This window comes from Roseateles microcysteis (assembly GCF_036880965.1).
GTDB lineage: Bacteria > Pseudomonadota > Gammaproteobacteria > Burkholderiales > Burkholderiaceae_C > JAUASW01.
In genome coordinates, this window is record NZ_JBAJMV010000004.1 from 287063 (window position 1) to 343149 (window position 56087).

Sequence of the window (56087 nt, forward strand, 5' to 3'; positions counted from 1 at the left end):
AGGCCCGAAGCCACGCGCAATTGCCACTCGACCAGGTCCTGGCCGGTGATCGCTTCCGTCACCGGATGCTCGACCTGCAGGCGGGTGTTCATCTCCATGAAGTAGAAGCGCCCATCCTGCTCGCAGATGAACTCCACCGTGCCGGCGCCGACATAGCCCACGGCCTTGGCGGCCGCGACAGCCGCTTCGCCCATCTGGGCACGGCGCTCCGGCGTCATGCCCGGGGCCGGCGCTTCTTCCAGCACCTTCTGGTGGCGGCGCTGCACCGAGCAATCGCGCTCGAACAGGTAGACGCAGTCGCCCTGCGTGTCGCCGAAAACCTGGATCTCGATGTGGCGGGGCTTCTGCACATAGCGCTCGATCAGCACCGCATCGTCGCCGAAGCTGTTGATCGCCTCGCGCTTGCAGGAGGCCAGCGCAGCATCGAATTCCTCGGCCGCGAGCACGGCACGCATGCCTTTGCCGCCACCGCCAGCGCTGGCCTTGATCAGCACCGGGTAGCCGATGCGATCAGCCTCGCGCTTGAGCAAGGCAGGGTCTTGATCGGCACCGTGATAGCCCGGCACCAGCGGCACCCCAGCCTGCTCCATCAGGCGCTTGGATTCGGCCTTCAGGCCCATGGCACGGATCGCTGATGACGGCGGGCCGATGAACACCAGGCCGGCCGCGGCACAGGCCTCGGCAAACTCCTCGTTCTCGCTCAGGAAGCCGTAGCCCGGATGCACGGCCTCGGCACCGGTGGCGCGGGCAGCCTCCAGGATGCGCTGCCACTGCAGGTAGGACTCGCGCGGCGCCGGGCCACCAATCAGCACAGCCTCGTCGCAAGCCTGCACATGCTTGGAGCGCGCATCCGCTTCGGAGTAGACGGCCACGGTCTTGACGCCCAGACGGCGTGCGGTGGCGGCAACGCGGCAGGCGATTTCGCCGCGGTTCGCAATCAGGATTTTCTTGAACATGGCCGTGTCTCTCCGTCTTGTTGTCGTCTGCAGGCTGCGGTATCAGTGCGTCTGGCAGGCGCTCGCCGGCGCGTCTTCGCTGACGGCGGCACTCATCAGCGTGATCTTGGCTTCCGGCTGGCGGCCGTGCGAGAGCTCGGCTTCGGTGGCGCAGTGCATGCCCAGGCGATCCAGCAAGGCGCGGTCCTTCTCGGCCTGCGGGTTGCTGGTGGTCAGCAGCTTGTCGCCGTAGAACATCGAGTTGGCGCCGGCCAGGAAGCACATGGCTTGCAGGCTCTCAGGCATTTCTTCACGGCCTGCCGACAGGCGCACCATGGCTCGCGGCATCGTGATGCGAGCGACGGCAATCGTGCGCACGAACTCGAACGGGTCGAGCGCCGCGGTGCCGGCCAGCGGCGTGCCCTCGACCTGCACCAGGTTGTTGATTGGCACCGACTCCGGGTACGGATCGAGGTTGGCCAGCTGCACGATCAGGCCGGCGCGCTGGCGGCGGGTCTCGCCCATGCCGACGATGCCGCCGGAGCAGACCTTGAGGCCGACGCCGCGAACGCGGTCCAGCGTGTCCAGGCGGTCTTGATAGGTGCGGGTCGTGATGATCTGACCGTAGAACTCGGGCGATGTGTCGAGGTTGTGGTTGTAGTAGTCCAGGCCCGCCTTCTGCAGTTGCTCGGCCTGGCCGTCAGCCAGCATGCCGGCGGTCAGGCAGGTCTCCAGGCCCAGGGCCTTCACTTCGGAAATCATCTCGCCGATGGCTTCCAGGTGGCGCTCCTTCGGCGAGCGCCAGGCGGCGCCCATGCAGAAGCGCGTGGCGCCATTGGCCTTGGCTGCGCGGGCGGCTTCCATCACCTCCTGCAAGGGAATCAGCTTCTCGGCCTTGAGGCCGGTGTCGAAGTGAGCCGATTGCGGGCAGTACTTGCAGTCCTCCTCGCAGCCGCCGGTCTTGATGGACAACAGCGTCGACAACTGCACCGCGTTCGCGTCGAAGTTCTCGCGATGCACCTGCTGGGCGCGGAAGATCAGGTCATTGAAGGGCAGCTCGAACAGGGCTGCCACGTCGTTGACGGTCCAGGGCTGGGCATTGCGGCGCTGCTCATCGGTGGTTGGCGTCAAGGACTGGATCTGGTTTTGCGTCTGCTTCATGGTCATGCTCAGGCTTGCGGAAGTTCGGACAGCAGCACGGAAAGCTGCGTGAGATGGGCGGCCACGGCCGCAGGTTCGGGTGAGGCCAGGCGCGGCACCTGACCCAGGCAGGGCACGGCCAGGCCGGACTGCAAGGCGGTCAGATTGTCGGCCACATGGGGCATGTCCGGGTCGGCCGTGTTGGCCACCCAGGCTGCGAGCTTGAGGCCGCGCGAACGGATGGCTTCAGCCGTCAGCAGCGCATGGTTGATGCAACCCAGTCGCAAGCCGACGACCAGCACGACCGGCAGCTGCAGATCGACCGCCAGGTCGGCGGTATCCCAGTTGTCGGTCAAGGGCACGCGGAAGCCGCCCACGCCCTCGACCAGGGCCACATCGGCCTGGGCCGCGGTGCTGCGGATCTTCTGCAAGAGCGCTTCGCGATCAATCGTGCCGCCATCGATGCGGGCCGCGATGTGCGGTGCGCAGGGCGTGCGGAACTGCAGCGGGCCGACTTCGTCAAGCGTCAGGCCCAGGGTCTGCGCGGCATGCAACTGCTGCACGTCCTCGTTGACCCAGCGGCCGGTCGCGTCCTGCTCCTGCCCGGCGGCCAGCGACTTGATGGGCGCCACCCGCAGGCCTGCATTCTGCAGGGCTGCCGTCAGGCCGGCCGTGATGCAGGTCTTGCCGATCTCGGTGTCGGTGCCGGTGATGAAAAAACCCTTCATGCTGAGATCCGCTCCATGTCGGAGGCGGCTGCGTCCAGCGCGGCAAGCAACTGATCGACATCAGCCGCCGTATGCGTGGCGCACAGCGTGATGCGCAGGCGCGCCTCGCCCTTGGGCACGGTCGGCGGGCGAATGCCCGGCACGCGCAGGCCCTGGCGCTCCAGCCGCGCGGCCAGTTCCATCACCTGGGCATTGCCGCCGACGATCAGCGGGCGCACCGGCGTCTCGGACGGCGCGAGCTTCCAGGGCAGCGCGGGATGGCGCTTCAGCAGCGCAGCAATGCCAGACGAGAGCTGCGCCTGCAAGGCACGCAGGTTCGCGCGGCGCTGCTGGCCGGTCTCGCCCTCGATCAGTTCGAAGCTGGTGAGCAGCGCGTGTTCCACCGCCGGCGGCGAAGCCGTCGAGAAGATGTAGTTGCGAGCCGACTGCAGCAGGTACTCGGTGATGGTCTCGTGGGCCACGACGAAGGCGCCAGCCAGGCCCGCCGCCTTGCCCAGCGTGCCGACGACGACCAGCCTTTTGCTGCGCAGGTCGAAGTGTTCGATCGAGCCCCGGCCTTTCTTGCCCAGCACGCCAAAGCCGTGCGCATCGTCAACGATGAGCCAGGCATCGAATTCTTCAGCCAAGGCCAGCAGCTCGGGCAGAGGCGCGATGTCGCCATCCATGCTGAAGACGGCGTCCGTCACGATCAGCTTCACGCGTGCCGAGCTGCCCGCGAGCAGGCCGCGCAACTGAGCCACGTCGGCATGGCCATAGCGCGTGACCCGGGCCTTGGACAGCCGCGTGCCGTCAATCAGCGAGGCATGGTTGAGCGCCTCCGAGAAGATCTCGGCGTCCGCGTCGCCCAGCGCCGTGACCACGGCCAGATTGGCCATATAGCCGGTGCAGAAACCAATGGCCCGCGCTTGCGGGATGTGCGGCGCGAACCAGTCGGCCAGCGTGTCGGCCACGCGGGTATGCGCCACCGAATGACCGCTCACCAAGGGCGATGCGCCGGAGCCGCCGCCATAGATGCGCGCGCCTTCGGCCAGTGCCTCGGCGATGCGCGGATGCGCGGCCAGGCCCAGGTAGTCATTGCTGCAGAACATCAACAATTCACGCGCAATGCCGTCGGCACCACGCACGACCTGGTGCGGCGCCGTCGGGCTTTCGGCCTCACGCAGGAAGCGCGTCAGGCTCTGCGCCTCGATCGCGTCCAGCTTGGACTTCAGGTGCTCAAGCAGCATCGGCCAGCACCTCGTTCAGCGTGTTGGTCACGGCGTTCGCCAGGAAGGAGGCCGTGGCCGGGCCGATCAGGTACGGCGGCATCAGATACACCGTGTGGCCGATCGGACGGATCAGGAGCTCATGCTTGCGGGCCGCCAGATGGAACTTCTCGGCGAAGCGCTCCGGCGCCTCTTTCACGTCGAAGGCCAGAATCAGGCCGCGCTGGCGCAGGTGCTCGACGCGTGTGTCTTCGGCCAGTGGCGCGAAGGCGGCAGCCAGCATCTTGCTTTGCGCTGCGTTGCGCTCCAGTTGGCCGGCATCGAAGCGGTCAAGCACGGCGTTGGCGGCCGCGCAGGCCAGCGCATTGCCGGTGTAGGAATGCGAATGCAGGAAGCCGCGCGTGACGTCTTCGCTCCAGAAGGCGCGGTAGATGGTCTCGGTGGTCAGCACCAGCGACAACGGCAGCGTGCCGCCGGTGATGCCCTTGGACAGCAGGACGAAATCGGGCCACTCGGCGTCTGCTTGTTCCCAGGCGAAGAAGGTACCCGTGCGGCCACAACCAACGGCGATCTCATCGGCGATCAGATGCACGTTGAATTCACGCGTCATCGCGCGCAGCGCACGCAGATAAGCCGGCGAATGCATCACCATGCCCGCGGCGCCCTGCACCAGCGGCTCGATGATGACGGCGGCGATCTGGCCGCTGCGCTCTTCCAGCAGCGCCCGCATCGCGGCCAGCGCCTTGACCTGGCCCTCGATGCCCTTGCGCGAGTCGGGCGACAGGGCGATGTGGGCACGCATCAGCAACGGGTCGTAGGCATCGCGGAAGATGGCCACGTCGGTGACGGCCAGCGCGCCAATCGTCTCGCCGTGATAGCCATTCTTCAGGCAGACGAACTCGCGCTTCTCAGCGTGCCCCAGGTTGCGCCAGCTGTGAAAGCTCTGCTTCACGGCGATTTCGACGGCGCTGGCACCATCGCTGGCGAAGAACACATGGCCCAGCGCGCCGCCGGTGCGGGCAGACAGGCGCTCGGCCAGGCGCACCGCCGGCTCATGCGTGCAGCCGGCCAGCATCACGTGGGGCAAGGTATCAAGTTGCTGCTTGATGGCGGCATTCAGTTGCGCATCGGCATGGCCAAAGAGGTTGACCCACCAGGAACTGTTGGCATCGAAATAGCGATGGCCGTCGAAGTCGTAAAGCCAGGCGCCTTCGCCTCGCTGGATCGGCAGCGGCGGCACCCGCTCGGCACGCGCCATCTGCGTGCAGGGGTGCCAGACGGCGGCCAGGCTGCGCTGCTGCAGCTCGGGGGTGGTCAGGGACATGGAATCTCGGTCAGGCCAGCCAGCTCGGCTTGCTCTTGTTCAGGAAACTCTGCACGCCCTCCCGGCCTTCGCTGCTCGCACGGATGTCGGCGATGCGGCGGGCGGTGTCGTCGCGCAGGGGCGGTGTGATCGGCTGGTGGGCCAGGTCCTGCACCAACTGCTTGCAGGCCTTGACCGCGGCCGGGCCGTTGGCCGAAACAGCGGCCAGCAGCGCCGCGATTTTCTCATCCAGCGCGGCTGCGTCCGCCGCCAGCTCATGAACCAGGCCCAGGCGGTGGGCTTCGGCCGCCGAGAAGCGCTCGGCGGTGACGAAATAGCGGCGCGAGGCCTGCTCGCCCAAGGCACGGATCACGTACGGGCCGATGGTGGCCGGCAAGAGGCCCAGCTTGGCTTCAGACAGGCAGAAGCCGGCCGACTCGACGGCCACCACGATGTCGCAGACCGAGACCAGGCCCACGCCGCCGGCATACACATCGCCCTGCACGCGCGCGATCACGGGAATCGGGCAGCTGTAGATGGTCCAGAGCATTTGCGCGAGCTTGCTGGCGTCGGCATGGTTTTCGTCCCAGCTGTAGCCCGCCATGGCCTTCATCCAATTCAGGTCGGCACCCGCGCAGAAGGCCTTGCCTTCGGCGGCCAGCACGATGGCGCGCAGGCTGGCATCGCGACCCAGCTCGGCGAAGGTCGCGGTCAGCTCGGCGATCACCGCCTCGTTGAAGGCGTTGCGCACATCGGCGCGGTTCAGGGTGACTTGGGCGACCGCGCCTTCGCGTTCGACCTTCAGCGTTTGATTTGTCATGGCGGGCTCCAGACCACGGCCTCATTGACCGCGTACAGCTTGCAGGGCTTGTCGTAGTCGCGCTGGCAGAAGGCCAGTGCGCGCGAAATCGAGTCATCACCGATGGCATAGCCCCATCGGCCCTCGCTGCTCATGGCAAAGGCGCGCGGCAGCTTGGCGGCGAGGAACTTCTGATAGGCCTCGCGCAGCTTGACGCCGCCTTGCGGCAGCGCAGCTTCATCGGCCGACGCGGCGCTGGTGGGCGGCGGCACGGCCAGCACACCGGGCTTGTCAAAACCCAAGGGGGCGAGGAATTCATCAACCAGGCTCTGCCAGACATCGTTGCCGGTGCCAAAGAGCTTGTGGCCGTCTTCGCCAAACGGCGGCAGCACGCGCAGGTCGACCTTGGCACCGGCCTGGCCATAGGACTCGGCCCAGCGCCGCGCATTGCGGGGTGAGAAGTAGCGGTCGTTCTCGGCATAGACCCACAGCGTCGGCGTCGGCTTGGCCTGCTGCGCATCGAGCTCGCCGTAACGGCCGTAAAGCTGGCGCAGCTGATCGGCCTGGCAGGGCTCGCCCGGCTGAACATCGGGCCGACCGCCATGTCCACCGGCAAAGTTGATGGCCGCCGTGGGTTGCGGCTGGTGCAGCGAGGTGGCTGCAATGGTCGAGATGCCGCCAACCGAAACACCCAGCAGCAAAAGGCGCTGAGGGTCGATGTCCGCCTGCTGCTGCATGAAGCGCGCAACCTCGAGGATTTGCGCAGCCGCGGCAGCAAGCGCCGACGCGAAGCGCGGGCTGCTGCAGTTGACGCTGCTCTCCGGGTCGCCCAGCGAGGCCAGCTCGCCATAGCCCAGACGCAAGGGCACGGCCACAGCGAAGCCCTTGCGCAGGAAGAAGCGCGTGGCCGACTCGTAGCGCTGGCGCTTGTACTCGGCGCGGGTCTTGCTGTCACGGCCGTGGCTGATCACGACCAGCGGGAACGGCCCCTTGCCTTGCGGCCGGAAGGTCGTCACAAGCAGCTCGCCCTGCACTGGCCTGCCGTCGGCATCCTGGACGCTGGCGGGCACGCGCACGATCTGTTCGCGCAGCTCAGCCGCCAGCTTGTCTTGCGCCTGCGCCGCCGTCCCGGCCAGCAGCAAGGCCAGGCCCAGAGCAATGCATGGCAACAATCGTTGAGCAGGCATCAGCAAGCCGCGATCACATCCGGAACACGCCGAACTTGGTTTCCGGGATGGGCTGGTTCAATGCAGCCGAGAGACCCAGCGCCAGCACGCGGCGCGTGTCGGCGGGGTCGATCACGCCGTCGTCCCAGAGGCGTGCCGAGGCGAAATACGGATGCCCCTGGTCTTCGTACTGCTGGCGGATCGGCGCCTTGAAGGCCTCTTCTTCGTCAGCGCTCCAGGCGCCGCCCTTGGCCTCGATGCCATCGCGCTTGACCGTGGCCAGCACCGACGCAGCCTGCTCGCCGCCCATCACCGAGATGCGCGCATTCGGCCACATCCACAGGAAGCGTGGCGAGTAGGCGCGGCCACACATGCCGTAGTTGCCGGCGCCAAACGATCCGCCAATGATGATGGTGAACTTGGGCACCTGGGCGCAGGCCACGGCCGTGACCATCTTGGCGCCGGCGCGGGCAATGCCTTCGTTCTCGTACTTGCGGCCGACCATGAAGCCGGTGATGTTCTGCAGGAACACCAACGGAATCTTGCGCTGGCAGCACAGCTCGATGAAGTGCGCGCCCTTGTTGGCGCTCTCGGCGAACAGGATGCCGTTGTTGGCAACGATGCCCACCGGCATGCCTTCGATATGGGCAAAGCCGCAGACCAGCGTGGCGCCATAGCGGGCCTTGAATTCATCGAACTCGGAGCCATCGACCACGCGGGCGATCACCTCGCGGATGTCGAAGGGCTTGCGCGTGTCGGTCGGGATCACGCCGTGCAGCTCGGCCGCGTCGAACAGCGGCGCACGAGGTGCCTGCTTCGCCAACTGGTCGGGCTTGACCCAGTTCAGGCGGGCCACCGCCTGGCGGGCCAGGGCCAGCGCATGGGTGTCGTCATTGGCCAGGTGGTCGGCCACGCCGGAGAGGCGCGTGTGCACGTCGCCGCCGCCCAGGTCTTCGGCCGTCACGACCTCGCCCGTCGCGGCCTTCACCAGCGGCGGGCCGCCCAGGAAGATGGTGCCCTGGTTCTTGACAATGATGGTCTCGTCGCTCATCGCCGGCACATAGGCGCCGCCGGCGGTGCAGGAGCCCATCACCACGGCAAGCTGCGGAATGCCTTGCGCCGACAGGTTGGCCTGGTTGAAGAAGATGCGGCCGAAGTGGTCGCGGTCCGGGAAGACTTCGTCCTGGTTGGGCAGGTTGGCACCGCCCGAGTCGACGAGGTAGATGCAGGGCAGGCGGTTCTGGTCGGCGATCTCCTGGGCGCGCAGATGCTTCTTGACGGTGATCGGGTAATAGGTGCCGCCCTTCACCGTGGCGTCGTTGCAGACGATCATGCAATCCACGCCCGACACGCGGCCAATGCCGGCAATGATGCCGCCGCCGGGCGCTGCGTTGTCATACATGTTTAGGCCCGCCAGCGGCGCCAGTTCGAGGAAGGGCGTGCCGGGGTCCAGCAGCATTTCGACGCGGTCGCGCGGCAGCAGCTTGCCGCGGCCGGTGTGCTTGGCCCGGGCCGCCTCGCCGCCACCTTCGGCAATCTTGGCCAGGCGGGCATTCAGGTCGTCGAGCAGGGCGCGCATCGCCTCGGCATTGGCCTTGAAATCGGCCGAACGGGCATTGAGCTTGGTGGACAAGGCCGGCATGTTTGCTGTCTCCTGCAGGCTTGAGTGACGCTCAATGAGCCGCACTCAAGAAATAGTTGAATCCCAGCCACAACCGCGCCGAGGTGCGAGAGGATAGCCCAGCAAATACCCTCATGCAATAGTCCTTGAGTAAGGCTCAAGTTTTAAGCCAGAATGCGCTCATGCCACCATCCGCCACCCTGCCTCAGCCGCAACGGCGTGCGCCAACGAGCGCCCGGGCCGAGCAGCGCGTGCGCGACATCCTGCGCGTCGGCCGCGAGGTGTTCGCCACCCGTGGCTACGAGCGCAGCACCACCACCGAGATCGCTCAGCGCCTCGGCGTTTCCGAGGCCACGGTCTTCACCTATTTCCGCAGCAAGCGCGAACTCTGCATGCGGGTGATCGCCGACTGGTACGACGAAATCATCGCGGCGATTGAAGACGGCCTGCCCCGCGAAGCCGGGGTGCGCGAGCAGCTGGAGTTCATCGTCCGCACCCATCTGCGCCTGTTCCTGATCCAGGGCACGGGCCTGTGCGAGCTGGTGCTGTCCGAAGGCCGCAAGCGCGATGCCGACTGGAGCGCCGAGTTCGGCGAGGCCTTCATCGAGCTGCAGCGCCGCTACACCGCCCCGCTGATGGATCTGCTCTCGCGCGGCCAGGCGCAAGGCCAGGTGCGCCTGGACATCCCGCTGCGCATGTTGCGTTCGCTGGTCTTCGGGCCGATGGAGCACATGCTGTGGGAAGTGATCACCGCCGGCCGCCAGATCGACGTGGACCAGAGCGCCCGCGACCTGGTCGCCCTGCTCTGGCCGGCCCTGCAGGCACCCGACCGGGAACTGATCGCGCTGCGCCGTCTGCGCGAGCAGGTGCAGAGCGCGCTGGATCAAGAGTAATGGCGCGAACGGGCCGAGCCCTTCCAGGCCCTACCATGAGCACATGATCCAAACCCTGGGCACGGCGCGCGACCTCGGGCGCCTGAGCGAAATCCTCGGCGTCCTGGCGCGCCACGGCTTTGGCGACAGCGTGCGCCGCCTCGGCCTCACCGAGGCCCTGGCCCGCGCGGGGCACGTCCTGCACCTGGAGCATGCGGCCGACCTGGCGCGCCTGCCGCCGCCGGTGCAGGTGCGCCTGGCGATGGAAGAGCTGGGGCCCACCTTCGTCAAGCTGGGCCAGATCCTGGCCGGCCGCGCCGACCTGTTCGGGCCCGACTGGATCACCGAATTCGAGAAGCTGCACAGCCACGTGCCCGCCGTGCCGCTGGAGCACCTGGCCGAGCAGCTGCGCGAGGACCTTGGCGGCGAGCCGGGCTCGGTGTTTGCTCATTTCGAGGCCGAGCCCCTGGCCGCCGCGTCGATCGCCCAGGTCCACCGGGCCCGGCTGCAGGACGGCACGGAGGTCGTGGTCAAGATCCGCCGGCCCGGCATCGTCGAACGCATCGAAGCCGACCTGCGCCTCCTGGAGCGCCTGGCCGGCATCGCCGAGCGCCAGCTGCCGGCCCTCAAGCCCTACCGGCCGCAGCGCCTGGTGCGCGAGTTCGGGCGCTCGCTGCGCCGTGAGCTGGACCTGGCGGCCGAATGCCGCCACGCCGAGCGCATTGCCACCAATCTCGCCGCGCTGCCCGACATCGTCGTGCCCAAGGTGCATTGGCAGCACACCGGCTTGCGCCTGAACGTCCAGGACTTTGTCAAGGGCATTCCCGGCGGACAGCTGGAGCGACTGACCGCCGAGGCTGGCTTCGACCGCCAATTGCTGGCCCGGCGAGGCGCCCATGCGGTGCTGAAAATGATCGTCGAGGACGGCTTCTTCCATGCCGACCCGCACCCGGGCAATGTGTTTTACCTGCCAGGCAACCGCATCGCCTTCATCGACTTCGGTATGGTGGGCCGGCTCTCCAGCCAGCGCCGTGAAGACCTGCTGCAGCTGCTGCTGGGCCTGGTCGAGCGCCGGCCGCAGGCGGTGGCTGAAGTGCTGCTGGACTGGACCGGCGACGAGGGCGGCCTGCACCTGGACGGCCTGGAGGCCGAGATCGAGGGCTTCGTCGACCAGTACCACGGCGTGCCACTGGCCCAGCTCCAGCTCGGCCAGATGCTGACTGACGTGACCGCCATCCTGCGCGAGCACCGCCTGGCCCTGCCGGCCGACCTGGCGCTGCTGATCAAGGCCTTCATCTCGCTGGAAGGCATGGGCCGGGGCCTCGACCCCGGCTTCCACATGGCGGCCGAGGCCATGCCGCTGCTGCGCAAGATCGTCAGGGCCCGCTACCAACCCAAGGCCCTGGCTGCGCGCGGCTGGGGCGCCCTGCGCCGCACGCTGGCCACGCTGGAGCAGTTGCCGCACGACCTGAGCCGGCTGCTGCGCAATGCACGCCGCGGCCGGGTCCATGTGGGCCTGGAGCTGCAGCACCTGAAGCGCGTGGGCGACCAGATCGATCGCGCCGCCAACCGCCTGGCCCTGGCCCTGGTGCTGGCCGCGCTGATCATCGGCTCGTCCATCGTGATGACGGTCAGCGGCGGGCCCACGCTGCTGGGCCTGCCACTGTTCGGCCTGCTCGGATTCACAGGCGCGGTGCTGGCTGGCATCCTGCTCCTGCGCTCGATCTCGCGCAGCAGCCACATCGACGACGACGAAGGCGGCTAGCGAGCCTCAGGCTCGCACCTGGCCGGCTCATCGGCGCTCAGCCGACGGTGCCGTCGGGTCGGTTCCATCAGCGACAAAGCCGGGCAGGAAAATTTCCGCAGAACCAGCTACGCTTCGCGCTCTACCGCAAAAGCAGAAGGAGCCGCGCCATGGCGATCAAGTTGACGGTCAACGGTAAGCCGGTGTCGATAGACGCCGATCCCGAGATGCCACTGCTGTGGGCCTTGCGCGAGGACCTGCAGCTGACCGGCACGAAGTTTGGATGCGGCATGGCGCTGTGCGGCGCCTGCACCGTGCACGTGGATGGCCAAGCCACCCGGTCCTGCTCCACGCCGCTGTCGGCCGCTGCCGGCAAGCGCGTCACCACGATCGAGGGCGTGGGCGCTTCGGCCACGGGCAAGGCGGTGCAACTGGCCTGGGTCAAGCTCGATGTGCCGCAATGCGGCTACTGCCAGAGCGGCCAGATCATGAGCGCCTGCGCGCTGCTGGCGAGCAAGAAGAAGCCCAGCGACGCCGACATCGACGGCGCCATGAGCGGCAACCTCTGCCGCTGCGGCACCTACAACCAGATCCGTGCGGCCATCAAGGACGCCTCGGCTTCGCTGTCCAAAGGAGCCTGATCATGGGCAAGATCGACAGACGCGAATTCCTGCAGGTCGCCGCCAGCGCTTCGGCCCTGACCGTCGGCTTCTCGCTGCCACTCAGCAGCCGCGCCGCTGCCACGCAGAGCAATACCTTTGCGCCCAACGCCTGGCTGCGCATCACACCGGACAACAAGATCACCGTGATCTGCGGCTCGGCCGAGATGGGCCAGGGCGTGCTCACCGCGATTCCGATGCTGGTCGCTGAAGAGCTGGAGGCCGACTGGTCGCTGGTCAGCGTCGAGCAGGCACCGGTGGACGCGGCCTACAACAACCCCATGTTCGGCATGCAAGCCACCGGCGGCTCCACCACGGTGCGGGCGCACTGGACGCCGGTGCGCCAGGCCGGCGCCGCGGCGCGCGAGATGCTGGTGGCAGCGGCCGCCAAGAAGTGGGGCCTGCCGGCCGACAAGCTGCGCTGCGAGCGCAGCCAGGTCATCGCGCCCGGCGGCCAGAAGATCACTTATGGCGCCCTGGTGGCGCTGGCTGCAGAGCAGCCCGTGCCGGAAAAACCGCTGCTCAAGTCCAGCGCTGACTTCAAGATCCTGGGCAAGCCCACGCGCCGCCTCGACACACCGGCCAAGACCAATGGCACGGCCAAGTTCGGCATCGATGCCCGGGTCGACGGCATGCTGGTTGCCGTGATGGCGCGCGCGCCGCACGCGGGCATCAAGCCCAAGAGCTTCAATGAGGCCGCAGCCAAGGCGATCAAGGGCGTGAGGCAGGTGATCGCCATCGACTCCGGCGTGGCCGTGCTGGCCGACGGCTACTGGGCGGCCAAGAAGGGCCGCGATGCGCTGGCCGTGGTCTGGGAGATGGGCGACAAGGCCTCGCTCGACAGCGCCAAGGTCTCCACGATGCTGGCCGAAGGTGCCAGCAAGGCCAGCGCGATGGCGCTCGAGAAGGGCTCGATCAAGGACGTCGCGGCCACGCTCAAGGCCGAGTACGAAGTGCCCTATCTGGCGCATGCCTGCATGGAGCCGCTCAACTGCCTGGCTTGGGTCAAGGGCGACGAGGTCGAGATCTGGGCCGGCACACAAAGCCAGGGCCCGGCGCAGGGCATCCTGGCCCAGGTCGCTTCGGCCACGCCGGCCAAGGTCAAGATCAACACCATGCTCCTGGGCGGCGGTTTCGGCCGTCGTTTCGCACCCGACTTCACCATCGACGCGGTGCTGCTGTCCAAGCTCAGCGGCCGGCCGGTCAAGCTGGTCTATGCGCGTGAAGACGACATGGCCGCGGGCTTCTACCGTCCGGCGTCGCTGGTGCGCTTCGAGGCCGCGCTCGACGGTGCCGGCACGCCGACGATGCTGCGCGCCGATGTGGGCTCGCCTTCCATCATGGCGGCCTCGGGCTTCATGCAGATTCCGCCGAACGGCGTCGATTCGATGGCGGTGGAAGGCCTGGCCGATCATCCATACCAGATCGCCAACCAGCGCATCGCCTATGGCCGCGCCGAGCCGGGACCGCAGGTCTGGTTCTGGCGCTCGGTCGGGCATTCACAGAACTGCTTCTTCATCGAGAGCTTCATCGACGAGATGGCCGCGGCGGCCAAGCAGGATCCGCTCGCCTTCCGGCTCAAGATGCTGGACCCGAAGCACACGCGCCATCGCGGCGTGCTGGAGCTGGCCGCCGCCAAGGCAGGCTGGGGCAAGCCTGCGGGGCCGGGTGTGCATCGCGGCATTGCGGTGGCCGAAGCCTTTGGCAGCTATGTGGCCGAAGTGGTCGAGGTGTCCATGGCGGATGACGGCACGCCCAAGCTGCATCGCGTGGTCGCCGCCGTGGACTGCGGCCTGACCGCCAATCCGCAAACCATCACGCGCCAGATCGAGAGCGCCATCTGCTATGCACTCTCGGCCGCGCTTTACGGCAAGATCACGTTCGCGGGCGGCAAGGTCGAGCAGGGCAACTTCCACGACTATCCGGTCGTGCGCATGAGCGAGATGCCCAAGATCGATGTGCACATCGTGCCCAGCAAGGCCGACCCCGGCGGCATCGGCGAGCCGGGCACGCCGCCGTTGGCACCGGCACTGGCCAATGCCATCTTCGCGGCCACCGGCAAGCGCATCCGCAAGCTGCCCATCGACACCGGCCTGCTGAAGAAGGCCTGAGTTGCGGTCCGCGAGGCCAGTGCAAGCTGGCTTCGCCGGCCTCGCGCCGCGAGCTTCTGAAGCGCTCGGCGAGAATCGTGGCCGTGCCAACGACTTCGACGCTGCCCCTGGTCTACAGCTACCGCCGCTGCCCCTATGCCATGAGGGCTCGCATGGCCCTGCTGCAGGCGGGCAGGAACTTCCAGGCCTTTGAGATCATCCTGCGCGACAAGCCGGCGGCCATGCTGGCCTTGTCCCCGAAGGCGACGGTGCCGGTGCTGCAACTGCCGGATGGCGGCGTGCTGGACGAGAGCTGGGACATCATGCGCTGGGCGCTGGAAGCGGGCGACGCCGATGGCTGGTGGCGGCGCGCGCAGTCTGCCGACAACCTTGAGCTGCTGCAGCGCAATGACGGCCCGTTCAAGCATCGGCTGGACCGTTACAAGTACCCGGATCGCTACCCCGACGAAGACGGCCCGCGCGAGCGTCATCGCGCGCGGGCCGTGGCCGAGCTGCTGACTCCTCTGGAAGAGAGATTGCAGGCCCAGCCCTGGCTAGGCGGCGCCACGCCCTGCGCTACCGACCTGGCCGTCTTTCCCTTCGTGCGCCAATTCGCCGCGGTGGAGGCCGGCTGGCTTGCCAGCCAACCGCTGCCCGCCGTGCAGGCCTGGCTGGATGCCTGGCTGGGCAGCCCGCTGTTCGAGGCCTGCATGATCAAGCTGCCGCCGCAGGCCATCAGCGACTATCCCGCCCTCGCCCGCTGACGCCGCGCCTACACTTCGCGCTTTCAATCGCGGAGGACGCGGATGTCCAGCTATGTCGAAGGCGCCCTGATCAAGGATGAACGGATCGTCCACATGGGCCGCATCAGCCTGTGGTCGCTGTGGCATCTGATCGCGCTGGGCATCGTCCTGCTGCCGGCCTTTGGCATCGGCCTGATTCCGCTGGTGATCGCCTATGTGCGCTACAAGTCCACCGAACTCGCGGTCACGACGCGGCGCATCATCGTCAAGCATGGCTTCATCAGTCGCCAGACCATCGAGATCAACCTGAACAAGGCCGAGAGCATCCAGGTCGACCAGGGTGTCTGGGGGCGGCTGTTCAATTTCGGCACCCTGGTCATTTCCGGCACCGGCACTTCGCATGCGCCGCTGACCGGCATTGCCGACCCCATGGCCTTCCGCCGCGCCTTCATCGAGGCGCAGGACGGCGGCAAGCCGGCCGACTGAGCGCACGTTTCAGCTCGCAGGTGTACGCTCGCGTGCATCAACCCTTCGGGAGTTCCTGATGCCCTCCACCAGCTCCGTCTCCAGCGCCCCGCCTCCCGCACCGGCGCCAGCGCCACAGCGCGCCCAGAAGGTGGAGCGCCCGCCCGAGCCGCCCAAGCAGCTTGAAAAGGCACCGGCACCGCCGCCGCCTCAGCGCCTGGCGGAATCAGGCTCGGTGGGCCGCAACCTCAACGAAGTGGCCTAAGGTCGAGCCCGACCAGCAGCCGAGCTAAACCGATGAGTTGATCTGCTCGATCAGCGCCTTGTGGCTGGGCAGGTCGTTCAGCGCGCGGTCGCCGAAGCGGCGGATCTTGGCGAACAGCTTGTCGGCCTCGGCCACCTGATGGAAGTCCTCACGGCCCGCGCTCAGGTCGGTCCTGAAGCCCATGCCGTAGAGGATGTACTGGTAGTTGAAGAAGGCGAAGCTCTCGGTATCCAGCACGAAGTCGAAGCGGCCGGGCGGGCGCAATTTCCATTGCTCCAGCAGCTCGGCAAGGCGCTCAGGGATGGTGGCCGCTTCCGCGTTGTCGCGCCAGAAGGGCTCGCCACGCTGGCTAAGGCAGTAGTGCAGCTTCAGGAAGCTGACGATGTTCTCGAAACGCGTGCGCATCAGCTCGTTGAAGCGGCGCGCCGGCGCTTCCATCGGGCCGCTGTGCGGCAGCATCTCGGCGATCATGCCGATGGCGGCCTCGATCAGCACCAGGCCGGTCGATTCGAGCGGTTCCAGGAAGCCGGCCGACAAGCCCACCGCGACGCAGTTCTTCACCCACTGCTGCTCGCGATAACCGGGCGCGAATGGGATGCTCCGCGTCACCATGTCTTCATGGCCGGGGCCGACATAGGCGCGCAGGATCTCGGCCGCGCGCTCGTCGCTGATGTGATCGCTCGAATAGACGCAGCCGATGCCGCGCGAGCCGTTCAGGCCAATCTCCCAGGTCCAGCCGGCCTCATGCGCAGTGGCGATGGTGCAGCTCTCCATCGGCGCCTCAGGCCGGTCCAGCGGCAGCTTGCAGGTCAGCGCCCGGTCGGTGAAGAGCTGCTGGCGCACCGATTTGAAAGTCGCACCTGGCGCCTCGCCGATCAGCTCGGCGCGGAAGCCCGTGCAGTCGACGTAGAGGTCGGCCTTGAAAGAGCCATGTTGCAAGGTGTCGATGTGCTCGATGGCGCCCGCGGCATCGCGAATGACGCCGCTCAGCGTGGCCTCGACATACTGCACACCCAGCTCCCGCGCCCGCTCAGCCAGGACCGTGGCAAGGCGCATCGCATCGAAGTGATAGGCGTAATTCAGCGGCGCTGCATAGGCCGCCTCATGCGCTCGCTTGGGCGCGCGGCAGGCCTCGGCCACCCGCTCCTGGATCGTCATCGCCTTCGCAAAGGGCTGGCGCGTGGCTTCGTCCTGCAGCAGCCAGTAGGGCACGAGGCTCGTGCCCTCGGTATAGAAGGGCGCCTCGAAGGGATGGAAGAACTGATGCCGCTCTTCGCCGCGCGGCGCATGGGCCCAGTCGACGAAGCGGATGCCCTGCTTGAAGGTGGCCGAGGTTTCGCGGATGAAGCGGCGCTCGTCAATGCCCAGGAACTGCAGGGTGCTGCGTATCGTCGGGAAGGTGCCTTCGCCGACGCCGATGATGCCGATATCGGGCGACTCCAGCACCGTGATCTCGAGATGGCTGCGCTCTGAAAGGCCCAGGAATTTCGCCAAGTAGGCAGCGGTGAGCCAACCGGCGGTGCCGCCACCGACAACCAGGATGCGTCGTTTGTTCGTCGTCATTCGCTGCATCGATTCATTTCAGGTTCTGACGTAGAGGTTCTTGAGCCAGAGATGGCCAGTCTGTGCACCCTGGCCCCAGTCTTCTTCGTCCTCGCTGGGCTGCGCACTGTAGCCGGACGGGTTCAGGAGCTTGACGCGACCGGCGCGGAAGGACGAGACCCGCCGCGTCACCAGCGTGAGCCCATGCTCCAGCGCCGTGGCAGCGAGCAAGCCGTCACGCGTGTTTGCATAGGGCAACTGCGCGCGCCGCCGCACGACCGCTGCATCCACCGGCAAGACCCGACCCTCGAAGGCTGGCAGCAGATGCTCGTCTATCCATTCGCGCACCAGCAGGCCGGCGGCCTTGTCCTTGCGGCCGAGCCGGGCGGCGGCGTTCTCGATCTCCAGCAGGTTCAAGGCAGAAATGAAGAGCTTCTGGCGCGCAATGCTGCCCGCCCAGGCCGCCAGTCCGGGGTCGGCCTGGCCGGCCTTGGCCTTGCGCAGCTCCAGCACCAGGGCGGTGTCCAGGAGGTACATCTCAGTGCCGCCCGGCCGCCCGTAGGCACTGAAGCGGCCCCTCGGGGGGCAGCGAGCGAAGGGAGCGTGGGGGCTGTTTCATTCGATGGGCTCGCGGTGATCCCAGGCGCCGTCGGGGCTGTCGCCGCCGTCCAGTTCCACCAGATTGGGCATGGCCAGGATGTCGAGGATGCTGTCGCTCTCGCCGCTGAGGCGGCGGTACTCGGCAATGCTCATCAGCACATGGGTGGGCTGGCCCCGGTCGGTGATCAGCACCGGCTCGCTGCGCGCGGCACGCTTGGCATGGCTCACGTCCTGGTTGAATTCGCGGCTGGTCAGCAGCTTCATGCCGGACACCCCGGGGTCGAAGAAAGCCGCATGATATCGGCACCGATGTAGGTACGTAGGCACAAATCTGCTGATCCGGATGGACAAGCGGAAGCCCACTGGCACAGTGCGCTCCGAACGCGGGCCACGGACTGGCCGCCGCGAAAGCACCGGATATTTCATGGCACTCGATTCCCTCAGCGGCCTGCTGGCCATCGTCAGCGACGTCTTCGCCAAGCATGGCCCGGCGGCTCCCGCCGTAGCGCAGACCTTTGCGCCCGGCGACTTCAGCATCCGCTTTTTCCTGCAATTGGCCATCATCATGCTGGCCTGTCGCGTGGTCGGCTGGGCCGGCCGCCGCTTTCTCGCCCAGCCCCAGGTCGTCGGCGAAATGATTGCCGGCGTCATCCTCGGCCCCTCGCTGCTGGGCCTGTTCTTCCCTGACATCCAGGCCGCCATCTTCCCCAAGGAGATGAAGAACGTCCTGTATTCGGGCGCCCAGCTGGGCGTGGGCCTCTACATGTTCCTGGTCGGCACGACGCTGCGGCTGGACCACTTCGCCACCAAGGCGCGGAGTGCCATGGGCGTGTCGCTCGCGGGCATCACAGCTCCATTTGTCATCGCCTTCCTGATCACGCCCCTGCTGCTCACCGTGCCGGGGCTGTTCGCCGCAGGCATCTCCCAGACCAATGCCACGCTCTTCATGGGCGCCTGCATTGCGCTGACGGCCTTTCCCATGCTCGCCCGCATCATCAATGAGCGGGGCCTCGCCAACACTTCGCTGGGTACCCTGTCGCTGACGGCGGGCGCCTTCGACGATATGGCTTCCTGGTGCGTGCTGGCCGTCGTGCTGGCTGCCTTCGGCGCAGGCCCGGGAGTGGCGGTGCTGGCCATCGGCGGCGGTGTGTTGTGGGCCGGCTTCGTGCTGATCTTCGGCCGCAGGCTGCTGGCGCCGCTGGGCCGCATGGTCGAGCGGGAAGGCGAGATGAGCCACACGGTGCTGGCCATCACCCTGATCCTGTTCTGCACCTCGGCCTTCGTCATGGACGCGGTGGGCATCCATTCGATCTTCGGCGGCTTCATCCTCGGTGTGGCCATGCCGCGCGGCCTGTTCGCGACCGAGCTGAAGAAGAAGGTGGAGCCGCTGGCCGTGATCCTCCTGCTGCCGATGTTCTTCACCTACTCCGGCCTGAACACGCGGCTGGACATGATCAACTCGGGCCAGCTGCTGCTGATCGCACTGGGCGTGCTGGCTGCCTCGGTGCTGGCCAAGTTCGGCGCCTGCTACCTGGCGGCACGCCTGTCGGGCGAAGACAACCGCACGGCGCTGGGCATCGGCGCGCTGATGAACTCGCGCGGCCTGATGGAGCTGATCATCATCAATATCGGCCTGCAGAAGGGCATCATCGGGCCGGCCCTGTTCTCGATGCTGGTGCTGATGGCCGTGATCACGACCATGATGGCCAGCCCGCTGTTCGAGCTCTTCTACGGCAAGAAGGCCCGCGAGAGCGGCGAGCTCGAGGCCATCCCCGGCTCGCCGTCCAGCCACCTGGCCTGAGGCTCGGTTAGGCGCGGGCCAGCACGGGCTTCAGCGCCTGGCCCGAATGCGTGCCGGCCTTCACAACTTGCTCCGGCGTGCCCTGCACGACGATCTGGCCGCCGGCGTTGCCGCCTTCGGGGCCCAGGTCGATCACCCAGTCGGCCTCGGCGATCACGTCGAGGTCATGCTCGATCACCACCACCGAATGGCCGCCGGCCACCAGGCGGTGCAGCACACGGATGAGTTTCTCGACGTCGGCCATGTGCAGGCCCACCGTGGGCTCGTCCAGCACGTAGAGCGTGTGAGGCGATTTCTGGCCGCGGCGCGTGACGTCGTCGCGCACCTTGACCAGCTCGCTGACCAGCTTGATCCGCTGCGCCTCGCCGCCCGACAAAGTCGGTGAAGGCTGGCCGAGCGTGAGATAACCCAGCCCCACGTCCTTCAGCAACTGCAAGGGGTGCGCAATCGAGGGCATGGCGGCGAAGAACTCGACCGCCTCGTCCACTTCCATCGCCAGCACGTCGCCGATGCTTTTTCCCCGCCAGCTGACGCCCAGGGTCTCCGGGTTGAAGCGCTGGCCATGGCATTGGTCGCAGAGCAGCTTCACGTCCGGCAGAAAGCTCATCTCGATGGTCTTCATGCCCTGGCCTTCGCAGCCGGGGCAGCGGCCCTCGCCGGTGTTGAAGCTGAAGCGGCCGGCCGCATAGCCGCGCGCCTTGGCTTCCAGCGTCTCGGCGAAGAGCTTGCGGATCGCATCCCAGAAGCCGATGTAGGTGGCCGGGCAGGAACGCGGCGTCTTGCCGATGGGCGTCTGGTCGACTTCGAGCACGCGATCCACCTGCTTGTGGCCCTCGATGCCGGCACAGCCCACCCACTTCGATGGGTCCTTGCGCAGCGGCACGGCCATCGCCATGTTGGCCAGCAGCACATCGCGCGCCAGCGTGGACTTGCCCGAACCCGACACGCCGGTGACGGCCACCAGGCGATGCAAGGGCACATCGACCGTGACCGACTTCAGGTTGTGCAGGCTGGCCTCCAGCACGCGCAGCTTGGACGCCTCAGGGTCAACCTCGCGGCGCGGCTGCAGCGGATGCAGCAAGGGCTTGGCAAGGAAGCGGCCGGTCAGCGAATCGGGATGCAAGGCCAGCTCGGCCGCCGTGCCTTGCGCCACCACCTGGCCGCCGCGCTTGCCGGCGCTGGGGCCGATGTCGATGATGTGGTCGGCCCGGCGTATCGTGTCTTCGTCATGCTCGACGACCACCAGGGTATTGCCCTTGTCGCTGAGCGTGGCCAAGGCCTTCAGGAGGATCTGGTTGTCGCGCGGATGCAGGCCGATGGTCGGCTCGTCCAGCACATAGCAGACGCCCTGCAGATTGCTGCCCAGCTGTGCCGCCAGGCGAATGCGCTGCGCTTCGCCACCGGACAAGGTGGGCGCGGCGCGGTCCAGCGTCAGGTAGCCCAGGCCCACTTCTTCCAGGAACTCCAGGCGGCCGAGGATCTCGACCACCACATCGCGGGCGATGTCCGCATCGCGCCCCGTCAGGTTCAGGCCCTGCGCCCATTCGCGCGCTTGCGAAACGCTCCATGAAGCCACGGTGCCGATGGACTCCTCCTCGAAGGTGACCGAACGGGCCGAGGCGTTCAGGCGCGCGCCATGGCATTCCGGACAAGGCTCATCGGCCAGGCCTTCGACCTCCGCTTCCTGATCAGCAAACTTCTGCTCGCGGCGGTCCTTGTCCTGCAAGGTCTCATCCAAGGCCTTGCGCTGTTCACGCGTCAAGGCAAGACCTGTCCCCACGCAGTGCGGGCACCAGCCGTGCTTGCTGTTGTACGAGAACATGCGAGGGTCCAGCTCGGCATAGCTGTCGCCGCAGGTCGGGCAGGCGCGCTTGGTCGAGAAGACCTTGAGCTCGCCGATGCCGGCCGTGGACTGGCCATCGGCAATCGCCGCATTGAGCTGGTCCAGCGGCGCCAGCAGATGCAAGACACCCTTGCCCAGGTCCAGGGCCTTGGCCAGCAGCTCGCGCAGCTCGGATTCCTTGTCCAGCGAGATCACCAGGTCGCCGACCGGCAGCTCCAGCGTGTGCTCCTTGAAACGGTCCAGGCGCGGCCAGGGCGAGGTCGGGATGAATTCGCCATCGACGCGCAGATGTGTGTGGCCACGCGCCTTGGCCCATTTGGCCAGATCGGTGTACAGGCCCTTGCGGTTCAGGACCAGCGGCGCGAGCAGGCCCACATGCTGGCCGCGGTAGTCGCGCAGCAACTGCGCGGCGATGGATTCGACGCTCTGCGGCTTGACGGCCGTGCCGTCCTTGACGCAATGCTGGACGCCCAGCTTCACGTACAAGAGACGCAGGAAATGCCAGACCTCGGTGGTGGTCGCCACCGTGCTCTTGCGGCCGCCGCGCGAGAGGCGCTGCTCGATGGCCACCGTCGGTGGAATGCCCCAGACCGCGTCGACCTCGGGCCGGCCCGCCGGCTGCACGATGGAGCGCGCATAGGCATTCAGCGATTCCAGGTAGCGGCGCTGGCCTTCGTTGAACAGGATGTCGAAGGCCAGCGTCGACTTGCCCGAGCCCGACACGCCGGTGATCACATTGAACTTGCCGCGCGGGATCGAAACATCGACCGACTTCAGGTTGTGCTCGCGCGCATTGACGATGCGAATCGCCTCCTCGCCAGCCGCCCGCTTGGCGCGGATCGCATATTGCAAGGGCCGGCCCTCCTCCACCCTGGTGGCGGGCTGGTCCATGTGCAGCGCGTATTCACGCAGGGCCAGGGCCGTGTGCGAGGTCGGATGGTCTTTCAGGTCCTCCGGCGTACCGACGGCAATCACTTCGCCGCCATCCTCACCACCTTCGGGGCCGAGGTCGATCAGCCAGTCGGCCGCGCGGATCACGTCGAGGTTGTGCTCGATCAGGATCAGCGAGTGCCCGATGGACAGCAGCTTGCGCATCGCGCGCATCAGCTTGGCAATGTCGTCGAAATGCAGGCCGGTGGTCGGCTCGTCGAACATGAAGAGCGTGCCCTTCTTGGCCACCGCCTGGCGTGGCTTGCTGGCAGCATCGGCCAGGAAGCCGGCGAGCTTCAGCCGCTGCGCCTCACCGCCCGAGAGCGTGGGCACGGGCTGGCCGAGCTTCACGTATTCCAGGCCCACATCGACGATGGGCTGCAGCTTGGCAACAACCTCGCGGTCGTCCTTGAACAGTTGCACGGCCTCGCTGACCGTCAACTCGAGAACGTCGGACACCGACAGTTCCCGATCACCGCGCAAGAGCTTCACGTCCAGCATCTCGGCGCGGAAGCGGCGTCCATCGCAATCGGGACAGCGCAGGTAGACGTCCGAGAGGAACTGCATCTCCACATGCTCGAAGCCCGAACCGCCACAGGTGGGGCAGCGGCCATCGCCGGCATTGAATGAAAAATAGCCGGCCGTGTAGCTGCGCTCGCGCGCCAGCGGCGCATCGGCAAAGCGCTTGCGGATTTCGTCGAAGGCACCGACATAGGACGCCGGGTTGGAGCGCGCCGTCTTGCCGATTGGCGACTGGTCGACGAACACCGCATCGGCCAGCCAGTCGGCGCCCAGGAGCTGATCATGCTGGCCCGGCGTTTCCGTCGCCTGGCCGAAGTGCCGCGCGAGTGCCGGGTAGAGCACATCCTGCATCAGCGTGCTCTTGCCCGAGCCCGAGACGCCGGTGACCACCACCATCTTCTGCAGCGGGAACTCGACCGACAGGTTGCGCAGGTTGTGCTCGCGCGCCCCGGTCAGTATCAGCTTGGGCGTGCCCTCATCGACGATGCGCTTGAGGCCCATGCCCACATGCTTGCGCGCGCCGAGGTAGGCGCCGGTCAGCGTGTCCGCCCCGCGGATCTGCTCGGGCGTGCCGTCGAAGACGATCTGGCCGCCCTTCTCGCCGGGGCCTGGGCCCATGTCGATCAAACGGTCTGCAGCAAGCATCACGGCCGGGTCATGCTCGACCACCACCAGCGTATTGCCGGCATCGCGCAGCCGCTTCATCGCCTCGACGATGCGGTTCATGTCGCGCGGATGCAGGCCGATGCTGGGCTCGTCCAGCACGAACAGCGTGTTCACCAGCGAGGTGCCCAGGGCCGTGGTCAGGTTGATGCGCTGCACCTCGCCGCCGCTGAGTGTGCGACTCTGGCGGTCCAGTGTCAGGTAGCCGATGCCCACATCGCAGAGGTATTTGAGGCGGTTGCGGATTTCGTCCAGCAAGAGCTTCAAAGCCTCGTCCAGCAGCGTGGTCGGCAGCTCCAACTCGTCCATGAAACGGCGCAGGCGATGCAGCGGCAACTGCATCAGGTCATGCAGCGACAGGCCGTCCAGCGCTTCGAGCTGCGCACGCGACCAGGCGACGCCCGTCGGCATCACGCGCTGGCCTGCGGGCAGGGCCACATCGGCCAGCGATTTCGATCCCACGCGCCACAGCAGCGCTTCGGTTTTCAGCCGCGCGCCGGCGCAGGCCGGGCATTCGGTGTAGCTGCGGTACTTGGACAAGAGCACGCGGATGTGCATCTTGTAGGCCTTGCTCTCCAGGTACTCGAAGAAGCGCTTGACCCCGTACCACTGCTTGTTCCAGTTGCCGTTCCAGTTCGGGCTGCCGTTGACCACCCAGTCGCGCTGGGTCTGCGAGAGCTGGTTCCAGGCCGTGTCGCGCGGGATGCCGGCCTCGCCGGCGTACTTCAGCAGGTCGGCCTGGCAGTCGGCCCAGGCCGGCGTCTGCATCGGCTTGATCACGCCGTTGCGCAGCGTCTTTTTCTCGTCTGGGATGACCAGGCCCATGTCCACGCCGATCACGCGGCCGAAGCCGCGGCAGCTCTCGCAAGCGCCCATGGCCGAGTTGAAGCTGAACAGCGGCGGCTGCGGGTCTTGATAGCGCAGATCGCTTTCGGGGCAGTGCAGGCCGGTCGAATACTTCCAGACAACGGGTTCGCCTTCTTCGGCGAGCACGTAGACGGTGAGGCGACCGCTGCCGCGCTTGATCGAGAGCTCAATCGCCTCCATCGCACGCTGCTTGTCGGCACCCTGGAGGCGGAAGCGGTCGGCCACCACATCGAGCATCTTGCGATCACCGACCATGCGCTCTGCCTGCACCCGCGTGAAGCCGCTGGCCGACAGCCATTGCTCCACCTGCTCGGCCGTGGTGTTGGCCGGCAGCTCGACCGGGAAGGTCAGCACCAGGCGCGGATCCGTGTCCTTGGTGCGCTCCAGCAGCTCGGCATAGATCGTCTGCGCCGTGTCGTGCCGCACGGGCAGTGCCGTTTCCTTGTCGTACAAGGACGCGGCGCGGGCAAACAGGAGCTTCAAGTGGTCGTTCAGCTCGGTCATCGTGCCGACCGTGGAGCGGCTGGTGCGCACCGGGTTGGTCTGGTCGATGGCGATGGCCGGCGGCACGCCGTCGACCTTGTCGACGGCCGGGCGGTCCATGCGGTCCAGGAACTGGCGGGCATAGGCCGAGAAGGTCTCGACGTAGCGGCGCTGGCCCTCGGCATAGAGGGTGTCGAACACCAGGCTGGACTTGCCCGAGCCGCTGGGCCCGGTCACGACGGTCAGTTCGCCGGTGGCGATGTCCAGGTCGAGATTCTTGAGGTTGTGCTGCCGGGCACCTCGGATGCGGATTCGACCGTCTGACATGCTGTAGAGACCTGCGCGGGATGAGGGTCAGGCATTCTAGGGAGCCCTGTACGTCTGCACAGCTCTTGGGGGCATGCCTACTGACAGAGGTTGGCAGCAGCCTGCGTTCCGAGAAAACCTAGGGTAAACCCCTTTATTCTTTTTTGGGCCTTGCCCATGATTTGCAGCATCAGCATGGCCAGAATCAAAGCGTCGCCAAGAAACCCGTGAGCGGCTGTCCAGGGAGAGCGGTACCAGCAGGTGCCCGACAGGAAGTGGCAGCCGTCAAGACAAGGTCAACGATGAAGTTCGCAAGCCATTCGCCGCTTCCGACGGTCCCGCTGTTTGCCAGCACCGGGCCGTCGCACAGTGCTGCCTCACCGGACGAAGGCGAGGCGGATCAGCAGGCCGGAACGGCAGTGCCGGCCGATGTGCTGCTCGTCGAAGACAACCCGATCAACCAGGTGGTGGCGCTGGAATTCCTGTCGCTGATGGGCGTGCAGAGCCGCTTGGCCTGCGACGGCCATGAGGCTCTGCAGCAATGCGCCCAGCGCGCACCAGACCTGGTGCTGATGGACATCCAGATGCCCGGCATGGACGGCCTCGAATGCGCCCGCCGGCTGCGAGAACTGCAGAAGCGTGGCGAATTGGCCCATTTTCCCATCCTGGCCCTCACCGCCCACGCCCTGGAAGCCGATGTGCTGGCCAGCATGAACGCAGGCATGGATGAGCATCTGACCAAACCCCTGGACTTCACTGCCTTGCGCACGCGCCTCTCACGCTGGCTCAAGCTGCCCGGCATGAACAGCTGAGCCGCGCGCCGTGCTGGCGCCTTGAGGGACCGGGGGGTCAGCGGCACTCGGCCGCATAGCGCTCTGCCACCCAGCCGCTCGGATCGGGCTGGCCGTAGACCGACAGCTTCTTGTTCAGCGCCCGCGCCCAGCGCGCCAGCCAGGAGGAGCCGAATTGCTTGCTCGCGGCCGTCGGCGAGGCATAGGCCGGGTCGGCCAGCGCCTCGTCCAGCGTGATGAAGCGGTAGCCGCGCTCGCGCAGCCGCTGCAGCGTGGCATCCAGCGAGTCAGCGTTGATCTCGTTGGCATGGATCAACAGGATCTGCGGAATCTGCCGCGCGAACAGCTCCTGGCTCATGCGCTCGTAGGCATCGAGGGCCAGGTCCAGGTGTGGCAGGTAGGCCTCCAGCGTGCGCCGTTTGCCGGCCGCATCGGCGCGCTCATAGACGCAGGCGAACACGTAGTCGTCATGCTCGACGGTGACCGGCGCCACGCGGTAGCCGCGCCGCGCGAGGAAGGCCTCGAACTGCGCCGTTTCCTCGTCGCTCTTGCCGGTCTGCAAATACGGATGACGCCAGTAGCGCGGTGCCTGGCCACGCGGCACGAGCAGGCTGCGCAAGACCACGTCGCCACGCAGCACTGCATCCTGGTACTGATCCAACGGCGTCTTCTGCATGCTCAGGTGGCCGTAGCCATGGTTGCCCAGCTCCATGCCGGCATCGAGCCAGCGCTGCAGCAGGGAGATATGCCCATCCACCTCGCCACGCACCTGCAGGCGGTCTTCGTTGACGAAGCCTATCGCAGGCACCTGGTGCTTGCGCAGCGCGGCCAGCATCCGCTCGGTCTGTGCCTGCTTGTCGGCAAGGCTCAAGGGCCGCTGATTGGCCAGCGGCAGATCGTCGACGCTGATGGCGATGCGCTTGTCGGCAGGCGCGGCCATGACAGCGCCGCACAGCAGCAATCCGACGATGAAGCATGTCCGCAGGAGGTTCATGGCCACACATTGTGCCCAGGCCACGACCGTCCATGACTCGGCTTGCGGTGGAGCCGGCCCGATCCTATGCTCGGCGCCATGCACGCACTCCGCAGCTTGGCAGTCCTGGCGGCCTTTCTGATGTTGACGACCCCGTTGCGGTCCCAGGCCGCAGAGGACGCCCTCCGAATCTGGCGCGTCTGCGTTGGCGACCAGCCCGTGCTTCCCTACATCAGCAACGACCCCCGCCACCTTGGGCGCGGGGAGCGGCTGCTGGTCGCGGCGGGGCGCGCAGCGGGCGTCAGTGTCATGTTGCAGCGCTATCCCCTCAGGCGCTGCCGTGCGATGCTGGCGGCAGGCACCGCCGACATGAGCCTGGCCGGGCCCACCCCGCAGAACCTCGCCGAGTTCCAATTCCCCATGACTGGCGCGGCGCCCGATCCGGATCGACGTGTCGCCCGCCTGAACCTGGTCTGGGTCAAACGCGCCGACAGCCCCTTGGACTGGGACGGCAATCGCCTCACCGGCCAGGCGGCGGGCCAGATGGTCAAGATCGGCATCCGCGCCAGCCAGAGCGTCGCCGTCAACGCGGTCCGTAGCCTGCCGGTGAATATTGACGAGACTGCGCTGACCGCCAAGCTGCAATTGCGCATGCTGGCGGCGGGCCGCTTCGACCTGGCGCTGGGCTTGCAGGACGAGTTCGAGTTCGCACTGGCGGACCCGGAGCTCAAGCCCCTGGTCGTGCTGCCGCGCGCGCTGCGGCGCGAGGACTTCTACGCCGTGATTTCGCGGAGCCACGCGGCCACTCAACTGCCCTTGGCTGAGCGGATGTGGGGCGCCATCAGCAAGCTGCGGGACCTGCCGGAATTCCAACGGGACTGAGCGGCCGCTTGTGCCAGCTCAACGCCGACCGACCCAAGCCGGTGCAAGTTGGCCGAGGTACACCACCGATGCCATGGTCAAGAAGTTCCCCCTCCATCCGCAGCACCCTGAGCGCATTTGCTGGGGCTGCGACACATACTGCCCTGTTGACGCCATGCGATGCGGCAGTGGCAGCATCGCCAGCCCGCATCCCGCGGAGCTGTTCGGCGAGGACTGGGGACTGGGGCCTGGCCGGGCAGACGAGATCGAATGCGCTGACACTAAGGGGTCGAGCACTGGACTCCCTCCATGACCACACGCCCCAACTTCATCGTCTCTGCCTCCGACATCCCCGAGCGCGCCCATGTTTATCCGCAAAGCACCGAGGCCCTGGGCCCGGTGCGTGGCATCGGCAGCGCGGCAGGCCTGCAGCGCATCGGCATCAACCTGCAGCGCCTGCCGCCGGGCACGCGCTCCTCGTGGCCGCATGCCGAGTCCGACGAAGAGGAGTTCGTCTACGTGATCGAAGGCGAGGTGCAGGCCTGGATCGACGGCGAGCTGCATGCCATGCGGGCCGGCGACTTGGCCGCATTTCCGGCCGGCACCGGCATCAGCCATTGCTTCATCAATAACACCGAGCGCGAGGCCTTGCTGCTGGTCGGGGGCGAACCGGCCAAGGCCAGCAACCGCATCTACTATCCGCGCAACCCCACACGGCGCGTGGACCTGACGCCCAGCGAGTGGTGGGACGATGTGCCGCAGCATGCGATGGGCAGCCACGATGGCCTGCCCGACGCACAGTGCAAGTCCGATTGAGGGCACCATGGAACCTCTGCTCAGGTTCGCGCCTTCGGTGGAGCATGACCCGGCCATCGACGCCTGGTTCGAGCGCCGCCCTGCGGACCTGGCTGCCATCGCCAGCGACTGGTTTCAGCTGATGCGCCAGGTCGGCACTCGGGTCGGGGAGCTGATGCACGACGGCTGCCCCAACCTCTGTGTGCAGGACGCGCCCTTCGCATACATCAATGCGTTCACAGCCCATGTGAACATCGGCTTCTTCCATGGCGCTGCGCTGCCCGATCCGGAGGGCCTGCTGCAAGGCGCGGGGAAAGAGATGCGGCACGTGAAGCTCAAGCCTGGCGAGCCCGTTAATCGTGCTGCCGTGCAGGCGCTGGTGCAGGCCGCCTATCGGGACATCTTGCTGCGCCTCGGTCTGAGCGACTGAGAGTGCAATGGCCCCTCAACCGCCCGCGAGGAAGCGCTCCACCAGACCGTACTGCGCCGGCGTGTTCAGCGCTGGGGCATGGCCGCAATCGGCAATGGTGACCACCACCGCGCGGGGCCCGCGCGTGCGCATGGCTTCGGCCGTTTCCACGCTCAGCAGATCGGAGCTCTCGCCGCGCAGGCACAACACAGGCAATTCCAGGCTGTCCCATTCAGGCCAGCGGCTGTAGTCATCGGGACGGGTGATGAACTGGCGGACCATGGCTGGGTCGTAATGCGGCGTCACGCGGCCGTCGGGCAGGCGGCGCATCGATGTCTCGGTGAGCCGCCGCCATTGCGCATCGCTGAGCCAGCCGTAGGGCGCATAGATCAGGCGGAAGTACTGCTCCAGCTCGCTGAGCGTGGCGAAGGTCGCCGGGTTGCCGGCATAGCTGCGGATGCGCTCGACGGCCACCGGTGCGAGCTCAGGGCCGATGTCGTTCAGGAGCAGGCGGCTAATGCGTCCGCGCAGGCTGGTGGCCGCCGCCAGCAGGCCGATGGCACCGCCCATCGAGGTGCCCACCCACAAGCAGCGATCAATGCCGAGCTGATCAAGCAATGAGCTCGCCTGGCGGACGTAGAAGTCCAGGCAGTACTCGTCGTCTGGTGCCCGGCTCCATTGCGAGAGGCCGCGGCCGAGCGTGTCCGGGCAGATCACCCGGTAGCGGCTGCTCAGATGCTCGGCCAGGTCGTCCATGTCGCGGCCGGTGCGCGCCAGCCCATGCCAGGCGACAACCACCTCCTGATGCTCGGAACCCCATTCCATGAAATGCAACTCGCGGCCCTGGCAGACCAGGTAGCGGGAGCGGGGCGGCTGGCTCATCACTCGGCCTTCTTGACCGCGCTGGCGGCCGCGCCCAGGCGCAGACGGCCGACGACGCCAAAGGGGAAGTGATAGACCGCCAGCACGAAGAGCACGCCCATCCAGAGCAGCCAGCGGTCCGGCGCGATCAGCTGAGACAGCACCGGAATGCCCTCCACCGCAATGGCACCCAGCTTCATCAGGTCCTGCAGATAGTTCTGCGCCAGCACGAAGAGCGCACTGCCCAGCACGGCACCATAGAGCGTGCCCATGCCGCCAATCACGACGATCAGCAGGATGTCCAGCATGATCTCCAGCGACAGCGAAGTGTCCGGCCCGTTGTAGCGCAGCCAGAGCGCCAGCAGCGCACCTGACAGGCAGGCGAACAGCGCTGCGATCACGTTGGACAGCGTGCGATAGACCACCGTGCGGTAGCCGATGGCCTCGGCACGGAAGTCGTTCTCGCGGATCGCCTGCAGGACGCGGCCGAAGGGCGAGTTCACGATGCGCAGCATCAGGAGCAGGAGCGCGATGGTGGCGAAGAACAGCAGGTAGTAGGCGGCGAACTTGCCGTCGATCATTGCGCCAAGCCAAGGCTCTTCCAGGTACTCGGTCGAGGGCCGCAGCGCTTCGGGCACCTTGAACGAGAGGCCGTCCTCGCCGCCCGTGAATTCAGACAGCTGCGAGGCGAGCGTCAGGAAGGCAGCGGCCACGGCCATGGTGATCATGGCGAAGAAGATCGCCTTCACGCGCAGGCTGAACAGGCCGATCAGCAGCGAGAGCAGCAGCGATGCCAGCAGCGCGCAACCAAGGCCCAGCGCGACCGTTCCCCAGCCCGGATCCTCGGCACGAGCACAGGCGATGGCAACGCCATAGGCACCGATGCCGAAGAACATGGTGTGCGCAAAGCTCACGATGCCGGTGTAGCCCAGCAGCAGGTCGTAGCTCGCCACCAGCGTGATGAAGATGAGGATCTTGGCCGCCACGTTGAGCGCCTTGGTGCCGGGGAAGATGAAGGGCGTCAGCGCGAGGCCCAGCACCGTGACGATCAGGAGCGCCGCCAGCAGCCTGCTGCGCGGCAGGTCATGGGAGAGAAGCGACTTCAACATCAGGACTTTCCTCCCACCGGATACAGGCCCTGGGGTCGCCAGAGCAGAACCGCCACCATCAGGGCGATGTTCGAGAACAGCGCGGCCTTGGGCGCGATGAAGCCGGTGTAGTTGGCCAGCAGGCCCACGGCGAGCGCACCGACGAAGCAGCCCAGCGTCGAACCGAGGCCGCCAATGATGATGACGATGAAAATCAGGGTGTTGACCTGAGCGCCGATCTGCGGCGTCACGCCCTGCTGGTACAGCCCCCACATCACGCCGCCCAGGCCGGCCAGCGCCGATCCGCCGACGAACACGCCGACGAAGAGCCGGCGGATGCGGTAGCCCAGGCTCTCCACCATCTCGCGGTCCTGCACGCCGGCGCGTATCAGGAGGCCGAGCTTGGTGCGGTTCAAGATCAGCAGCAGCCCCGCCAGCACGGCCAGGCCCAGCACCACCGCCACGAGGCGGAACTTCTCAATGCCGACATCGCCAAACCACAGCGCGCCGCGCAGGCCCTCGGGCAGCGGCAGCGCAATCATCTGCGGGCCCCAGACCAGCTTGATCATCTCTTCGCCGATGATCATGCCGCCCATGGTGATCAGGATCTGCTTCAGGTGCATGCCGTAGACCGGCCGCACCAGCACCCGCTCGAAGGCCAGGCCGACCGCGGCCGCCACGGCCATGCCGGCCGCACAGGCGGCAGCCACCGCAACAAGGTTCAAGAGCAAGGAAGGGCTGGCCACGAAACCACCCATCGCGCCCAGCACCGTGGTTGCCATGAAGGCGCCCATGGCGATGAAGACGCCATGGCCGAAGTTCAGCACATCCATCAGGCCGAAGACCAGGGTCAGCCCCGAAGCGATGATGAAGATGATCAGGCCCATGGCCAGGCCGGCCACGGTCAGCGTGGCCCAGGTGCTGGGGTTGCCCACCAACGGCAAGGCGCCCAGCGTGAGCAGCGCGAGCAGGATCAAGGGCTTCCAGTCGAAACTTGCCTTGGGCACCGGCTCGCTATTGGCGGCGGGCATTGGTGTTGTGTTCATTGATGCGCTCCCAGCGACAGGCCCAGGAGCTTTTGCTGCAGGCCTTCGTCTTCGGCCAACTCGGCCATGGCGCCGGCATGGACGACGCGGCCGTCGTCCATCACCGCGACCCGATCGCCCAGGGCCTTGGCCACCGCAAAGTTCTGCTCGACCAGCAAGACCGTCGTCTCGCTTCTCTTCAATTCGTTCAAGGCTTCGATCAGGTTGCGCACGATGGCCGGTGCCAGGCCCTTCGAAGGCTCGTCGATCAGCAGCAGGCGGCGCGGCTCGATCATGGCGCGCGAGATCGCCAGCATCTGCTTCTGGCCGCCGCTGAGCTTGCCGGCCGGGTAGAGCCAGAACTTCTTCAGGGCGGGGAAGAGGCCGAACAGCCACTCGAGCCGCTGCGTGTCCAGTTCGTCCACCGAGCGGGCCTTGCGTGCAGCCAGCAGGAGGTTCTCGCGCACCGTCAGGTCGGCAAAGATGCCCATGTTCTCGGGCACGTAGGCGATGCCAAGCTGTGCAATGTCGGGCGTGCCGAGCCTGGCCATCGACTGACCATTGAACAGCACCTGCCCCTGACTCGCCTGCCACAGTCGCATGATGGTGCGCAGCGTCGTGGTCTTGCCGGCGCCATTGCGCCCCAGCAGCATGGTCAATTGGCCTTGCGGCACTTCGAGGTCCACGCCGTGGAGAATGTGATAGGCGCCGATGTGCGTGTGCACGCCCTTCAGGCTCAGGAGGGAAGCGCTCATGCCGCCACCTCTTCCGCCACGGTGCCGAGATAGGCGTTCTGCACCACCGGTGAGGCGATCACCGCCTCAGGCTCGCCATCGGCCACCAGTTGCCCCTGATGCAGCACGATGATGCGGTCCGCCAGTTCGCGCACCACGTCCATCTTGTGCTCCACCAGGAGGATGGTGTGCTGGCCGGCGGCCTTGAGCTCACGGATCAGGTCAAGGATCACGGGCACCTCGTCCACGCTCATGCCGGCCGTGGGTTCGTCGAACATGTAGACCTTGGGGTCGAGCGCGATCAGCATCGCCACCTCCAGCTTGCGCTGGTCGCCATGCGGCAGGCTCGCCGCCAGTGCTTGCGCCCTGGACCCCAGCCGCACCCGCTCGACGATGGCCATGGCCTCGTCGATCAAGGCGCGATGCGAGAGCCAGACCGAGAACATCTTCAGCCCCATGCCGCGCCGCGCCTGCACGGCCAGGCGCACGTTCTCCAGCACCGTGAGGTGCGGAAACAGCTGCGTCAGCTGAAAGGCGCGACCCAGGCCCGCCTTGGTGCGCTGCGGCGCCGAGCGGCTGCTCAGGTCCTGCCCGTCGAGCAAGACCTGGCCCTCGCTCGCGCGCAGCTGGCCCGAGATCAGGTTGAAGTAGGTGGTCTTGCCGGCGCCGTTGGGGCCGACGATGGCCGTCAGCGTGCCGGGCTGGAAGGCGCAGGACACGCGATCCACCGCCACATGGCCGCCAAAGCGGATGGTGAGGTTCTTGGTTTCAAGCACGGAGCATCCCGTTTTCAAACTCGCGATCGACGATCCCGAGGCGTAGCGAGCGGACGCGGGGCTAGGCGCGGAGGGACCCATGGACCGGAACGTACTTCCTGTACGTGAGGATCCATGGGAGGACCCGCAACGACGGCCCGTGTTCGCGCAGTAGCCGAGCGCGCCTCAGCGTTTGTTGCGGATGGGGACGTTCATTTCCTCCGGCTTGATCTCGCGCACCAGCTCCGGCACACCCCACGCGAACGCCGGGTCCACCTTGATGCGGAAGTGATACATCGACTGCATGGCCTGGTGGTCCTCGGCGCGGAAGGTCATCCGTCCCTTCGGCGTCTCGAAGCTCATGCCTTCCATGGTCTTGATCAGCTTGTTGGTGCCGGTGTCGCCATTGGTCTTCTTCAAGGCCTCGACGATGGCGATGGCCGCGCTCATGCCGCCTGCGGTGAAGAAGTCCGGCGGCTGCTTGAACTGCTTGTAGTGGTTGGCCACCAGCCATTCGTTGACCGGGTTCTTCGGAATGCCGAAGTAGTAGTAGGTCGCGCCTTCCATGCCCGGGAACTGCTTATAGGCCGTCATGGCCGGCAGGATGTTGCCGCCGCTGCCGACGCGGATGCCGAAGCGCTTGTCCAGGTCCATCGCGGCCAGCGCATTGAACGGGTTGGCGGCGCCGGCCCACACCACGGCGATGAACTTGTTGTTCTTGCCCGGCTTGTCCTTCAGGGCATCAACCGCGCGCAGGATGCCGGCGGTGAAGTCGGTCGTGGCCGGCGGCAGGTATTCCTCGTGGACGATCTTGGTCTTCTTCAGCTGGTCCTTGAAGGCCTTCACGCCGTCGCGCCCAAAGGCGTAATCCTGCGCGATGGTGGCGATCACCACGCCTTCATGGTCCGAAGCGACGGCATTGCTGATCGCATCCTGGCTGGAGCTGCGGCCGGTGCGGAAGATGTACTTGTTCCACTTCTCGCCGGTGATGGCGTCGGCCACGGCCGGCTCCACCAGCAGGATCTTCTTGAATTCCTCGGCCACCGGCAGCATGGCCAGCGCCACGCCCGAGCCGCTCGGGCCAACGGCCAGGTCAACCTTGTCGTCGCCATAGGCGGCGGCCAGGAGGCTCTTGCCCACATCGGGCTTGCCCTGGTCGTCCTTCTCGATGACGACGATCTTCTTGCCGGCGACCATCATGGTGCCGCCGGTCGCGTAGTCCAGGCCCATCATCAGACCGACCTGGGTCTGCTTGCCATAGGCCTCCAGCGGGCCGGTCTTGCTGTAGACATGGGCAATGCGGATCTCGTTCTTGGCCTGAGCGCCGGCAGTGCCAGCAAGGGTCAAGAGAGCGGCGGACAGCAGCAACGCACAGCGGCGCGGCGCATGGAAGGTCATGACGATGTCTCCTTTGTTGTCGCGACCTGGTGCGTCCGGTCGACTTGGCTATTCTGTTGCAAGCGCTGTGCCAGGGAGGAAACCGCTGTTTCCCTGGGGCACAGCGTGCATTTGCCATACAACTGTCCGGGATTCAGGCAAGCTCGCCGCCTGAACTGTCCGGGTTCCAGGCATTGCACAATCCCGCCCAACAGAAGGAGACCCAAGCCATGCTTCGCAAACTCATGCTGATGTCGCTGCTGGCAGCCGGTACGGCGCTCGCTCAGGACACCGACTCGCTGTCCAGCTTCCAGTACCAGGCTGCCAAGGCACCGGTGAACAAGGTCGTGCACTACGTCAAATCGAACCTGGATGGCACGAAACGCCTGGTGCTCTCCCTGCACTTCGGCGCGCCGCTGCAGGTGGAGGCGCTCAAGGTAGAGGCGGATGGGCGCTACCTCGCCCTAGTCCAGGCCCAACTCGATCCCAAGACGCTGACTGAAAGCTCGCTACGCTCGTTCAACCGCCTGGAGCGGGGCAAGCCAGCGCTGCAGATGTCGCTGGCGAGCGACCCGGGCCAGCGCCGCCTGGTGGCCTCGGTGGGCAAGGCGCAAATGCCGGTCAAGGTGGGTCACCTGCCCGCCCATATCTACAACTTCGATCTGAGCGGGCTGAACGCCACCCTGCCCTATCTGAAGAACCCCCGGGCCGATTTCGACGTGGGCATCGTCGACCCAGACTTCGAGTTCCTGCGGACCCAGTTCAAACCCGATGGCGGCGTGCAGGAAGGCGGCTTTGTGGACAAGGGCAAGGCCACGTTTCGCTACCTCAAGGACGAGGTGCTGGATGACATTCCCACGCACCGCTTCGAGGTTGGCGGCCCAGCCTTCGGCAACGTGAAGGGCACGCTCTGGATCAATGCCAAGGATCTCCTGATCGAGCGCTTTGAGCATGCCCAGCCCGACAACCCGGACTGGAAGAGCTTCAAGCTCGAGCGCATCTCCGAGCAGAAGATGGGCAAGGCCGCCTGGGAAGGCTTCAAGGCCGCGAGCATCAAGCGCGCGGCGGGTCTGCTTGAAGCCGACTGATCAGAGCCCGTAGATCGCCAGCTTGTCGTACAGCGCCGCGCGCGAGATCTGCAGGAGCTTGGCGGCGGCCAGCTTGTTGCCTTGCGTGTGCGCCAGTGCGGCCGAGATGGCCTGGCGCTCCAGCGCGGCGATCTGCTCGGGCAGCGGGCGCAAGGCTTGCGATTCCATGGCGGTCGATGGCGCTGGCGCAGCAACGGGCGACACCGCCGGCACATCCGGCAGCAGGCCCGAGAAATGCTCGGCCCGCAGATGCAGCTCGTCGCTCATCATGCTGGCCTGCTCCAGCGCATTGCGCAGCTCGCGGATATTGCCGGGCCAGGGCTGGCGGGCCAGCAGTTCCAGCGCATCGTGCTCCAGCGTGCGCACCGGCATGCCGCTGCGGCGCGCGATGTCTTCGCCCAGCGCGTCGGCCAGGGCCTCGATGTCGCCGGGCCGCTCGCGCAACGAGGGCAGCTTGATCGGCAAGACGTTGAGCCGGTAGAACAGGTCGGCGCGGAACTCGCCGCGCGCCATCATCGCGGCCAGGTCGCGGCTGGTGGCAGCGATCACGCGCACATCAACCCGGCGGACCTTGTTGGAGCCCAGCGGCTCGAACTCCTGCTCCTGCAACACGCGCAGCAGCTTGCTCTGCAAGGCCAGCGGCATGTCGCCGATCTCGTCAAGAAAGAGCGTGCCGCCATCGGCCACCGCGAACTTGCCATCGCGACCCTTGCGGTCGGCGCCGGTGTAGGCCCCGGGCGCCACGCCGAAGAGCTCGGCCTCCAGCAGGGTGTCCGGGATGGCGGCGATATTGATGCCCACCAGCGGCTTGGCCATGCGCGGCGAGGCCGCATGGATGGCGTGTGCCAGGAGCTCCTTGCCGGTGCCGGTTTCGCCGAGCAGCAGCACGGTGGAGTCGGTCATGGCCACGCGGCGCGCATGGCGCTTCACCTCCAGCGCAGCCGGGCTGGAGCCGATGAAGCTGGCGATCTGGTGCTTGGGCCGGCGCTGCGCAGCCAGCTGGCGGCGCGCTTCGTCGAGCTCTTCCTGCAGGCGCGAGAACTTCTGCAGGAGCGGCTGCAGCGCGGTCTGCTGGGTGTCCAGTAGGATGATCCCGAGCGCGCCGATCACGGCACCGGCTTCGTCGCGCAGCGGCAGGCGGCTGACGACGAAGGTGCCCGAGAGATTGGTGATCACGTCCACCAGGATGGGTCGGCCGGTCTCGATGACCTGGGCCATCAGCGTGTTGGGCACCACGTCCTCGATGCGGCGGCCGACGAAGTCATGCTCATCATCGAAGCCCAGGCGCGGCAATGCCTTCTTGTAGCCCTCGCTGATCCAGACGATGCGGTGCTCGCGGTTCACCAGAATCATGCCCTGCGAGGCATCGGCCATCAGCTCGAACATCGATTGCGCGGCCAGGCGCATCACGCCTTCGGCGTCGGCTGGCAAGGCATGCGGCGACAGATTCATGCGGGCGGACCTTTTCCCAATACTGCTGGAGGCGCGATTATGGGCGAGCCACAATCCGGGGCATGCCCGACCGAACCGACGCCAATCTCTTCACCGCCCTGCGCGCTGCCTTTCCCGCTGCGCTGGACGAGATCGCCATCGAATGCGCCGATGGCGACCGCCTGAACTACAGCTGGCGCGACCTGGAACGCGGCACGGCGATGCTCGCCAACCTGCTGGCCTCCCTGGAACTGCCGCCCGGCAGCCGCATCGCCGTTCAGACCGAGAAGAGCGTCGAAGCCCTGCTGCTGTACCTCGCGGTGCTGCGCGCGGGCTTCGTCTACCTGCCACTGAACAATGCCTACCAGTCAGCCGAACTGGAGTACTTCATCAAGGACGCGCAGCCAGCCGTCTTCGTCTGCGCCGGCCAGCACTTCGGCTGGGTCAGCAAGCTCGCCTTCCAGGCCGGCACGCAGTTTGTCTTCACCCTGAATGAAGACCGCACCGGCAGCTTGCTGGACCGCGCCGCGCATCACGACGACCGGCATGAAGTCGTGCCCAAGGCGGCAAGCGATCTGGCCGCCATCCTCTATACCAGCGGTACAACCGGCCGCAGCAAGGGCGCGATGCTTTCGCACGGCAACCTGCTGTCGAACGCGAGAACGCTGAAGGACTACTGGGATTGGCAGGCGGGCGATGTGCTGATCCACGCCTTGCCGATCTTCCATGTGCATGGCCTTTTCGTCGCCTCGCACGGCGCGCTGCTCAACGGCAGCAAGATGATCTGGTTCAGCAAGTTCGACCCGCGCGCGGTGATTCGCCGCTTTGCCGACGCCACGGTCTTCATGGGCGTGCCGACCCTTTACACGCGCATGCTCGGCGAAGCCGCACTCACGCCGGCAGCCTGCGCCCGGATGCGGCTTTTCATCAGCGGCTCGGCGCCGCTCCTGATCGAGACCTGGCGCGACTGGCAGCAGCGCAGCGGCCACCTGATCCTGGAGCGCTACGGCATGAGCGAGACGCTGATGCTCACCTCCAACCCCTGCAAGCCGCAAGACGGAGCGCGCAAGGGTGGCACCGTGGGCCCGGCCCTGCCCGGCGTGGGCCTGCGCATCCACGACGACGAAGGCCGGCCTTGCTCGGTGGACCAGGTCGGCCACATCCAGGTGCGCGGCCCGAATGTCTTTGCCGGCTACTGGCAGATGCCTGAGAAGACCAAGGAGGAGTTCAGCGCCGACGGCTGGTTCAAGACGGGCGACGTGGGTCGCATCGACGCGCATGGCTATGTGAGCATCGTCGGCCGCAGCAAGGACCTGATCATCAGCGGCGGCTTCAATGTCTATCCGGCCGAGGTCGAAGGCTTCCTGAACGAACTGCCCGGCGTGTCCGAATCTGCCGTGATCGGTGTGCCCCATCCGGACTTCGGCGAGGCCGTGGTGGCCGTGCTGACGCCCAAGCCCGGCGCCACGCTGCAGCCGGCCGAAATGATTGCGTCCATGAAAGGCCGCATCGCCGGCTTCAAGGTGCCCAAAGTCATGCTCGTGGCAGCCGAGCTGCCGCGCAATGCCATGGGCAAGGTGCAGAAGAAGCTGCTGCGCGAGCAATATGCGGAGTTGTTCAAGTGAATGAAGACACCGGTATCAGTGCCGAGAGCAACGCCGCCTGCCCGCGCTGCAGCCAGCCCTTCCATTGCGGCGCCAGCGATGCGCACTGCGACTGCTTCGACTTGAAGCTGGACGCGCCGATGCGCGAACAGCTGGCCTCGCAGTACGCGGGCTGCCTGTGCATCGCCTGCCTGCGTGAATTGAAACAGCAGGCCACCGCAGGCAAGACCTGACACCGCGGGCCGGCGGTCGCTGAACAGTCCGCACGGGTCCGTTGTAAAGCTCGCTGACATTTTCAGCGCCAAAGCCGCTTGTCGCCCCCGGGCCGCGCTTGCACAATGAGCCGGTCAGCCCACCAGCGCCCACCATGCCCAACCTGCTTGCCCCGCACGGCAAAGCCACGCTGCGCGAACGCCTGCTCGACCTGGGCCCCATTGCCGCCCTGGGCCTGGTGCTGGCCATGCTGTGGGCCTTTGTGTCATGGTTCGCCTGGACCTATCGGGACGAGCTGCGCCGCGAGCATGAGCGCGACCTGAGCTCGTTGGCCAATGCGGCCGCCTCGCAAACCGAGGAGGTGCTGCGCGACGCCGAGATCAGCCTGCGCACCGTGGACCTCTGGCTGCGCACGCGCGACACGGCCCATCCGCTCAACGATGCGTCGCTGGTGCAGATGGTCGAGACCCTGCACACCTCGACCCGCACGATGATCGAGATCGTGCTGGCCGATCCAGCAGGTTGGCTCTACCGCATTCCCAGCCCCAGTGGCCAGGCTTTCCATCAGCTCAAGGGACAGCCTTTCGTCGCGAACCTGGCCCAGCCCGACACCAATGGCTTCCAGCTCGGTCGCGCCTTCCGCTTCAGCCCTGACAGCCCCCTGCGCCTGCCGATGGCCATGAGGCTGGGCACGCCCAGGGGCGGTATCAGCACCGTGATCGTGCTGGTCAACCTGGACCGGCTTCAGCAATTGCAAAGCCTCTACCTGCGGGGCACCGAAGGCAGCGTCGCGATGTTCAGCCGCGAGGGCGAGGTGCTCAGCCGCGCACCCGAGCTGCCAGGCTTTGTCGGCCAGCAGGTCTACGAGACGCGGCCCGACCTGCGCCGGGCGCTGATGCCGCAATCCGGCGTGTTCCATGTCCAGGACAGCCCTGCCGACGGCCAACCACGCACCGCGGCCTTCGAAACCATCACCGACTTCGGAGTCAAGATGATCCTCGCCGAGGGCGAGAGCAAGGCTCTCGGCCAGCACCGCACTCAGCGCCTGGTCGTGCTGGCGCTGGCGGCGATCCTGAGCATGGCGGCGATGCTCACGACCATGGTGCTGGTGCGCCAGCACCGTACCTTGCGCGAGCGCGATGCCGAGCTGCTTGCCACCAGCGATGCCTCGCCGCTGGGCCTGTTCCGCGCCGACGCCAGCGGCAAGCTGCTGTGGGCCAATGAAACCTATCTGCGCCTGCATGGCCTGGCAGCTGACGAAGTGGCCTGGGGTTGGTTGCTCCTGATGCCCGAAGGCGGCCGTGCCAATGCCAAGGCGCGCTGGCAGGCCGCCTGCGCCGAGGGCAAACCTATCGACATGGTGCGCAATATCAGCCGGCGCGACGGCACCGAGCTGCTGGTGGCGCTGCGCACGGCACCGCTGCGCATCAACGGCAAGATTGCAGGCCAGGCCGGCACGGTGTCTGACATCACGGCCCAAGCCGCGCATGAACGCGCCCAGCGCATGCTGCACGCCATCTTCGACATGACGCCGGACTACATCGGCCAGATGAAGTTGAACGGCGACCTTTTCTACCTGAATCCCGCTGCACGCCGGCGCATCGGCCTGGCCCCGGATGCCAGCCTGGCGGGCATGAACTACACGCGCTTCACGGCGCACGAGCGGCAGGAAGTCTTCCGTCAGGAGATCCTGCCGGCGGCGATTGCGCAAGGCCATTGGACCGGCCGCACTTCGCTGTACGCACCCGACGGCACCGAGGTGCCGGTTGACAGCACGGCGCTCGTCCATCGCAATGACCGCGGTGACGTGGAAGCGATCTCCATGGTGCTGCGCGACCTGACCTCCGAAACCCTGGCCCAGCGCGAGCGCCTGCGCAGCGAGGCCATCCTGCGCGCCGTTGCCCAAACGGCGCCCGTGCTGATCGCGGTGCTGGATACCGAGCAGCGCTACATCTATTTCAACCAGAGCTACGGCCAGCATTTCGGCACCACCATCGAAGCCTGGCGCGGCCGCCACATCCGCGAGCTGATTGGCGAGGAGCAGTACGAACTGAGCCGGCCAGCCATCGAGGCCGCGCTGCGGGGCCAGCACAAGGACCTCGAGAAAGCCTACAGCGACCGGCCCGAGCTGATGATCCTGGACGTGCGCTATTCACCGCTGCGCCTGGACGACGGGGAGATTGCCGGCGCCATCTGCATCGCCCGCGACGTGACCGCCGCCCGCGCCGAGGAAGCGCGGCTGCGTCACGCCTCGCAAACCGATGCGCTGACCCAGTTGCTCAATCGCGCCGGCTTTGCGCTTGCGGCCGATGAAAAGCTGGCCATCGCACGCCAGCACAACCATCTGATGGCGTTGCTCTACCTGGACCTGGACCGTTTCAAGCCGATCAACGACCAGTACGGCCATCCGATGGGCGACGCGCTGCTGCGCGCGGTGGCGGGCCGCATCCGCCATGCGTTGCGCCCCAACGACCTGGCGGCCCGCCTGGGCGGCGATGAATTTGCGGTGCTGCTGACGATGCTGCATGGCCCGGAAGACGCGGAGATGGTGGCCACCAAGCTGGTGCAGGCCATTGCATCGCCCTTCATGATCGAGCAGCACGACCTGCATATCGGCTGCAGCGTCGGCTTCTGCGTGGCCTGGGGCGGCCAGGCCGACCTCGAGCGCATGGTGGCCGAGGCCGATGCCAAGCTCTATGAAGCCAAGCGCGGCGGCCGTGGCACCTGGCGAGGCAGCCAGCTCGATGGAACCTCGGGCAAGGATGCGCCGCTCAATGAGACGCCTGCAGCGCCCGCTTGACCCGCATCAGCGTCAGTTGCAAGACCTTGGCATCGGTACTGGCCCGATGCCGCTGCAGGCGCATTTCCTCGCGCACCTCGGCCAGGGTTTCATGCCAACGGGCGGCCTCTTCTTCGCTGAGCAGGCTGCGCAGGTCTGACAGCTTGAAGCGCGGCACCATATTGGCCACATCGAAAAGGCGCGAGAGCCAGGGGTAGTCATGCGCCCAGGCATCGCAATAAACCGTCTGGCCGGCCAGGCGCTGGTTGATCTCGGCGGCCACCCATTCAGCCGCGCGGCCATGCTGAAACAGCACATCGCGGGTGATGCCATGCAGCGCCGCCGCACTCTCGTCCCAGTGCTGCCATTCCGGCAGCGGCTTGATCAGCGAGCAGAACAGCCCGCCATCCGGCGCCACGAAACCAATCTCGATGGGATAGCTGCCGCGACCGAAGCCCGAGGCTTCGACGTCGAGGATGGCGGGTGGCGTCATGCGGTGGTGGCGTGAATGTGTGAGCGAGTGTACGCAGCGGGCCTCACGCGGCAAGCCACACAACCATGGGGATGCCCCGGATCAGTGGCGCAACTTGCGAAGCATCATGTCGAGATACTGTATTTATACTCAGTACTCCGATGAGCTCCATTGCCCTCACCCGCCAGCACCGCACGCGCCTGATGAACCTCTGGCGATCGGCCGGCTGGCCCTGCAAGGACGGCCTCGAGATCGACCTGCTGGCCGCGGGCCTCGTGAAGCAGCAGGCCGATGAGAAAGGCCGCGAGCAGTTGCGGCTGACCGAGGCCGGCATCACCTGGCTGGCCGAGGCGCGACAGCAGGGCCTGCGTTCATTGAGCAGACATGACCGACTGGCCTTGCGCTTTGCCGAGCAGCTGATGACCGGCGGGCGCATCGTCTGGCGCGAGCTGGCCTTGCGGGCGATGGTGGATCCCAGCTCCACCACAGACGCCACAGTTCTGCAGGCTCAGGAACGAGCGCCGCTGTGGCCCGAGGAGCCGGCACCAGAAGCGCCAGCGCCGCATGGCTGGCGCATGTCCAGGCCCGATCTGTTCTCCATCCGCAATACCAGCGTCCAGGCCTATCTGCAGCCACAGGTGGTTGAGGTGAAAGCCAGCCGCGCCGACCTGCTTTCAGACCTGCGCCATGCCGCCAAGCGCCAGGCCTACGAATGGCTGTGCTGCGAGAGCTTCTACCTGTTCCCGGCTGGCATTGCCGAGCCCGAAGAAATCCCCGAACCCTTTGGCGTCTGGGTGCTGCATGGCGATATCGAGACCGGCCGCTTCGAGCAGTTGCGGCCGGCACATCATCAGCCGCGCACCCTGCCTTTCGCCGTCTGGATGGCGCTTGCCAAGGCCACGCCGCTGCCGCGCTTCGATGATGAAAGCCCGCAGGCGCCATTGAATGAGGCGGGCGTGTGATTTACGGGGTCGCGGTGCGCGAGCTTTGCGAGTTCAGCGCGAAAACGGGCGACCTGGACCTGCGCTTCACGCCAGCCCCTTCCGCACTGGAAGGCATCGAGGGCCATGCCCGCGTGGCCTCGCGTCGCGGCAGCGACTACGAACGCGAAGTCAGCCTCAGCGGCAGCTTCGAAGAGCTGCTGGTACGCGGCCGTGCCGATGGCTTCGATGCCGCGCGCAGCCGCCTCGAAGAGGTCAAGACCCACAAGGGCCGGCTCGACCGACAGCCCGCCACGCACCGCGCCTTGCACTGGGCGCAATTGCGCATCTACGGTGCCCTGCTCTGCGCCGAGCGCGAGCTTGATGAAGTCGAGCTCGCCCTGGTCTATTTCAATATCGGCACCGAGCAGGAAACAGTCTTCACCGAACGCTGCAAGGCCGCGGAGCTGCAGGCCTTCTTCGCCGAGCATTGCGGCCGCTTTCTCGCCTGGGCCAGGCAGGAGCTGGCGCACCGCACATTGCGCGACGGCGAGCTGCAGGGCTTGAGTTTCCCGCACGGCGAGTTCCGCGCCGGCCAGCGCATGCTGGCCACCGCCGTCTACAACGCCGCGCGCAGTGGCCGTTGCTTGCTGGCGCAGGCGCCCACTGGCATCGGCAAGACGCTGGGCACCTTGTTCCCGCTGCTCAAGGCCGCGCCGGCGAACGAGCTCGACAAGGTCTTCTTCCTCGCCGCCAAGACCTCGGGCCGCCAGCTCGCGCTGGACGCCATGCGCCAGCTGCCCGCGCCGGGCCTGCGCGTGCTGGAGCTGGTGGCGCGAGACAAGGCCTGCGAGCACCCCGACAAGGCCTGCCATGGCGAGAGCTGCCCGCTGGCCCAGGGCTTCTATGACCGCCTGCCGGCAGCGCGCGCGGCGGCCGTAGCGCAAGCCCTGCCGCTGGACCAGGCCCGCGTGCGCGAGCTGGCGCGCGAGCATGCGGTCTGCCCCTACTACCTGAGCCAGGAGCTGGTGCGCTGGGCCGATGTGGTGGTCGGCGACTACAACTACTTCTTCGACGGCAGCGCGCTGCTGTACTCGCTCACACAGACGAACGACTGGCGCGTGGGCCTGCTGGTGGACGAGGCGCACAACCTGGTGGACCGTGGCCGCTCGATGTACAGCGCCGAGCTGCATCCAGAAAGCCTGGCCGATGCCCGCCGCTCAGTCACCGCGCGCAAGAACGGCGCCATCAAGGGCGCGCTCGACAAGCTGCGCAAGACCTGGCACCAACTGAAGAGCGAAGAGGAGTACCGAGTCTGCAGCGAGCCGCCAGCCGACTGGGTGGAAGCGCTGATCAACGCCAACGGCAGCATCAGCGAGCACCTGGCCGAGCACCCGGCCGAGCCGCCTGATGCGGCGCTGCAGGGCTTCTATCTCGAGGCCTTGCAGTTCCTGCGTCTGATGGAATCGCTGGACCCGGCGCATTCCATCGTCGACCTCAGCAAGAACACGCAGACGGCTTTTGGCTCGCGTGGCAAGGATGCTGCGTGGCAGCTCGAGTCACCGGTCGTCTGCCTGCGCAACATCGTGCCCGCGCCGCATCTGCAGCCGCGCCTTCAGGCGGCGCACACCAGCACACTATTCTCAGCCACCGTGCAGCCGCCGCATTGCTATGCAGACCTCTTGGGCCTGCCCGAGACCCATGGCTATGTGGACGTGGAGTCGCCCTTCCGCGCCGAGCAGCTCAAGGTGCACATCGCCCGCGAAGTCTCGACCCGCTGGCGCGACCGCGCCGCCTCCCTGGACCGCATCGCGGACCGCATCGCTGCCCAGTACCAGGAGCGCCCAGGCAACTACCTCGCCTTCTTCAGCAGCTACGACTACCTGCAGCAAGTTGCAGACCGGCTGGCCGAGCGCCACCCCGAACTGCCGCAATGGCGCCAGCAACGCCGCATGGGCGAGCAAGAGCAAAAGGCCTTCCTCGCCCGCTTCACGGCAGAGAGCCAGGGCGTAGCGTTCGCCGTGCTGGGCGGCGCCTTCGCCGAAGGCATCGACCTGCCCGGCCAGCGCCTCATCGGCGCCTTCATCGCCACGCTGGGGTTGCCGCAGGTGAACCCGGTGACGGAGCAGTTTCGCGAGCGGCTGGAGGCGCGCTTCGGCAAGGGCCGTGGCTACGACTACGCCTATCTGGTGCCGGGCCTGCAGAAAGTGGTGCAAGCCGCGGGCCGCGTCATCCGCACCACCGAAGACTCAGGCGTGGTGCACCTGATGGATGACCGCTTTGGCAAGCCGGAGGTGAAGGGCCTGCTGCCAGGGTGGTGGGAGCTCGAGTGACTGAGAGGCAGCCAAAGCTTGAACGCAGGGCCACCCGGGGCCGCAGGGGTTTGGAGGGGATCCCCCAAAGGAATGACGGGGAAAGCCCAGGAGCTGGCCGACGGATGCGGCAATAGGATGCGCTCATACGCTTGAACAGCCCGCTCGCAGGCTGCCCTTGATCAGCATTCACTCACCTATGAACAAGTTCACCCTCATCGCCGCACTTCTTTTTTCCCTGAACGCCTACGCCGACCAATATGCCGTGACCGACAACGGCAAGGTTGTTCTGCTGAGTGATGACGGGACCTGGAAATACGCGAGCGGTGAAGCCGACAAGTCCAAGTCCATCGAATTCAACAAGATCACCTTCGCCAAGGCGAACAACCAGTCATTTCTCCTCAAGAGCACCAAGAACAAGGCGGCAGCCTGGATAGACCCCAAGAAGTGGACCTTCAGAAAGACCGAGGGGAATACCGAGGCATCCGAATACAAGTTCAAGCACAAGGAGGCCGACGTCTATGGAATGCTCATCACCGAGCAAATTGAAATCGGCCTGGAAAACCTGGCTCAGCTGGCGCTCGAGAACGCCAAGAAGTTCGCACCGAACGCGCGAATCGTTTCGCAGGAATACAGGATGGTGAATGGCATCAAGGTCATAAGAATGCGCATTGACGCATCGGCTCAAGGAGCCAATTTCACGTATGTCGGCCACTACATGTCGGACAAGAGCGGCTCGACCCAGTTCATGGTCTACACCTCCACCAACCTGATCGATCGCAACCTGGCAGAGATTGATGAATTCCTGAACGGGTTCTCAGTGCAGCAATGAAGTTCTAGCCCCACGGGTGTGCACCGGCGAGACGGCATGGAGCCTGCACCCGCCGGGTATCACCGGCCCCGTGGCCGGCGCTGCGGCATGAGCTGCGCCGGCCAGGCAGGGGAATGCCCGAGACGCGGAGGCAGGCGGCGCCCCTAGGATGCATGCTTCGTTTCCCGTTACTGTCGAGTCCAGATCCTGATGAAAAAACTCCTTTCCACGGCCGCTGCGGCCGTCCTGATGAGCCTGGCGCCGCTGGCGGCGCAAGCGCAAGTGCTCAAGATCGGCGTTCTTGAAGCCGACCGCGTGCTGCGCGAGGCCAAGGCCGCACAGGCAGCCCAGGCCCGCCTGGAAGCCGAATTCGGCAAGCAGGCAAAGGAGCTGCAGGAGCTGGATACCAAGCTGCGCCTGGCAACGGACAAGCTGGAGAAGGACGCGCCCGCGCTGAGCGAAACCGAACGCCAGCGCCGCGGCCGCGAACTTGCCGATCAAAAGCGGGAGCTTGAGCGCCGCAGCCGCCGCTTCGATGAGGACCTGCAGCTGCGCCGCAACCAGGAAGGATCGGCCTTGAACCAGCGCGTCGACCGCGCCGTCAGGCAGATCTTCGAGAGCGAGAAGTACGACCTGATCCTGCGCGATGGCATCCTCATGCGCAGCCCGGCGGTCGACATCACCAACAAGGTGATCGAGGCCGTGGACGCACAGAAGTGAGGCACTGCAGTGAAGATCATCCCGACACCGGTCACCGCCGCACTTGCCGGCGTTTTTTCTGCCCTCGCCTGGCCCTGGCTGTGGTCCACCTATGGCAGTTCAGCCAGTGGCGGCAGCATGGAGCTGGTGCTTGGCACGCTGCTGCTGATCGGCCTGCCCGCGCATGCGTTCGTCGTCGGCTTCAAGCCGGCCGACCAGGCACCGGGCACGCGGGGCGTGGACAAGCCCCTGCTGACGCGCATCGGCGCCTGGCTGCTGGCGGCCCTCGTGGCTGTGCTGGTGAGCGGCGCACTGCGCAGCTAATGGCCGCGCGAAAGGGTCTGTCGAAACCGACGCGCCGCTAGCATGGCAAGCCCTGAACAAGCCAGCTCCATGAGCATCCGAATCCGTCCTTCATCCTTCGCCGCAGCGCTGCTCGCCCTGGCTTGCAGCAGTGCAACGCGGGCCGAGCCGGTGGCGCCGGCAGTGCGCGCGGAGATCGATGCCTTGCTGGGCCGCCTGCAAAGCTCGGGCTGCCAGTTCAATCGCAACGGCAGCTGGTACGACGCCGCCGAGGCCCGCAGCCATCTGCTGCGCAAGCTCGCCTACCTGGAAGGCAAGAACCTGGTGCGCAACAGCGAGCAGTTCATCGAACAGGCCGCCAGCAAGAGCAGCTCCAGCGGCAAGCCCTATCTGGTGCGCTGCGCTCAGGTGGCAGCGGTGGAGAGCGGGCCGTGGCTCAGCAACGAACTGAAGTCGATCCGATCTGCTGCGGCCCGTCCGGCCGCAGCGCCGGCTTCACGCTGAGGCGCGACAGGGCAGCGCATCGAGCAATACTCAGCCATGCTTGCCGTCACTGCCGCCACCCTCTTGCTGCTGGCCCTGACCACGCTGATCCATTACGAGGTGCTGGGCCTGCTCAATGGCTGGCTGCCCCGGCTCCGGATTCCGGCGCGCTCCAAGGTGCTCGTGGTGCTGATGGCGGCCTTCGCTGCCCATGTGCTGGAGATGCTGCTGTACGGCTTCGCGCTCTACGGCCTGGTGGCCTACGCCGATGCCGGCAACCTGGTAGGGTCGGCCGGCTTCTCGATGTCCAGCTGCATGTATTTCTCGGCCGAGACCTATACCTCTCTGGGCTTCGGCGACCTGGCCCCGGTCGGGCCGGTGCGCCTGATCGCCGGCGCCGAGGCGCTCAACGGCCTGCTGCTGATCGGCTGGTCGGCGTCCTACCTCTACCTGACGATGGAGAGGTTCTGGGGCAAGGAGAAGGCATGAGCGCCACCTCGGTACTGCCTCCTCCCTGCGCCGTGCTGTTCGTGGCCAATGTGGAGCGGCTGGCACGCTTCTATCGCGAGCTGGCCGCCATGGCTGTGGTGCATGACGAGGGCGATCATGTAGTGCTGGAACTCGCCGGCCTGCAGCTGGTGATCCATGCAATGCGGGGCGAGCCGGAGCCGGCCAGCGGTCCGGCCTTGCAGGTCCGCGAAGACAGCTACTGGAAGCTCTGCCTGCCGGTCGCCAGCATTGGCGCGGCCCGCCTGGCTGCACCAGCGCTGGGCGGCTGGATTGCGCCGAGCGAGCGAGAGTGGGAAGCGCGGGGCTTTCGCGCCTGCGACGGCCATGACCCGGAAGGCAATGTGATCCAGCTGCGCGAGCCGGCCAGCGCCGCCACGCCCTGAAGCACTCCCGAAAGCAAAAACCGCCATGCTGCAACTGCGACCGTCCTGTGAATGCTGCGACATCGACCTGCCACCGAGCAGCACCGAGGCCCGCATCTGTTCTTTCGAGTGCACCTTCTGCGCCAGTTGCGCCGAAGGAAAGCTGGGCAATGTCTGCCCCAATTGCGGCGGAGAACTGCTGCCGCGGCCGCGCCGGCCGGGAGGCAAGTTGGCGGTCAACCCGGCTTCAACCACTCGCGTTCACAAACCTCAGGGCTGCGCCCCAGGCAAGCCCTGAGAGGCTTACCCGGGCAGACCGCCAAGTTGGCTAGAAGCCATCCACAAGAACCATTCAAGGAGGAGAACCCCATGAACCCATCCAGGCGATACGCCACTCCCTTGCTTGCCGGCCTGCTGATGGCCTGCTGTGCCCTGCCGCTGGCCCAGGCCAAGGACGCACCGGCCACCAGCGAAGCCAGCAGCCCGGCGACACGAGAGGGCAACCTGCAGATCGAAGCCGATATTGCCGATGCCGGCCAGAAGAGCAGCCTGAAGGCGCGCATCGCCGCGCCTGGGACGATCGGCTTCACCGAGGGCTCGCGCCGCTACGTGCTCAGCGTGAACCCCATTGATGGCAACAGCTTTCGCATCACCTACAGCGCCAGCCCGCTGCCCGGCGCCGGTGGCGAGAAGCAGGCGCTCGGCTATACCGACGGCGCGCTGATTGCCGAGCTTGGCAAGAAGGTCCAGGTCGAGATCAGCAATGGCTTCAAGCTCAACCTGCTCTTGAGCCGCTGAGCCGCCAAGGCAGAGAACCGGCATCTGTTTCAAGCCGGACATCAGACGCCCACCCTGCAGACATGAAACGCCGCTAGCATCGCGGCGCATCATGCACACGGCCGTATTCGCCCTTCCCTGCTTTCGCGTCTCTACAGTCCATTGAGCCTTTCTCCGACAGACGGCCTTTGGCCGCAGGGCCGCGCCCATCGGCGCTGGCCGCTGCTGGCCTTGTTGGCTGCGGCCCATCTGGCAGCGCTGTGGCTGCTGGGTTTGCAGATGCAGCAGCGCGACCGTGCCGGGCCTGCCAAGCCGTCATGGGCCAGCGTGACGCTCTGGCTGCGTCCAGTCGCACCGGCAAGAGTGCCAGAAAAGCCTCCAGAAAGGCCGCGCGAGACAGCGCAAGCGCAGCCGCCGCCAGCGCCGGCGACACCGATTTCAATCCCGCCGGTCCACTCGCAGCAAGACCTGACCCCGAGCGAAGCGGGCACCCCTGCACCTGCCACCACCGGCAGTTCGGAGGCAACCGCTGGCAGCGCAGCCGGCGCCGCAGCGGTTGCCCCGGACCGCACGCCGCTGCGCATCGAGCTGCCCAAGCCAGGCAAGGCGGGCGAGTTCACGAAGTTCCACAACCCGGCCTTGAGCGACCCGCGCAGCAACACCAGGATCCGCCTGACGCTGGAGGAGAAGATGGCCATCGCCCTCGGCAGCGTGGAATGCATTCTGGAGGAGCGGCAGCCGGACGGCTCGGTCTGGCGCGGAGCTGGGCGCAAGTTGACCGTGGCTCCGGCCATCGCCGCCACCGGCGCAGCAGCCGCCGGTTCCGACCCAAAAGCCAACGTGAGCTTGTGCGTGCGCTGAACGGCTAGCATCGGCGACTCTTCAACCCGTCTGCCCTCGCCGTCCCATGAGCCCCCGCCGCCGCCGTATCGTCCAGGCCCTGCTCTACGAATTCATCGCCATCGCCGTCGTCGGCCCGGTGCTGGCCTGGGTGTACGGCCACAGCATGAGCTCCAGCCTGACGCTGGCCGCGCTGATGTCCAGCGTCGCCCTGGCCTGGAACTACGCCTTCAATGCGCTGTTCGAACGCTGGGAGGCCCGCCAGGCCCAGCGCGGCCGCTCGCTGGCGCGCCGCATCGCGCATGGCATCGGCTTCGAGGGCGGGCTGGTGTTCTGGCTCGTGCCGGTGATGGCCTGGTGGCTGTCCATCGGCTGGTGGGAGGCGCTGCTGGCCGACCTCGCCCTGTTGCTCTTCTTCATGGTCTACACGGTGGCTTTCACCTGGGCCTTCGACCGTCTCTTCGGCCTGCCCGCTTCGGCGCGCGCGGCCTGATCCTCGACCTGCGCGAGAACGGCGGCGACTCTCTGCGCTTGCCTGCTGATGGTGCGGGACGGCGGCCAGCACCCGCTGAGTGATCGGGATGGTGGTGCGGGCCCGGCAATGGCAGACTGAGCACTCCTCGACTACCTGGACGGAGCCCCGCGGCTGCGGCGCTGCGAATACATCGCGATGAGTGAAAGCAAGGCAAGCAAGGGTTACTGGATCGCCCGCGTGGACGTGAGCGACCCCGAGCAATACAAGGCCTATGTGGCCGCCAACGCCGAACCGCTGGCGGCCCACGGCGCGCGCTTCCTGGTGCGCGGCGGCAGGTTCGACAACCCGGAGGGCAGCAGCCGCGCACGCAATGTCGTGATCGAGTTCCCGAGCTACCAGGCGGCCGTTGACTGCTGGGCCTCGCCCGGCTACCAGGCGGCGATCAAGCTGCGCACGGCGGTGAGCGTGGTGGACATGGTGATCGTCGAGGGCTACGGTGGCCCTCAGCCTGGCGGCTGAGCGGGCGGCTGACCGGGAGCCTGCGTCTCGAACAGTTCGATGGCGGCCCGCGCGACCTGGCGCGTGTCATGCCAGGCGTAGGCGCCCACGCCGGCAGCGCCAACCAGGGGCAGCCAGCGCGCCATGCTGCTGCCGAGCGCGCGCTGGCTCAGCTTCAAGCCAATGGCGCCGGCCAGCTTCTTCAGCGCCCCGGCCGCCAGCGGCTGCACGATCAGACGCTCACCCACCCGCACAGCCAGGTCGCGCAGGCCCTGCGCCGCCGTGTGGCGAAACAGGCAATAGAGCATCTGGGTCCGATCGAGCTCGTGGCTGCGTCCGTACACGGCGGCGATGTCGGCGACGAGCTGCGCCTGGATGCGCCAGACGCTCATCATTTCAGGTAGCAGTGTCAACCACCCCAGCGGCCCTGGCGGAAGCGAGAGGCTGCCAGCCGCGAAAGCGGCACGCCGCGCGGCCTGCTCGGTCAGGCGCCGAGCGGCCGCCAGCGGTTGCACCGCACGCTGCTGATTCGACGCCGGCGGGTCAGCCACCACCCGCTGCAGCGCCTCGCCCAGCACCAGGTTCAGCGATCGATCATCCTTTGCATTCGCCATGCCACGCCCTCCCGGCTCAACGCGTCGACGGGCTGGCGCTAACCCTGCGGTCCCGGGCCGCCGCCGGCGTCGACAATAGTGCCCATGAGTGCAGAGTACCCCAGCAAGCAGGAACAGCGCCGGCTGCAGATGTCCGACATCGCACGCCTGGCCGGCGTCTCGGTGTCCACCGTGTCCCGGGCCCTGAGCGGCAGCCGCCTGGTCAATGACGAGACCCGCCAGCGCATCACCGAGCTGGCCCGGTCGCTCAACTACTCGATCAATCTCGGCGCCCAGAACCTGCGCCTGCAGAAGAACAACACGGTGGCCGTGGTCGTGCCCTTCGATGCGCAGTCCAGGCAGCACATCTCCGACCCCTTCTTCCTGTCCATCGTCGGCGCCATCGCCGACGAGCTGACCGACCGTGGCATCGACATGCTGCTGTCCCGCGTCGACGCCGAGCGGCTGGACCTGGCGGCGCAGATCATCGACTCCGGCAAGGCCACCGGCCTGCTGGTGATCGGCCAATGGCGCCACCACGACCAGCTCAACGACATGGCCGCCCGCAAGCTGCCGGTGGTGGTCTGGGGGGCGCAGATGCCACAGCAGCTGTACTGCAACGTGGGGGGCGACAACCGCCTGGGCGGCGACCTCGCCACGCGCCATCTGCTGGACGCAGGCCGTCGCCACATCGCCTTCCTGGGTGATGCCGAATTGCCCGAGGTCATGATGCGGCGCGCCGGGTACTGGGATGCGCTGGAGCGCGCCGGCCAGCCTCGCACGCCGGGCCTGGAACTGAAGGCGCCTTTCGACGTGAGCAGCGGCCGCGCAGCAATGGAGCGCTTCTTCGCCGAGCACCGAGCCATCGACGGCGTGGTGGCCTGCAGCGACCTGCTCGCGCTCCAGGCCATCCAGGTGCTGCGGAGCCTGGACCGCGAGGTGCCGGCCGATGTGGCGGTCTGCGGCTATGACGACATGCCGCTGGCCGCCTACTGCGACCCACCCCTGACCAGCGTCCACCAGCCCGTGGCCCAAGCCGGCGCCCAGTTGGTGGAGCAGCTCATGGCCCTGCTGAACGGCCAGACCGCCCTGCCCGTGACGCTGCCGGTGCATCTGGTGGTGCGCCAGAGCGCTCCCTGAGCGCAGTCAATTCGCCGATGCAAAGGATTGCAATTAAAACCAATCCTTTCCCGCTCGATTTCGCGTCTGCGCGCGAGTAGCACCCAATCTATCGCGATCTCATAGCGCTATCCCTGAATTGCAATCGATTGCAAAACAAATCGACCGAGCCCAGAATGGCGACAGGCCGAGGATGGTGTGCACCGGTACAAACGGGGCACACCATCCAGGAGACCCCACCCAGAGCGCCCCATGCGCCAAGCCCGGAGACAACACAATGCAAGCCCCCCATTCGCCCCTGCCCCGCGGACGCTTCCAGGCCGCGCCTCTCGCCCTGGCCCTGAGCCTGGCCTTCAGCCCGGTGTTCGCGCAGGAAGCCACACCGCCCGCCACCAAGGCGGAGGAAGGTGACGGCCTCAAGCTGGACCGCGTGGTGCTGACCGGCACCTCGATCAAGGTCAGCAAGATGAAGCAGAGCCTGTCCATCAGCTCGCTGGACGGCGAGCAGCTGAGCCGCTCCGGCGCCACCAGCGCCACCGAGCTGCTGCGCTCGGTGCCCGGCGTGCGCTCGGAATCTTCCGGCGGCGAGGGCAATGCCAACATCACCGTGCGTGGCGTGCCGCTGTCGGCCGGCGGCTCGCGCTATGTGCAGATCCAGGAAGACGGCCTGCCGGTGCTGCTGTTCGGCGACATCGCCTTCGGCACGGCCGACCAGTTCCTGCGCGCCGACTACAACGTCGAGCGCCTGGAAGTGCTGCGCGGCGGCTCGGCCTCCACGCTGGTGAGCAACTCGCCCGGCGGCGTCATCAACTTCATCAGCAAGACCGGCACCGAGAAGGGCGGCAGCGTGGGCCTCAGCCTGGGCCTGGGCCGCGACCTGCGTCGCATCGACGTGGACTACGGCGGCAGCAATGCCTCGGGCACGAGCTTCCACATCGGCGGTTTCAACCGCACCGGCGAGGGCGGCCGGCCCACCGGCCAGACGCTGGAAAGCGGCGGCCAGATCAAGGCCAACATCACGCAGAAATTCGACCAGGGCTGGCTGCGCCTGAACCTGAAGGCGCTGGATGACAAGACTCCGTCCCTGATGCCGGTGCCGGTCACCGTGAGCAACGGCCGCATCAACACGATCAACGGCATCGACCCGCGCACCGCCTTCTTCATCACGCCGGGTCTGTCGCGCGACGTGGGTGTGGACAAGGACGGCAATGCCGTCAGCAGCGCCACCCGCGACGGCCTGCGTGTCAAGAGCACGGCCATCGGCTTCGAGGGGGGCTACGACCTCGGCAACGGCCTGAGCGTTGAAGACAAGTTCCGCAAGGCGTCCAACTCCGGCCGCTTCATGGCGCTGTTCCCGGCCGACAACGGCAACAACGGCAAGGCGGCCTTCTTCACCGGCACCCTGTTCAACACCTCGCTCGACAGCCTGGACAACAGCTTCAACGACCTGAAGCTCACCAAGGTGATCCAGCAGCCGGGCGGCAAGCTGACCCTGGTGGGCGGCCTGTTCACCGGCACGCAGGATGTGGCCCAGACCTGGTTCTGGAACCAGTACAACCTGACGATGAGCGGCACGGCCGCCCAGGTAGTCGACGCCACCGGCAAGCCCAGCACCCAGCCCGTCGCCCTCGGCTGGACGACCTGGGGCGGCTGCTGCACCCGCAGCTTCAACGTGCAGTACACCCAGAACGCACCCTACGCGGCCCTGGCCTGGGAGAGCGGCGCGCTGAACATCGACGCCAGCATTCGGCGTGACGAGCAGAAGGCGGCCGGCTACACCGTGGCCGGCAACAACACGGCCAGGACCTGGGACGGCGCAAGCCAGAAGACGGTCAACTACAAGGTCACGCACGACTCCTACTCGCTGGGCGCCAACCTGTCGCTGGACAAGAACACGGCCCTGTTCGGACGCATCAGCAACGGCGTGGCCTTCAGCGCCGACCGCCTGCTCTACGGCAACCCGCTCGACGGCTCGGTGCCGATCGCGGTGAACGAGATCGACCAGGCGGAAGCCGGCGTCAAGTGGCGCTCGCAGGGCCTGAGCCTGTTCGCCACGCTGTTCAATGCCCGCACGAAGGAAAGCAACTACGAGGTCACGACCCGCAACTTCACCGCCAACCGCTACAGCGCGAACGGCCTGGAGCTGGAGGCCGCCTACACGCTGGGCGAGCTGCGCGTGAACGCGGGTGCCACGCTGACCGACGCCAAGATCAAGGGCTCGAACGACGCCAGCGTGGTGGGCAAGCAGCCGCGCCGTCAGGCCAAGCTGGTCTACCAGCTGGCGCCGACCTGGAGCCTCGGGGACCTCGAACTCGGCGTGTCGGTCGTCGGCTCGGGCAAGTCTTACGGCGATGACCAGAACACCATCACCATGCCGGCCTACCGTGTGGTGAATGCCTTCGCGAGCTACCAGCTGAACGCCCGCACGCAGCTCTCGATCTCGGCCAACAACCTGTTCAATGCACTGGCCTACACCGAGATCGAAGGCGACGGCCACGCCGCCCGCGCGCTCAACGGCCGCACCGTGCGCGCCGCGCTGAAGTTCGACTTCTGAGCCCGCGGCCATGGCGGAGTTGCTGCCCCTCGGGCCGGTCCTGCTGATCGGCGAAGCCCTGGTCGACGAGTTCGCCGACGGGCCGGTCGCGGGCGGCGCACCGCTCAATGTCGCGCGCTCGCTGGCCAGCCTCGGCCAGGCCGCGCGGCTGGCCAGCCGCGTGGGGCAGGACGATGCCGGCGCGCTGCGCATCCGTCAGGCGATGCGGCGCTCCGGCCTGTCCGAGCGGGGCCTGCAGCTCGACGCCCGGCATCCGACCGGGCGTGTCCACATCGTCGAAGGT

General features: G+C 66.8%; 55 protein-coding genes (2 of these 55 running past the window's edge). 33 read left to right on the forward strand and 22 right to left on the reverse strand.

The window, feature by feature from the left end:
- The 8 genes in view from V3596_RS13140 to V3596_RS13175 are tightly spaced (at most 42 nt apart) and all read right to left on the reverse strand, a layout consistent with a single transcriptional unit that may run on beyond the window.
- A protein-coding gene (locus V3596_RS13140; protein ID WP_334278209.1) for an acetyl/propionyl/methylcrotonyl-CoA carboxylase subunit alpha crosses the window boundary here: on the reverse strand, positions 1 to 956 show its 5' portion. Its footprint begins 1120 nt before the window's first position; the window shows 956 of its 2076 coding nt (coding positions 1–956); the start codon lies at positions 954 to 956; the stop codon falls past the left edge of the window.
- A gap of 42 nt (positions 957 to 998) precedes the next feature.
- Entirely contained in the window at positions 999 to 2096 is a 1098-nt protein-coding gene (gene bioB, locus V3596_RS13145; protein WP_334278210.1) for a biotin synthase BioB, read from the reverse strand.
- Positions 2097 to 2104: 8 nt separating this feature from the next.
- On the reverse strand, positions 2105 to 2803 hold the full coding sequence (gene bioD, locus V3596_RS13150) for a dethiobiotin synthase (protein ID WP_334278211.1): 699 nt from the start codon (positions 2801 to 2803) through the stop codon (positions 2105 to 2107).
- Positions 2800 to 4029, reverse strand: coding sequence for an 8-amino-7-oxononanoate synthase (gene bioF, locus V3596_RS13155; protein WP_334278212.1), 1230 nt, complete (start codon positions 4027 to 4029; stop codon positions 2800 to 2802). Before bioF ends, bioD begins: the two co-directional genes overlap by 4 nt.
- The gene (gene bioA, locus V3596_RS13160; protein ID WP_334278213.1) at positions 4019 to 5332 is read right to left on the reverse strand and encodes an adenosylmethionine--8-amino-7-oxononanoate transaminase; all 1314 of its coding nucleotides are present in this window, start codon (positions 5330 to 5332) and stop codon (positions 4019 to 4021) included. Before bioA ends, bioF begins: the two co-directional genes overlap by 11 nt.
- A 10-nt stretch (positions 5333 to 5342) precedes the next feature.
- Positions 5343 to 6131, reverse strand: coding sequence for an enoyl-CoA hydratase/isomerase family protein (locus tag V3596_RS13165; RefSeq protein WP_334278215.1), 789 nt, complete (start codon positions 6129 to 6131; stop codon positions 5343 to 5345).
- Positions 6128 to 7279 (reverse strand): alpha/beta hydrolase family protein, encoded by a 1152-nt coding sequence (locus tag V3596_RS13170; RefSeq protein WP_334278216.1) that lies wholly within the window; start codon positions 7277 to 7279, stop codon positions 6128 to 6130. The genes V3596_RS13165 and V3596_RS13170 overlap by 4 nt, the downstream gene beginning before the upstream one ends.
- A 31-nt stretch (positions 7280 to 7310) precedes the next feature.
- A complete protein-coding gene (locus V3596_RS13175; RefSeq protein WP_334278217.1) occupies positions 7311 to 8918 on the reverse strand; it encodes a carboxyl transferase domain-containing protein in 1608 nt (535 codons plus the stop codon).
- Between the two features lie 161 nt (positions 8919 to 9079).
- Here V3596_RS13175 and V3596_RS13180 point away from each other — a divergent pair, with 161 nt between their 5' ends.
- From V3596_RS13180 to V3596_RS13210, 7 genes are all read left to right on the forward strand, one after another.
- Positions 9080 to 9790 (forward strand): TetR/AcrR family transcriptional regulator, encoded by a 711-nt coding sequence (locus V3596_RS13180; RefSeq protein ID WP_334278218.1) that lies wholly within the window; start codon positions 9080 to 9082, stop codon positions 9788 to 9790.
- A gap of 43 nt (positions 9791 to 9833) precedes the next feature.
- Positions 9834 to 11534, forward strand: coding sequence for an ABC1 kinase family protein (locus V3596_RS13185; RefSeq protein ID WP_334278219.1), 1701 nt, complete (start codon positions 9834 to 9836; stop codon positions 11532 to 11534).
- 149 nt (positions 11535 to 11683) lie between these two features.
- Complete coding sequence (locus V3596_RS13190) at positions 11684 to 12154, forward strand: (2Fe-2S)-binding protein (protein WP_334278220.1); 471 nt, start codon at positions 11684 to 11686, stop codon at positions 12152 to 12154.
- A 2-nt stretch (positions 12155 to 12156) separates the two neighbouring features.
- Positions 12157 to 14283 (forward strand): xanthine dehydrogenase family protein molybdopterin-binding subunit, encoded by a 2127-nt coding sequence (locus V3596_RS13195; RefSeq protein WP_334278222.1) that lies wholly within the window; start codon positions 12157 to 12159, stop codon positions 14281 to 14283.
- An 83-nt stretch (positions 14284 to 14366) separates the two neighbouring features.
- The gene (locus tag V3596_RS13200; protein WP_334278224.1) at positions 14367 to 15026 is read left to right on the forward strand and encodes a glutathione S-transferase; all 660 of its coding nucleotides are present in this window, start codon (positions 14367 to 14369) and stop codon (positions 15024 to 15026) included.
- 42 nt (positions 15027 to 15068) lie between these two features.
- A complete protein-coding gene (locus V3596_RS13205) occupies positions 15069 to 15491 on the forward strand; it encodes a PH domain-containing protein (protein ID WP_334278225.1) in 423 nt (140 codons plus the stop codon).
- 58 nt (positions 15492 to 15549) lie between these two features.
- Positions 15550 to 15735: a hypothetical protein gene (locus V3596_RS13210; protein WP_334278226.1), complete on the forward strand. Its 186-nt coding sequence runs from the start codon at positions 15550 to 15552 to the stop codon at positions 15733 to 15735.
- Positions 15736 to 15759: 24 nt separating this feature from the next.
- Here V3596_RS13210 and V3596_RS13215 read toward each other — a convergent pair whose 3' ends face one another.
- The 3 genes from V3596_RS13215 to V3596_RS13225 all read right to left on the reverse strand — a co-directional run bounded on the left by V3596_RS13215 (position 15760) and on the right by V3596_RS13225 (position 18141).
- A complete protein-coding gene (locus V3596_RS13215; protein ID WP_334278227.1) occupies positions 15760 to 17298 on the reverse strand; it encodes a tryptophan halogenase family protein in 1539 nt (512 codons plus the stop codon).
- A gap of 18 nt (positions 17299 to 17316) precedes the next feature.
- Entirely contained in the window at positions 17317 to 17814 is a 498-nt protein-coding gene (locus tag V3596_RS13220) for a PIN domain-containing protein (protein WP_334278228.1), read from the reverse strand.
- Positions 17815 to 17892: 78 nt separating this feature from the next.
- Positions 17893 to 18141, reverse strand: coding sequence for a type II toxin-antitoxin system Phd/YefM family antitoxin (locus V3596_RS13225; protein WP_334278229.1), 249 nt, complete (start codon positions 18139 to 18141; stop codon positions 17893 to 17895).
- A 160-nt stretch (positions 18142 to 18301) separates the two neighbouring features.
- Here V3596_RS13225 and V3596_RS13230 point away from each other — a divergent pair, with 160 nt between their 5' ends.
- Positions 18302 to 19678 (forward strand): cation:proton antiporter, encoded by a 1377-nt coding sequence (locus V3596_RS13230; RefSeq protein WP_334278230.1) that lies wholly within the window; start codon positions 18302 to 18304, stop codon positions 19676 to 19678.
- A 7-nt stretch (positions 19679 to 19685) separates the two neighbouring features.
- Here the strand turns inward: V3596_RS13230 and uvrA are convergent, their stop codons facing one another.
- A complete protein-coding gene (gene uvrA, locus V3596_RS13235) occupies positions 19686 to 25313 on the reverse strand; it encodes an excinuclease ABC subunit UvrA (RefSeq protein WP_334278231.1) in 5628 nt (1875 codons plus the stop codon).
- 281 nt (positions 25314 to 25594) lie between these two features.
- On the opposite strand from uvrA, the gene V3596_RS13240 reads away from it, so the two are divergent.
- Positions 25595 to 26104: a response regulator gene (locus tag V3596_RS13240; RefSeq protein ID WP_334278232.1), complete on the forward strand. Its 510-nt coding sequence runs from the start codon at positions 25595 to 25597 to the stop codon at positions 26102 to 26104.
- 37 nt (positions 26105 to 26141) lie between these two features.
- On the opposite strand, the gene V3596_RS13245 is transcribed toward V3596_RS13240, so the two are convergent.
- Positions 26142 to 27077 carry a polysaccharide deacetylase family protein gene (locus V3596_RS13245; RefSeq protein ID WP_334278233.1) on the reverse strand — a complete coding sequence of 312 codons (936 nt, stop codon included), beginning with the start codon at positions 27075 to 27077 and terminating at the stop codon, positions 26142 to 26144.
- 198 nt (positions 27078 to 27275) lie between these two features.
- Between V3596_RS13245 and V3596_RS13250 the strand changes: the two genes are divergently transcribed.
- The 4 genes from V3596_RS13250 to V3596_RS13265 all read left to right on the forward strand — a co-directional run bounded on the left by V3596_RS13250 (position 27276) and on the right by V3596_RS13265 (position 29142).
- On the forward strand, positions 27276 to 27938 hold the full coding sequence (locus V3596_RS13250; RefSeq protein WP_334278234.1) for a hypothetical protein: 663 nt from the start codon (positions 27276 to 27278) through the stop codon (positions 27936 to 27938).
- Positions 27939 to 28011: 73 nt separating this feature from the next.
- Positions 28012 to 28230: a DUF3079 domain-containing protein gene (locus tag V3596_RS13255; protein WP_334278235.1), complete on the forward strand. Its 219-nt coding sequence runs from the start codon at positions 28012 to 28014 to the stop codon at positions 28228 to 28230.
- Positions 28227 to 28733 (forward strand): cupin domain-containing protein, encoded by a 507-nt coding sequence (locus tag V3596_RS13260; RefSeq protein ID WP_334278236.1) that lies wholly within the window; start codon positions 28227 to 28229, stop codon positions 28731 to 28733. Before V3596_RS13255 ends, V3596_RS13260 begins: the two co-directional genes overlap by 4 nt.
- Before the next feature lie 7 nt (positions 28734 to 28740).
- Positions 28741 to 29142, forward strand: a complete 402-nt coding sequence (locus tag V3596_RS13265; protein ID WP_334278238.1) for a DUF1801 domain-containing protein — start codon at positions 28741 to 28743, stop codon at positions 29140 to 29142.
- A gap of 15 nt (positions 29143 to 29157) precedes the next feature.
- Here the strand turns inward: V3596_RS13265 and V3596_RS13270 are convergent, their stop codons facing one another.
- From V3596_RS13270 to V3596_RS13295, 6 genes are all read right to left on the reverse strand, one after another.
- The gene (locus V3596_RS13270) at positions 29158 to 30003 is read right to left on the reverse strand and encodes an alpha/beta fold hydrolase (protein ID WP_334278239.1); all 846 of its coding nucleotides are present in this window, start codon (positions 30001 to 30003) and stop codon (positions 29158 to 29160) included.
- Entirely contained in the window at positions 30003 to 31091 is a 1089-nt protein-coding gene (locus tag V3596_RS13275; protein ID WP_334278240.1) for a branched-chain amino acid ABC transporter permease, read from the reverse strand. The genes V3596_RS13270 and V3596_RS13275 overlap by 1 nt, the downstream gene beginning before the upstream one ends.
- Positions 31091 to 32116: a branched-chain amino acid ABC transporter permease gene (locus V3596_RS13280; RefSeq protein WP_334278241.1), complete on the reverse strand. Its 1026-nt coding sequence runs from the start codon at positions 32114 to 32116 to the stop codon at positions 31091 to 31093. The genes V3596_RS13275 and V3596_RS13280 overlap by 1 nt, the downstream gene beginning before the upstream one ends.
- The gene (locus V3596_RS13285) at positions 32113 to 32850 is read right to left on the reverse strand and encodes an ABC transporter ATP-binding protein (protein WP_334278242.1); all 738 of its coding nucleotides are present in this window, start codon (positions 32848 to 32850) and stop codon (positions 32113 to 32115) included. The genes V3596_RS13280 and V3596_RS13285 overlap by 4 nt, the downstream gene beginning before the upstream one ends.
- Positions 32847 to 33605 carry an ABC transporter ATP-binding protein gene (locus V3596_RS13290; protein WP_334278243.1) on the reverse strand — a complete coding sequence of 253 codons (759 nt, stop codon included), beginning with the start codon at positions 33603 to 33605 and terminating at the stop codon, positions 32847 to 32849. Before V3596_RS13290 ends, V3596_RS13285 begins: the two co-directional genes overlap by 4 nt.
- Before the next feature lie 165 nt (positions 33606 to 33770).
- Positions 33771 to 34982 (reverse strand): substrate-binding domain-containing protein, encoded by a 1212-nt coding sequence (locus tag V3596_RS13295; protein WP_334278245.1) that lies wholly within the window; start codon positions 34980 to 34982, stop codon positions 33771 to 33773.
- 209 nt (positions 34983 to 35191) lie between these two features.
- Here V3596_RS13295 and V3596_RS13300 point away from each other — a divergent pair, with 209 nt between their 5' ends.
- Positions 35192 to 36049 (forward strand): hypothetical protein, encoded by an 858-nt coding sequence (locus tag V3596_RS13300; RefSeq protein ID WP_334278246.1) that lies wholly within the window; start codon positions 35192 to 35194, stop codon positions 36047 to 36049.
- On the opposite strand, the gene V3596_RS13305 is transcribed toward V3596_RS13300, so the two are convergent.
- Entirely contained in the window at positions 36050 to 37501 is a 1452-nt protein-coding gene (locus tag V3596_RS13305) for a sigma-54 interaction domain-containing protein (protein WP_334278247.1), read from the reverse strand.
- Positions 37502 to 37563: 62 nt separating this feature from the next.
- On the opposite strand from V3596_RS13305, the gene V3596_RS13310 reads away from it, so the two are divergent.
- The 3 genes from V3596_RS13310 to V3596_RS13320 all read left to right on the forward strand — a co-directional run bounded on the left by V3596_RS13310 (position 37564) and on the right by V3596_RS13320 (position 42097).
- Complete coding sequence (locus V3596_RS13310; protein WP_334278248.1) at positions 37564 to 39105, forward strand: malonate--CoA ligase; 1542 nt, start codon at positions 37564 to 37566, stop codon at positions 39103 to 39105.
- Complete coding sequence (locus V3596_RS13315) at positions 39102 to 39317, forward strand: cysteine-rich CWC family protein (protein ID WP_334278249.1); 216 nt, start codon at positions 39102 to 39104, stop codon at positions 39315 to 39317. Before V3596_RS13310 ends, V3596_RS13315 begins: the two co-directional genes overlap by 4 nt.
- Before the next feature lie 134 nt (positions 39318 to 39451).
- Entirely contained in the window at positions 39452 to 42097 is a 2646-nt protein-coding gene (locus V3596_RS13320) for a diguanylate cyclase domain-containing protein (protein ID WP_334278250.1), read from the forward strand.
- Here V3596_RS13320 and V3596_RS13325 read toward each other — a convergent pair.
- On the reverse strand, positions 42069 to 42569 hold the full coding sequence (locus V3596_RS13325; protein ID WP_334278251.1) for a 3'-5' exonuclease: 501 nt from the start codon (positions 42567 to 42569) through the stop codon (positions 42069 to 42071). The two genes, V3596_RS13320 and V3596_RS13325, sit on opposite strands and share 29 nt — an antisense overlap.
- Before the next feature lie 140 nt (positions 42570 to 42709).
- Here V3596_RS13325 and V3596_RS13330 point away from each other — a divergent pair, with 140 nt between their 5' ends.
- From V3596_RS13330 to V3596_RS13390, 13 genes are all read left to right on the forward strand, one after another.
- Complete coding sequence (locus V3596_RS13330; RefSeq protein ID WP_334278252.1) at positions 42710 to 43510, forward strand: hypothetical protein; 801 nt, start codon at positions 42710 to 42712, stop codon at positions 43508 to 43510.
- On the forward strand, positions 43507 to 45801 hold the full coding sequence (locus V3596_RS13335) for an ATP-dependent DNA helicase (RefSeq protein ID WP_334278253.1): 2295 nt from the start codon (positions 43507 to 43509) through the stop codon (positions 45799 to 45801). The genes V3596_RS13330 and V3596_RS13335 overlap by 4 nt, the downstream gene beginning before the upstream one ends.
- A gap of 178 nt (positions 45802 to 45979) precedes the next feature.
- Positions 45980 to 46612 carry a hypothetical protein gene (locus tag V3596_RS13340; protein ID WP_334278254.1) on the forward strand — a complete coding sequence of 211 codons (633 nt, stop codon included), beginning with the start codon at positions 45980 to 45982 and terminating at the stop codon, positions 46610 to 46612.
- A gap of 189 nt (positions 46613 to 46801) precedes the next feature.
- Entirely contained in the window at positions 46802 to 47311 is a 510-nt protein-coding gene (locus tag V3596_RS13345) for an OmpH/Skp family outer membrane protein (RefSeq protein WP_334278255.1), read from the forward strand.
- Between the two features lie 9 nt (positions 47312 to 47320).
- Positions 47321 to 47614, forward strand: a complete 294-nt coding sequence (locus V3596_RS13350) for a hypothetical protein (protein ID WP_334278256.1) — start codon at positions 47321 to 47323, stop codon at positions 47612 to 47614.
- A gap of 69 nt (positions 47615 to 47683) precedes the next feature.
- The gene (locus V3596_RS13355; protein ID WP_334278257.1) at positions 47684 to 48097 is read left to right on the forward strand and encodes a YfeK family protein; all 414 of its coding nucleotides are present in this window, start codon (positions 47684 to 47686) and stop codon (positions 48095 to 48097) included.
- A gap of 36 nt (positions 48098 to 48133) precedes the next feature.
- Positions 48134 to 48565: a potassium channel family protein gene (locus V3596_RS13360; protein ID WP_334278258.1), complete on the forward strand. Its 432-nt coding sequence runs from the start codon at positions 48134 to 48136 to the stop codon at positions 48563 to 48565.
- Positions 48562 to 48969, forward strand: a complete 408-nt coding sequence (locus V3596_RS13365; protein ID WP_334278259.1) for a VOC family protein — start codon at positions 48562 to 48564, stop codon at positions 48967 to 48969. Before V3596_RS13360 ends, V3596_RS13365 begins: the two co-directional genes overlap by 4 nt.
- A 25-nt stretch (positions 48970 to 48994) precedes the next feature.
- Positions 48995 to 49246 carry a DUF1272 domain-containing protein gene (locus V3596_RS13370; RefSeq protein WP_334278260.1) on the forward strand — a complete coding sequence of 84 codons (252 nt, stop codon included), beginning with the start codon at positions 48995 to 48997 and terminating at the stop codon, positions 49244 to 49246.
- A gap of 71 nt (positions 49247 to 49317) precedes the next feature.
- Positions 49318 to 49746, forward strand: a complete 429-nt coding sequence (locus V3596_RS13375; RefSeq protein WP_334278261.1) for a hypothetical protein — start codon at positions 49318 to 49320, stop codon at positions 49744 to 49746.
- Positions 49747 to 49887: 141 nt separating this feature from the next.
- A complete protein-coding gene (locus V3596_RS13380) occupies positions 49888 to 50586 on the forward strand; it encodes a hypothetical protein (RefSeq protein WP_334278262.1) in 699 nt (232 codons plus the stop codon).
- Between the two features lie 46 nt (positions 50587 to 50632).
- Entirely contained in the window at positions 50633 to 51058 is a 426-nt protein-coding gene (locus tag V3596_RS13385; protein ID WP_334278263.1) for a PACE efflux transporter, read from the forward strand.
- Between the two features lie 177 nt (positions 51059 to 51235).
- Positions 51236 to 51559 (forward strand): DUF1330 domain-containing protein, encoded by a 324-nt coding sequence (locus V3596_RS13390; protein WP_334278264.1) that lies wholly within the window; start codon positions 51236 to 51238, stop codon positions 51557 to 51559.
- On the opposite strand, the gene V3596_RS13395 is transcribed toward V3596_RS13390, so the two are convergent.
- Positions 51544 to 52152, reverse strand: a complete 609-nt coding sequence (locus V3596_RS13395; protein WP_334278265.1) for a hypothetical protein — start codon at positions 52150 to 52152, stop codon at positions 51544 to 51546. The genes V3596_RS13390 and V3596_RS13395 overlap by 16 nt on opposite strands.
- Before the next feature lie 84 nt (positions 52153 to 52236).
- Here V3596_RS13395 and V3596_RS13400 point away from each other — a divergent pair, with 84 nt between their 5' ends.
- From V3596_RS13400 to V3596_RS13410, 3 genes are all read left to right on the forward strand, one after another.
- Entirely contained in the window at positions 52237 to 53271 is a 1035-nt protein-coding gene (locus V3596_RS13400) for a LacI family DNA-binding transcriptional regulator (RefSeq protein ID WP_334278266.1), read from the forward strand.
- 256 nt (positions 53272 to 53527) lie between these two features.
- Positions 53528 to 55804, forward strand: a complete 2277-nt coding sequence (locus tag V3596_RS13405) for a TonB-dependent receptor (protein ID WP_334278267.1) — start codon at positions 53528 to 53530, stop codon at positions 55802 to 55804.
- Between the two features lie 10 nt (positions 55805 to 55814).
- On the forward strand, positions 55815 to 56087 hold the start of the coding sequence (locus V3596_RS13410; protein ID WP_334278268.1) for a PfkB family carbohydrate kinase. Its footprint extends 711 nt past the window's final position; the window shows 273 of its 984 coding nt (coding positions 1–273); its start codon is at positions 55815 to 55817; its stop codon lies beyond the right edge, outside the window.

Excerpts from the sequence above, each read along its gene's own strand:
- V3596_RS13375 (WP_334278261.1), top strand. The coding sequence starts at position 49,318 with ATGAACCCATCCAGGCGATACGCCACTCCCTTGCTTGCCGGCCTGCTG.
- V3596_RS13405 (WP_334278267.1), top strand. The coding sequence starts at position 53,528 with ATGCAAGCCCCCCATTCGCCCCTGCCCCGCGGACGCTTCCAGGCCGCG.
- V3596_RS13325 (WP_334278251.1), bottom strand. The coding sequence starts at position 42,569 with ATGACGCCACCCGCCATCCTCGACGTCGAAGCCTCGGGCTTCGGTCGC.
- V3596_RS13400 (WP_334278266.1), top strand. The coding sequence starts at position 52,237 with ATGAGTGCAGAGTACCCCAGCAAGCAGGAACAGCGCCGGCTGCAGATG.
- bioF (WP_334278212.1), bottom strand. The coding sequence starts at position 4,029 with ATGCTGCTTGAGCACCTGAAGTCCAAGCTGGACGCGATCGAGGCGCAG.
- V3596_RS13195 (WP_334278222.1), top strand. The coding sequence starts at position 12,157 with ATGGGCAAGATCGACAGACGCGAATTCCTGCAGGTCGCCGCCAGCGCT.
- V3596_RS13360 (WP_334278258.1), top strand. The coding sequence starts at position 48,134 with ATGCTTGCCGTCACTGCCGCCACCCTCTTGCTGCTGGCCCTGACCACG.
- V3596_RS13270 (WP_334278239.1), bottom strand. The coding sequence starts at position 30,003 with ATGAGCCAGCCGCCCCGCTCCCGCTACCTGGTCTGCCAGGGCCGCGAG.
- V3596_RS13355 (WP_334278257.1), top strand. The coding sequence starts at position 47,684 with ATGAGCATCCGAATCCGTCCTTCATCCTTCGCCGCAGCGCTGCTCGCC.
- V3596_RS13260 (WP_334278236.1), top strand. The coding sequence starts at position 28,227 with ATGACCACACGCCCCAACTTCATCGTCTCTGCCTCCGACATCCCCGAG.
- V3596_RS13215 (WP_334278227.1), bottom strand. The coding sequence starts at position 17,298 with ATGACGACGAACAAACGACGCATCCTGGTTGTCGGTGGCGGCACCGCC.
- V3596_RS13210 (WP_334278226.1), top strand. The coding sequence starts at position 15,550 with ATGCCCTCCACCAGCTCCGTCTCCAGCGCCCCGCCTCCCGCACCGGCG.
- V3596_RS13225 (WP_334278229.1), bottom strand. The coding sequence starts at position 18,141 with ATGAAGCTGCTGACCAGCCGCGAATTCAACCAGGACGTGAGCCATGCC.
- V3596_RS13165 (WP_334278215.1), bottom strand. The coding sequence starts at position 6,131 with ATGACAAATCAAACGCTGAAGGTCGAACGCGAAGGCGCGGTCGCCCAA.
- V3596_RS13230 (WP_334278230.1), top strand. The coding sequence starts at position 18,302 with ATGGCACTCGATTCCCTCAGCGGCCTGCTGGCCATCGTCAGCGACGTC.
- V3596_RS13310 (WP_334278248.1), top strand. The coding sequence starts at position 37,564 with ATGCCCGACCGAACCGACGCCAATCTCTTCACCGCCCTGCGCGCTGCC.
- V3596_RS13240 (WP_334278232.1), top strand. The coding sequence starts at position 25,595 with ATGAAGTTCGCAAGCCATTCGCCGCTTCCGACGGTCCCGCTGTTTGCC.
- V3596_RS13285 (WP_334278242.1), bottom strand. The coding sequence starts at position 32,850 with ATGAGCGCTTCCCTCCTGAGCCTGAAGGGCGTGCACACGCACATCGGC.
- V3596_RS13330 (WP_334278252.1), top strand. The coding sequence starts at position 42,710 with ATGAGCTCCATTGCCCTCACCCGCCAGCACCGCACGCGCCTGATGAAC.
- V3596_RS13320 (WP_334278250.1), top strand. The coding sequence starts at position 39,452 with ATGCCCAACCTGCTTGCCCCGCACGGCAAAGCCACGCTGCGCGAACGC.
- V3596_RS13390 (WP_334278264.1), top strand. The coding sequence starts at position 51,236 with ATGAGTGAAAGCAAGGCAAGCAAGGGTTACTGGATCGCCCGCGTGGAC.
- V3596_RS13340 (WP_334278254.1), top strand. The coding sequence starts at position 45,980 with ATGAACAAGTTCACCCTCATCGCCGCACTTCTTTTTTCCCTGAACGCC.
- uvrA (WP_334278231.1), bottom strand. The coding sequence starts at position 25,313 with ATGTCAGACGGTCGAATCCGCATCCGAGGTGCCCGGCAGCACAACCTC.
- V3596_RS13245 (WP_334278233.1), bottom strand. The coding sequence starts at position 27,077 with ATGAACCTCCTGCGGACATGCTTCATCGTCGGATTGCTGCTGTGCGGC.
- bioD (WP_334278211.1), bottom strand. The coding sequence starts at position 2,803 with ATGAAGGGTTTTTTCATCACCGGCACCGACACCGAGATCGGCAAGACC.
- V3596_RS13185 (WP_334278219.1), top strand. The coding sequence starts at position 9,834 with ATGATCCAAACCCTGGGCACGGCGCGCGACCTCGGGCGCCTGAGCGAA.
- V3596_RS13365 (WP_334278259.1), top strand. The coding sequence starts at position 48,562 with ATGAGCGCCACCTCGGTACTGCCTCCTCCCTGCGCCGTGCTGTTCGTG.
- V3596_RS13180 (WP_334278218.1), top strand. The coding sequence starts at position 9,080 with ATGCCACCATCCGCCACCCTGCCTCAGCCGCAACGGCGTGCGCCAACG.
- V3596_RS13175 (WP_334278217.1), bottom strand. The coding sequence starts at position 8,918 with ATGCCGGCCTTGTCCACCAAGCTCAATGCCCGTTCGGCCGATTTCAAG.
- V3596_RS13205 (WP_334278225.1), top strand. The coding sequence starts at position 15,069 with ATGTCCAGCTATGTCGAAGGCGCCCTGATCAAGGATGAACGGATCGTC.
- V3596_RS13265 (WP_334278238.1), top strand. The coding sequence starts at position 28,741 with ATGGAACCTCTGCTCAGGTTCGCGCCTTCGGTGGAGCATGACCCGGCC.
- bioA (WP_334278213.1), bottom strand. The coding sequence starts at position 5,332 with ATGTCCCTGACCACCCCCGAGCTGCAGCAGCGCAGCCTGGCCGCCGTC.
- V3596_RS13275 (WP_334278240.1), bottom strand. The coding sequence starts at position 31,091 with ATGTTGAAGTCGCTTCTCTCCCATGACCTGCCGCGCAGCAGGCTGCTG.
- V3596_RS13385 (WP_334278263.1), top strand. The coding sequence starts at position 50,633 with ATGAGCCCCCGCCGCCGCCGTATCGTCCAGGCCCTGCTCTACGAATTC.
- V3596_RS13255 (WP_334278235.1), top strand. The coding sequence starts at position 28,012 with ATGGTCAAGAAGTTCCCCCTCCATCCGCAGCACCCTGAGCGCATTTGC.
- V3596_RS13305 (WP_334278247.1), bottom strand. The coding sequence starts at position 37,501 with ATGAATCTGTCGCCGCATGCCTTGCCAGCCGACGCCGAAGGCGTGATG.
- bioB (WP_334278210.1), bottom strand. The coding sequence starts at position 2,096 with ATGAAGCAGACGCAAAACCAGATCCAGTCCTTGACGCCAACCACCGAT.
- V3596_RS13190 (WP_334278220.1), top strand. The coding sequence starts at position 11,684 with ATGGCGATCAAGTTGACGGTCAACGGTAAGCCGGTGTCGATAGACGCC.
- V3596_RS13220 (WP_334278228.1), bottom strand. The coding sequence starts at position 17,814 with ATGTACCTCCTGGACACCGCCCTGGTGCTGGAGCTGCGCAAGGCCAAG.
- V3596_RS13300 (WP_334278246.1), top strand. The coding sequence starts at position 35,192 with ATGCTTCGCAAACTCATGCTGATGTCGCTGCTGGCAGCCGGTACGGCG.
- V3596_RS13280 (WP_334278241.1), bottom strand. The coding sequence starts at position 32,116 with ATGAACACAACACCAATGCCCGCCGCCAATAGCGAGCCGGTGCCCAAG.
- V3596_RS13295 (WP_334278245.1), bottom strand. The coding sequence starts at position 34,982 with ATGACCTTCCATGCGCCGCGCCGCTGTGCGTTGCTGCTGTCCGCCGCT.
- V3596_RS13370 (WP_334278260.1), top strand. The coding sequence starts at position 48,995 with ATGCTGCAACTGCGACCGTCCTGTGAATGCTGCGACATCGACCTGCCA.
- V3596_RS13345 (WP_334278255.1), top strand. The coding sequence starts at position 46,802 with ATGAAAAAACTCCTTTCCACGGCCGCTGCGGCCGTCCTGATGAGCCTG.
- V3596_RS13395 (WP_334278265.1), bottom strand. The coding sequence starts at position 52,152 with ATGGCGAATGCAAAGGATGATCGATCGCTGAACCTGGTGCTGGGCGAG.